Origin of the sequence: Streptomyces sp. NPDC127068 (genome assembly GCF_042724695.1) — a bacterium.
GTDB lineage: Bacteria > Actinomycetota > Actinomycetes > Streptomycetales > Streptomycetaceae > Streptomyces.
In genome coordinates, this window is the sequence record NZ_JBHXEN010000059.1 from 1 (window position 1) to 42,116 (window position 42,116).

Consider the following 42,116-nt stretch of genomic DNA (forward strand, 5'->3'; position numbering starts at 1 on the left):
AACTGGTCGGCAGCGTCATTTGTGTATACGCTCCTGTGCGGCGCCCCACCGCGGGCGACGCAGGCTCCGGCTCGTGCTCCCTCCCTACCCCTCCTCCGCTCGGGATGCACGGCCACCGGTGTGACCCGGATGCGCTTCCTCACATGCCGTGGCGTGGGACGGCAGGCATGATCCTCAAAAGGGTGGAAAGGTGAACGATGACTTGCCGGGGACACCCCCGGTACTGACGTACGCCACCGAGGAGGAGGTTCCCGTGACCCGCATCGAGAGCGTGCGCGCCGCGACCGGTTCGGCGAAGGACAGCGTGCTGCACGCCGCGGAAGTGGTGGCGCCCTACGCCGACACAGCCAAGGACCGGGCTGTGCACTACGCCCAGGAGGCTCGGGTTCGACTGGCACCCAAGGTGTCCCACGCTGCGCAGCAGGCCACCGAACAGGCTCGTGTCCAGTACGAAGCGCATGTGGCGCCCCGGATCGAGCAGGCCCGCACCCATGTACCGCCGAAGGTCGACCACGCCGCCCACGAGGCGGCCGTCCGCACCCGCCTCGCCGCCCGCCAGGCGGCCGACTACTCCCGGCCCCGCATCGAACAGGCCGTGGCAGCCGCAGGTCCGGTACGGGACGAGGCCGCTTCCCGGGGGCTGGCCGCCCTCGCAGCCCTGCGGGGACAGGTGTCGGCGGAAGAAGTACGGGCGCTGCTGCGCAAGCAGGAACGCCGCGCCCGCGCGGGACGCGTCGGCAAGGGTCTCCTCGTCCTGGGAGTGACCGCCGGTGCCGCGTTCGCCCTCTGGCGCTGGTGGGACAAGCAGGCCAACCCGGACTGGCTGGTGGAGCCGCCCGCGGCCACGGAGGTGGCCGAGTCGGTCGGCTCCCTGAACGCGGTGGACGGTTCCCCGTCCGCGCTCGATCCGGAGGTGGAGGCCAAGCAGGCCCAGGCGGACGCCTCGTCCGACGCCCCGGAACGCGATTGACCGGTCCGTGCGAGGGCGCCAGGCCCGCACAGCACGCGGCACGCCTCCGCAGAACGTCCAGCGAAACGCCCCACGGGTGCCCGGCTCCTCTCGACCCGGGCCGCCCGTGGGGCGTTTCACGTGAAACAGCGCGCGGCCCCGCGAAACGTCACCGGACGGGTGTTTCACGCAACGAAAGCGGATCACACCGCAACGAGCCGCACCTGATCGCCACACAGCTTGACCATGGCGTCGATGTCAGACGTCAGCATGACCACTGGGCGTTGCTGCCGCAGGGCAGCCTCGGCCACGGCTGCGTCGATGGCGTACTGGTGACCATGCAGACCAGCACCCATCAACAAGGCCGAGGCCGCCTTCGCCTCCTCATCCCTCACCGCGATCACCCGAAGACCGACCCGCAGGCACCCGCAGCGCGCCGGCCACACACCCGTAGCACTACCATGCTTCACCATGTCCAGCGGTAGCACTTCACATGGGTTGGCGGCCGAGCTCCGCGAGCTGGTCACCGGGCTGTCCACCGGCGACCGGCTGCCCAGCAGCCGCCAGTTGATCGAGCGGTACCACGTGGGACCCGCCACCGTCGCCCGCGCCATCGCCCTGCTCGCCGCGGAGGGCGCCGTGGTCACGCGGCCGGGCAGCGGCACCTACGTCGCACCGCGGACCCCGGCCCGCGCGGAAGCCGCCGACACCGGGTGGCAGACGGTCGCGCTCACCGACCGCACCGTCGACACCCGCACGATCCACGACTCCCCGCCCCCGCCGGCGGGCAGCATCACGATGGACGGCGGCTACATCCACCGTTCCCTCCAGCCGACCCGCACCCTGAGCGCCGCGCTGGCGCGGGCCGCCCGCCGGCCGGACGCCTGGGACCGTGCTCCGGCCACCGGCCTGCCCGCACTGCGCGCCGCGTTCGCCGACCTGACCGGAGCGGGAGTGCGGCCGGACGACGTCCTGATCACCGCGGGCGGCCAGAGCGCCCTGTCGGTCGTGTTCCGGGCCGTCGCCGGACCGGGCAGCCCCGTGCTCGTGGAGTCGCCCACCTATCCGGGCGCGCTCGCCGCGGCGAGCGCGGCGGGGCTGCGGCCCGTGCCCGTACCCGTCGACCAGGACGGCATCCGCCCCGATCTGCTGGCCGACGCCTTCGCGATGACCGGCGCCCGCCTGCTGTACTGCCAGCCCACCTTCCACAATCCGACCGGCAGCGTCCTGCCGCCCGAGCGGCGCCGGCAGGTGCTGGACGTGGCACGGGCGGCGGGCGCCTTCGTCGTGGAGGACGATTTCGCGCGGCACCTGGGACACGGCGGCCGGCCGCCCGCCCCGCTGATCAGTGAGGACCGCGACGGCACCGTCATCCAGGTCACCTCACTGACCAAACCGGTGGCTCCGAGCCTGCGGATCGGTGCGTTGATCGCACGGGGTCCGGTGAGGGAGCGGCTGCGGGCCGTCCGGCTCGTCGACGACTTCTTCGTGACGAGGCCCCTTCAGGAGGCCGCGCTGGAACTGGTCAGTTCGCCGTCCTGGGACCGGCATCTGCGCAGCCTGTCGGAAGAGCTGCGCGAGCGCTGCGCCCTGCTGGCCGCGGCGGTCGCCCGTGAAGCGCCGGACTGCGTGCTGACCGGCGTGCCCGCGGGCGGCCTGCACCTGTGGATCAGGCTGCCCGACCACACGGACGACACCGCGGTCGCCGCCGCAGCCCGCCGGCACCGGGTCACCGTGAGCGCGGGCGGGCGCTACTTCGCCGCCGAGCCACCCGCGCCCCACCTGCGGGTCGGTTTCGCCGCCACCGCCGACCACGCAGAACTCAAGGAGGGCGCGAAGCGGCTGGGCGAGGCCCTGCGCGACGGCCTGCCCACTCGTTGAGCCCGCATGGAAAAACCCCCTCCCCCTGCGTTTCCGCAGGTGGAGGGGGTTTCTCAGCTGTGGAGCCTAGGGGAGTCGAACCCCTGACATCTGCCATGCAAAGACAGCGCTCTACCAACTGAGCTAAGGCCCCGAAAGGGATGCGGATCGCCTGGTGGGGCGAGTCCGCGTCGTTGAACAGGGTACCGGGTTACCCCCCGGATCCCGCAAAAGGATTGGGGTCCCCGTGTACGACCACTCTCCGTAGGATGCTCGCACGCGCTTCGCGACAGCGAACCGCGGTTCTTGGGGAAGCGATGGGGAGACGCAATGGACGCCGCACAGCAGGAAGCCACTGCCAGAGCGAGGGAGCTTCAGCGGAACTGGTACGGGGAGCCGTTGGGGGCGCTCTTCCGTAGGCTCATCGAGGATCTCGGGCTCAACCAGGCCCGGCTGGCCGGGGTCCTCGGACTCTCGGCGCCGATGCTGTCCCAGCTGATGAGCGGGCAGCGCGCCAAGATCGGCAACCCCGCGGTCGTCCAGCGCGTGCAACTGCTCCAGGACCTCGCCGCCCAGGTGGCCGACGGCAGCGTCAGCGCCGCCGAAGCCACCGAGCGGATGGACGAGATCAAGAAGTCCCAGGGCGGTTCCGTACTGAGCAACACCTCCCAGACGACCAGCAGTTCGGGAGCGCCCACCGTCAAGCGGGTCGTCCGCGAGATCCAGTCCCTGCTGCGTTCGGTGGCGGCGGCGGGCGACATCATCAACGCGGCGGACTCCCTCGCCTCCACCCACCCCGAACTGGCGGAGTTCCTGCGCGTGTACGGAGCCGGACGCACCGCGGACGCGGTCGCCCACTATCAGGCACACCAGAGCTGAGCCGAGGCTCAGCCGGAGGCACATCACGGGGAGCGGCACACGACGATGGGCGAGGTCTTCGCCGGCCGGTACGAACTGGTCGATCCGATCGGACGCGGGGGAGTGGGCGCGGTCTGGCGCGCCTGGGACCACCGGCGGCGCCGGTACGTCGCCGCCAAGGTCCTGCAACAGAGCGATGCGCACACGTTGTTGCGCTTCGTGCGTGAGCAGGCGCTCCGCATCGACCATCCGCATGTGCTCGCTCCCGCCAGTTGGGCCGCCGACGACGACAAGGTCCTGTTCACCATGGACCTCGTCGCCGGCGGCTCGCTGGCCCATCTGATCGGGGACTACGGCCCGTTGCCGCCCCGTTTCGTGTGCACCCTCCTCGACCAGCTGCTCTCCGGGCTCGCCGCCGTCCACGCCGAGGGCGTCGTGCACCGGGACATCAAGCCGGCCAACGTGCTGCTGGAGGCGACCGGGTCCGGACGGCCGCACCTGCGGCTGTCCGACTTCGGCATCTCCATGCGCAAGGGAGAGCCCCGGCTCACCGAGACCGACTACGTGGTGGGCACCCCAGGCTACTTCGCACCCGAGCAAATGCTGGGTGCCGAGCCGGACTTCCCCGCGGACCTCTTCGCCGTGGGGCTGGTCGCCCTCTACCTGCTCCAAGGGGCCAAGCCCGACGCCAAGGCACTGATCGAACACTTCGCCGCGCACGGCACCCCCACCGCGCCGCGCGACGTCGACGAACCCCTGTGGCAGGTGGTCGCCGGGCTCCTCCAGCCCGATCCGCAGGCCCGGTTCCGTACGGCGACCGGCGCCCGCAAGGCCCTGGTGTCGGCCGCCGAGATGCTGCCGGAGCCCGGCCCCGACGACGAACTGGTGGAGGTGTTCGACCAGATCGGGCCGTTGCCGACCGGTTTCGGCCCCGAGGGTCCCGAGGTCCGTGCGAAGGGCGCCCCCCACGCCCTGCACCAGCCCGGTGACCTGCACACCGCCAGCCGTTCGCACACCGGCCACACCCCCGACCCCCGTCCGACCCCCGCTTCCCCTCCCCCCACCGACTCGGCAGCGGTACCGGGCGCCGGCCCCACCCCCACCGGCCCCGGAACACCGCCGCCCGCTCCTCCGGCGTCCGCCCCCTACCCACCCCCACCGGCCCCGGCGCCCGCTCCCCCGACACCCCCCGCGGTACCGGGGGCGCGGCCCGCCGGGTCCGCAACGGGCAGCTTCCACCTCCCGCCCCCGCCTCCCACCGCACCGCCCCCGTCGGAACCGTCCACCGGACAGCCGTCCACGGGATCGGCGTCCGCCCCGCCCGTACCGGCCCACACGCCCTACTACCCGCAGCTCCCGTCCACCCAGGACCCCCCTCCGCCGCGCCCGCAGGAACCCCCGCAGTCCGCGCCCCACCACGAGTTCCCGGCCGCGCCCGGTCCCGACACCCCGTACCGGACGACCCCCGCCGGCTACCCCCCTTACTCCCCGCTCGCCGCGTACCCCGTACCCCCCGGGTACGCCACGCACCTCACCGATCCGGTCGCGTTCGCCGGAGCGGACACCGCGCGGGGGCACGGGGAGCCGGCGGCCACCGCCCCGTACACCGCCGGCGCCGTCCGGGCCGCGCGCCCGGTGACCGCTCCGCCCCCGGGACACCGCCGTCGTCGTCGACCGGGGCCGCCCCCGAAGGTGACGTTCCCGGTGCTCGCCCTGGCCCTGCTCTGTTTCGCGGTCGGCATCTGGGCCCTGGGCCGCATCTGACGCCCCACCGGGTCGCCGGCCCACGACCCGGCGACCCGGCCGACCCACCCGAGCGGCCCGGCGGTCAGCGGCCCGAACCGACCCGGGACCCCGTACCGGCTTCCGCCCCGGCCTCCGGGTCACCGTCGGTGCCGGCGCGGCCGGGGCCCTTGCCGCCGGCGGCCCGGCGCCGCGCCACCACCGTCCACACCACGAGCAGCAGCACCAGTGCCGTTCCCGCGGTGAAGGCCCCGGCGGCCACCGTCTTCATCACCGGTCCCCGGGCGAACCCGGTCCCGGTGCCCCCGTCGCCCTCCCGACGGACCGGCTCCGCCGCGGCGACGACCCCGAACTCGTCGGCGGGCAGCGGCTGCCCGTCGTACGTGGACTCCGAGCCGCCCGCGCCGGGGTTGCCCCGGACGCCCACCCGGAGCGTCAGCCCGAGCGGGCCGTCCCCGAAGCGCTCGGCGACGGCCCGGCTCAGATGCACCGCCAGGTAGTACCGCCCGCTGAACCGCATCCCGCTGACCTCGTCGGACACCGCGTACCGGTTCTCGTACCGCACCGGTGGGAGCGGCCCGATGACCACCTCCTTCTGTCGGCCGTCGTAGGTGCTCTGGGCCTGGTCGACGGGGCCGCGGGCCGGATTGAAGAGGGAGACGCCCAGCGCGGAGGGCACGTACCTGCCCAGTCCGCGACCGCCGCCGCCCCCGGAGCCGCTGTCGGTGGCCGAGCCCAGTTCGACCTCCGCGGTCAGTTGCTGTCCCCAGTCGACGGGCACCCAGTAGTAGAGCGTCTGTCCGGGCCGGATGCGGTCGCGCCAGACCCCCTGGTCGAGGCGCGGCGCGGCGCTGAACCCGGTGCCGCCCTCGCGTTCCTCCGGGGTTCCGGTCAGGGGCGCGGGCGGGTCGGACGGCCAGGCCGTCGGGGTGGCGCTGGGGGCGGGGCCGCGCAGCGCGGGTTCCATGGAGAAGCGGAGTTCGAGGTCCCACGGGTCCCGGGGCGACGCCTCCTCGCTCTGCCGTTCGACCACCACGTAGTACGTGCCCGCCCGCTTGCAGCTGAGGGTGCTCGCCCCGGCCCGCCGGGCCGCCCAGGCGGTCAGCGGACGGGGACTCGTCGAGGAGCCGAAACGCGCCCGGTCGGCGGAGCAGTTGATGCCGTTGTCGTCCTGCACGGCGATGGAGTAGCCGTCCTTGAAGGAGACCTTCGCCCCGGTGGTGGGCACGACCGTCGCCGACACGTACGCGCTCTCCCGCGCCCCCAGCTCCAACCGGTAGTACAGCTTGCCCGCCCGTGGCACCGTGCTCCGGTACGTCTTCCCGGGGGTCAGGCGCAGGGCCCTGGTGGTGTCAAGCGCTCCCTCGACCCGCTGGGCGTCCTCGTCGAAGGCGTACGAGGGTGGTCGCCCGTCCGCCGCGGCGGTGCCGGGCGTCGAGACCGCCGCCACCGCGCACAGCGCCGCCCCCGCGGCCAGCGCCCCCCGGACCCCTCGACCTAGCTGACCCACCGGCCGCGCCATCACGCGCCCACCCCTCGTCCGTCCTGGTCGTCCCGACTGCCGTGCCGTCCCGTACGCGCACCGGGGGGCTGACCCGCCGGAACGCACGAAGGCCCCGGCCGCTCGGGCGGCCGGGGCCTTCGGAGTGAAGGGTGTTGTTGATCACGAACCCGTGGGCACGGAGTCGGTCGCCTCCGTCCACAGATCCTGCTCGGCGCGATCCGCCTGGATCTGGCGGTACACGAGGAGCCCGCCGATAGCGGCCAGTGCGACCAGGAGAAGCTTCTTCACCGCGCGACCTCGTCTTTCCTTGACGTAAGGGGACCTCTGGCGCCCGACTATACACACCGGCCGATATCGATCAGTGACCTGCCGGGAGGGGGCCAACTCCCGCCCCGGACACCGTTCGAGCAACGACGGCGAGTGGACGGAGGCACTCCGGCCGGTCGGAGCACATGGTGACTTTCGCCTCCTCGGTCCACTTTTCCGGACGAATACCCCCATCCGTGTGGTGTTCATCTGAAGATCAACGCGCCACCCCCGTCGGTCCTTCACTCCCGGACCCACATACACATGATGAGGAAAGTACGCAAATCGCCCAACCCGAAAGTGAGGGAATCATGGCCAAGAACAAGGTCATGGCGCTGTGGACGGCACTCATCACCGCCGTCGTCGCCGTGCTCGCCGCCCTGGGGTTCGCATCCCCCGCCGCTGCCGCCCCGGTACACCAGACCAGCGGGTCCAGCAACAGCACCCCGGCCGTCCGGGAAGCCCGGGTCCCCGTCGCCGCGCCCCCGCGGTACGCGAGGTCCCTCCCACCGACGATGAAGCAGCGCATCCGCGCCGAGGCACACGGGTCCTCGCCCAGTTGCCGGCACTGCGCACCGTCGCCGGACTCCGACGCGGCACTGACGGAGATGGTGAACGCCACTCTGGAGTCGCACGGCGGCCATGCGTCCCCGCCGGTACCGGCCGGCGCACCCACCACGGCGCAGGAACACGCCCACGGCGCAGCCGGACCCACCACGCACACCGGCCCCCACACCCGCCCGCACGGCCACGCCGCCGGCCACACCTCGGGCCACACCTCCGGCCACGCCGCCAGCAGCCACCACGGCCGCCCGGACACCGGCCCCGCCTCGTTCACCCCGGGCAGCGCACCCGTCGCCCCGGCACCGAGCCTGCCGTCCCTCCGCTGAACGGCACCCGCGCGCTCGTCCGCACCCGGCGTCCCGTCCGACGATGGACCCGACCGCCCGCGACGAGGAACGGAACCGACCGCGACGGTACGAGGACCCCACCGGGTCCCGTGAACGCGTTGCACCGCGCCCGGTCCCCCGGCGTACGGAGACCACGGCCCCGCCCCGCGGAGCCGCAGACCGTCGCCACGACCGCGCTGACCGAACCGCACCACCCGTCCGAACCGCACCACCCGGGCGTGCGTCCTGAGGCCGCGTCACCTCCGATACGGGAGAGCACCGACCAGCCCGTACGGTCACGACGCCCGGCCCCCGTACCCGCACCCACCCGTACGGCACGCGCTGCACACCCACGGCCGGACGGTTCCCCCACCGCACCACCCGATCCACCCGGTCCGTCCAGAGCAACCAGAGCAACCGGTACGCCCCCAAGCGCACCCGCCCCCGTAGACGATTCCACGGGGTCACCCACCGACCCGCCGAAGCACCGAACACGAACACGGCCCCCGCGGCAGCGCCCTCGCCGATCCGGCGACGAGCCACCGCACCCCGCCGTGCGCCTCCGGGCCCCCGCCACGCGTCCTTGACCGGGACGCGCTTTCCGCATGTCCGCGGACACCCGCCACCGGCCGGAACGCCCCGGTGCACGGAACACCTCGACGCACGGGACACCCGGGCAAGCAGAAACGCCCGGCGGATCTTCACGATCCACCAGGCGTTCGGTCGGCCTTCCGGCCACTGTGGGGCTAACAGGATTTGAACCTGTGGCCTCATCCTTATCAGGGATGCGCTCTAACCAACTGAGCTATAGCCCCTCCGCGCTGCGCGCTGACCTCTGAAGATTAGCGCACGTCGCGCCCAGTCCCAAAATCGATGGTCGGGCCCCCTGCGGGGCCCGTGCACACCGGCTCGCGGGACCGTACGGTCCGACCTACTCGTCCTCGGCGAGCGTCAGCTCGATACCGCCGACGAAGCCCGCGGACAGGTTGTAGATGAACGCCCCGAGCGTGGCCAACGCGGTCGCGAGGACCACGTCGATGATGGCGATGATGCTGGTGAACATCAGGACGCGCGGCAGCGACAGGAACGACTGGAGGTCGAAGCCGTTCGACTCGTTGGAGCCCGTGGCCTCCGAGATCGTCCCGCCGACGGTCGAGAAGACGCCCATCGCGTCCATGACCATCCACAGCACCGCCGCGGCGATGATCGTGCAGATGCCGAGGGCGATGGACAGCAGGAAGCTGACCTTCATCACCGACCACGGGTCGGCCTTGGAGACCCGCAGCCGCGCCTTGCGCGTACGGGGTTCCGTACGCGCCCCCGTGCGCGGCTTGCGCACGCCGCCCGCAGGGGGCGTCTGGTACGCCTGGGGCGGGTGGTAGGGCTGGCCGGCGGGCTGCTGGAGCCGTTCGCCCGGGAGGGCGCCCTCAGCGCCCTCCTGGGCCCCGCCGGGCCCGTCGTACGACTGGGTCCGCGGACCTCGGGTGTCCGTCACTGTTCCCCCCTGGGAGACATGGGATTCGTCAGAGGCGGGAGAACCCGCGGCGGAGCCCCGGGCGCCGCCCTTCGAGGCGGCGCGTGCGCCGGTGGATCCGGCGCCCGCGGCCCCGGTCGGTCCCACCTGGCCCGCGGCCCCGGCGCCCGTGGCTCCGCTCACGTGTCACACTCCTCGCGCTACTCGGCCGCGGGCACCGTGCCCTCGTCCGTGCCCTGGTCCGCGCCGGTGGTCCCCGGAGCCTCGGCGGTCGTCTCGACGCCCACGCCGTCCTCGGCGTCCGCGCCGTCGACCTCCTCGGCCTCACGACCGGCCTCGGCGTTGCGCGCGATGCCCACGACGGCGTCGCGCTTGCCCAGGTTGATCAGTTGAACGCCCATGGTGTCACGGCCCGTCTCCCTGACCTCGTTGACTCGCGTGCGAATCACACCGCCGCCGAGCGTGATGGCGAGGATCTCGTCCGTCTCCTCGACCACCAGCGCACCGACCAGCGAACCGCGGTCCTCCACGATCTTGGCGGCCTTGATGCCCAGGCCGCCGCGGCCCTGGACGCGGTACTCGTCGACGGGGGTGCGCTTCGCGTACCCGCCGTCGGTTGCGGTGAAGACGAACGTACCGGGCCGGACGACATTCATCGAGAGCAGCTGGTCGCCTTCGCGGAAACTCATGCCCTTCACACCCGAGGTGGCACGGCCCATCGGGCGCAGCGCCTCGTCCGTCGCGGTGAACCTGATCGACTGCGCCTTCCGGCTGATGAGCAGCAGGTCGTCCTCGGCCGAGACCAGTTCGGCGCCGATCAGCTCGTCGTCGCCGCTGCCCTCCGTCTCGCGCAGGTTGATCGCGATCACACCGCCGGAGCGGGGCGAGTCGTAGTCCTTGAGCGGCGTCTTCTTGACCAGGCCGGCCTTGGTCGCGAGGACCAGGTAGGGCGCGGCCTCGTAGTCGCGGATCGCGAGGATCTCCGCGATCGCCTCGTCCGGCTGGAAGGCCAGCAGGTTGGCCACGTGCTGACCGCGCGCGTCCCGGCCCACGTCGGGCAGCTCGTACGCCTTGGCGCGGTAGACGCGGCCCTTGTTGGTGAAGAACAGCAGCCAGTGGTGGGTGGTCGACACGAAGAAGTGGTCGACGATGTCGTCTTCCTTGAGCTTCGTGCCGCGCACGCCCTTGCCGCCGCGCTTCTGGGAGCGGTAGTCGTCGGTCTTGGTGCGCTTGACGTAACCGCCGCGCGTGATGGTGACGACGATGTCCTCTTCGGCGATCAGGTCCTCGATGGACATGTCACCGTCGAAGGGCACCAGCTGGGTGCGGCGGTCGTCGCCGAACTTCTCGACGATCGCGGCCAGTTCCTCGCTGATGATGCCGCGCTGACGAACCGGCGAGGCGAGGATCGCGTTGTACTCGGCGATCTTCGCCTGGAGCTCGTCGTGCTCCTGGACGATCTTCTGGCGCTCCAGGGCGGCGAGGCGCCGCAGCTGCATCTCCAGGATGGCGTTCGCCTGGATCTCGTCGATCTCCAGGAGGCCCATCAGGCCCGAACGCGCCACGTCGACGGTGTCGCTGCGCCGGATGAGGGCGATGACCTCGTCGATGGCGTCCAGGGCCTTCAGCAGACCGCGCAGGATGTGCGCGCGCTCCTCGGCCTTGCGCAGCCGGAACTTGGTCCGGCGGACGATGACCTCGATCTGGTGGTTCACCCAGTGGCGGATGAACGCGTCCAGCGAGAGCGTGCGCGGCACCCCGTCGACCAGGGCCAGCATGTTGGCGCCGAAGTTGGTCTGGAGGTCGGTGTGCTTGTAGAGGTTGTTGAGGACGACCTTGGCGACGGCGTCCCGCTTGAGCACGATCACCAGGCGCTGCCCGGTGCGGGAGCTGGTCTCGTCGCGGACGTCCGCGATGCCGCCGATCTTGCCGTCCTTCACCAGGTCGGCGATCTTCTGGGCGAGGTTGTCCGGGTTGACCTGGTAGGGCAGCTCGGTGACCACCAGGCACTGGCGGTTCTGGATCTCCTCGACCTCGACCACGGCGCGCATCGTGATGGAGCCGCGACCGGTGCGGTACGCCTCCTCGATGCCCTTGCGGCCGACCACCAGGGCGCCGGTCGGGAAGTCGGGGCCCTTGATGCGCTCGATCAGCGCGTCCAGCAGCTCCTCGTGGCTGGCCTCGGGGTGCTCCAGGTACCACTGGGCGCCCGACGCGACCTCGCGCAGGTTGTGCGGCGGGATGTTGGTGGCCATGCCGACCGCGATGCCCGCGGAGCCGTTGATCAGCAGGTTGGGGAACCGGGCCGGCAGGACGGTCGGTTCCTGGGAGCGGCCGTCGTAGTTGTCCGTGAAGTCGACGGTGTCCTCGTCGATGTCCCGGACCATCTCCATGGACAGCGGCGCCATCTTGCACTCGGTGTAGCGCATGGCGGCGGCCGGGTCGTTGCCCGGGGAGCCGAAGTTCCCGTTGGAGTCCACCAGCGGCATCCGCATCGACCACGTCTGCGCGAGGCGGACCAGCGCGTCGTAGATCGAGGAGTCGCCGTGCGGGTGGTAGTTGCCCATGACGTCGCCGACGACGCGGGCGCACTTGTAGAAGCCCTTCTCGGGGCGGTACCCGCCGTCGTACATCGCGTACAGCACCCGGCGGTGCACGGGCTTGAGGCCGTCGCGGACGTCGGGCAGCGCACGCGACACGATGACGGACATCGCGTAGTCGAGGTACGAGCGCTGCATCTCCGTTTCGAGCCCGACGGGCTCGATGCGCATGACGATGCCCTCGGCTTCGGGCGTGCCTTCGGGGTTCTGGTCGGTCATTGCTGGTGCGGGTCCTTTCTGTGCGGTCAGACGGAGACCGACTCAGATGTCGAGGAAGCGGACGTCCTTGGCGTTGCGCTGGATGAACTGGCGGCGGGCCTCGACGTCCTCGCCCATGAGGACGGAGAAGAGGTCGTCGGCCTGGGCGGCGTCGTCCAGGGTGACCTGGCCGAGGACGCGGTGCTCGACGTCCATGGTGGTGACGCGCAGTTCCTCGGCGTTCATCTCGCCGAGGCCCTTGAAGCGCTGGATCGAGTCCTCCCGGATGCGCTTGCCGTTCTGGCGGCCCAGCGCGATCAGGGCGTCCCGCTCCCGGTCCGAGTAGGCGTACTCGAAGTCGTCCCGACCCCACTTGATCTTGTAGAGGGGCGGGCGGGACAGGAAGACGTGCCCGGCCTCGACCAGCGGACGCATGAAACGGAACAGGAACGTCAGCAGCAGGGTGTTGATGTGCTGGCCGTCGACGTCGGCGTCCGCCATCAGGATGATCTTGTGATAGCGCAGCTTCTCGATGGCGAAGTCCTCGTGGACCCCGGTGCCGAAGGCCGAGATGAGCGCCTGGATCTCCTGGTTGTGCAGGATCTTGTCGATGCGGGCCTTCTCGACGTTCAGGATCTTGCCGCGGATCGGCAGGATGGCCTGGTACATCGGGTCGCGGCCGGACTTGGCCGAGCCGCCGGCGGAGTCGCCCTCGACGATGAAGATCTCGCACCTGGTGGGGTCGTTCGACTGGCAGTCGGACAGCTTGCCGGGCAGCGACGCCGTCTCCAGCAGCCCCTTGCGACGGGTGAGGTCGCGCGCCTTGCGGGCCGCCACCCGGGCGGTCGCCGCCTGGATCGACTTGCGGATGATGTCCGCGGCCTCGTTGGGGTTGCGGTCCAGCCAGTCGGCGAGGTGCTGGTTGACGACCTTCTGCACGAAGGTCTTGGCCTCGGTGTTGCCCAGCTTGGTCTTGGTCTGGCCCTCGAACTGCGGCTCGCCGAGCTTCACCGAGATGATCGCCGTCAGACCCTCGCGGATGTCGTCGCCCGTGAGGTTGTCGTCCTTCTCGCGCAGCAGCTTCTTGTCGCGCGCGTACCGGTTGATGAGCGCGGTCAGCGCGGAGCGGAAGCCCTCCTCGTGGGTGCCGCCCTCATGGGTGTGGATGGTGTTGGCGAAGGAGTACACGCCCTCGGTGTAACCGTTGTTCCACTGCATCGCGACCTCAAGGGACAGCAGCCTGTCCTTGTCCTCGGCCTCGATGTCGATGACGGTCTCGTGCACCACCTCGCCCTTGCGGGAGTTGAGGTACTTCACGAAGTCGACGATGCCGCCCTCGTAGTGGTACGTCACCGTGCGCGCCTGCGCCTCGGTGTCGTCACTGGGCTGGTCCGTGTCGGCGCCGCTGGTCGCCTTCGCCGAGTCGCGCTCGTCGGTGAGCTTGATCGTCAAGCCCTTGTTGAGGAACGCCATCTCCTGGAAACGCCGCGCCAGCGTCTCGAAGGAGTACTCCGTGGTCTCGAAGATGTCCCCGTCGGCCCAGAAGGTGACGGAGGTCCCCGTCTCCTCGGTGGCCGCGCCCCGCGCGAGCGGTGCCGTCGGGACGCCCAGCTTGTACTCCTGCGTCCAGTGGTGTCCGTCGCGCTTGACCTCGACGGCGACCCTGGTCGACAGGGCGTTCACCACGGAGACACCCACACCGTGCAGACCGCCGGAGACCGCGTAACCGCCGCCGCCGAACTTGCCGCCCGCGTGCAGCACGGTCAGCACGACCTCGACGGCCGGCTTGTTCTCGGACGGAACGATGTCGACGGGGATGCCTCGACCGTTGTCGATGACCCGGACCCCGCCGTCGGGCAGGATCGTGACGTCGATGGTGTCCGCGTGACCGGCCAGGGCCTCGTCCACGGAGTTGTCCACGACCTCCTGCACGAGGTGGTGAAGACCACGCTCGCCGGTGGAGCCGATGTACATGCCGGGGCGCTTGCGCACGGCGTCCAGGCCTTCGAGCACGGTGATCGCGCTCGCGTCGTACTCGGGAGTCGCCGGCTCGGGGACCGCGGGTGCTTCCGGTACGGACTGATCGGCCTGAACGGCATCGGCGGGGTCGCCGATGCCGGTGGACGGGATGTTCTCGTTGGGGTTGCCGGAATCGGCCACGAAGCGCCCTTTCTGGCACAGCACGAGCCGGGCACCCGGCAGTGGCCGGAGCGGCTGCGGCGTGTTGCGTTGGTAAGCCTGTATCAGCGTTGCTCGGTGTGTGTCCCACGAGTGGGGCGGGATTGTCCTCCAGTCTACCGGTAGCGCTGACAGTGATGGGGCTTTGCCGGTACCTGAGTCCGCATGTGCCGCCCTGAACCGGTCTCTTCTGACTCCCCATATGCGCCCCAGGGGCTCAAGTGGTCCTGAGCGGCACTCAGCGCTTCGGGGCGTCAACCACGAGCGACCGTCCGTCGAGCCGGCGGAGCAACGGGTTCCGCACGGGCCCGCACGGGCGGGGGCGGGCACCGCCGAGGAGCCGTCGAGCCGCCCTCCGCACGGCCCTCACCAGCGGCAACGATCACCGGCCCGGGAGACGGGAGCAGCAGCGCCGCCCGTCGGTGCACCGACGGCGGAACGATCACCGCACCGTGACCGCGCCCGCCCGGGCCGGGAACCGCCCGGGACCCGGGCGCGCCGGGCAGGACGCGCGCCCTGCCGCGACCACCGGGCCCGCCGTCGGGCGGGTCGACGGGGCCGGATCCGGGCGGGGCCGACCCTGACGGTGCGGGTGCGGAGCGTCAGCCGTAGGTGTCGCCGGGGCCCGTACTGCCCGGCGCGCGCAGCGGACCGAACCGGCGGGCCGGTCCACCGGGACCCAGGACCTTGATCAGTCTCACGGTGCCGTGTCCCAGGTCCTCGTTGAGCCGGGCCACCAGTTGCGGGGCCAGCAGCCGCAGCTGGGTCGCCCAGGCGGTCGAGTCGCACTGCACGGTCAGCACCCGCTCGTCCTCGTCGTACCGCTGGGGCACGCAGTGCTTGGCCAGGTCGTCACCGACGATCTGCGGCCAGCGCCCCATGACCCCGCCGACCGCCGCCGGCGTCTCCCAGCCGCGTTCGGTGATCAGCCGGTTGATGGCCGCGCCCAGCGCCATGGGGTCGCGCCCGTCCGCCCGCGCGCCGGAGCGCAGACCGCCGCGCCGGGCCTGCTTGCGCTGGGCCGCCGCGTCGCCCCGCTCCCGGGCCTGTTCCTTCGCCGCCCGCAGCGCCACCCGGGCGAGGTCGACCCCGCTCGGCGCGGCCGGAGCCGGCGGTACCGGCGCTCCCGCGGCCCCCAGGGGCCCCACGGAACCCGCGCCGGGCACCCCGGGCAGTCCGGGGATCGCGGCGTCCCCCGGACCCGTACCACTGTTCCTGGCGCTCGGGCCACGACCGACCATTCCGTTCACAGCCGCTCCACCACGCCCTCGGCCACCGAGTACCGCACGCCCGTGAGGACGTCCGGCACGTCGTCGTCGACCGCCGCCGTCACGAGGACCTGCTCCCCCGGCGCGACCAGCTCCGCGAGTCGTTCCCGGCGCCGGGTGTCGAGTTCCGCGAAGACGTCGTCCAGCACGAGCACCGGCTCGTTGCCCTCCGCGCGCAGCAGGTCGTACGAGGCGAGGCGCAGGGCCAGGGCGTACGACCAGGACTCCCCGTGGCTGGCGTACCCCTTCGCGGGGAGCTGGCCCAGCTTCAGCACCAGGTCGTCCCGGTGCGGTCCGGCGAGGGTGATCCCCCGCTCGATCTCCTGCTTGCGGGCCTCGGCGAGCGCGTCGAGCAACTGTTCGTACAGTTCCTCGCGGGTGTGGCCGTCGCCCGGTGCGGACGGCTTGTACTCCAGGGCGAGCGGGCCGCCGCCGGGGGCGAGCTGTTCGTACGCCTTGTCGGCGAGGGGCTGGAGGGAGGCGATCAGGTCGAGCCGGTGGGCGAGCAGTTCGGCGCCGGTGCGCGCGAGGTGCTGGTCCCAGACGTCCAAGGTCGACAGGTCGGTGCCGCGCCCGCCGTGCCGTCGGGCCAGCGCCGCGGACTTCAGCAGGGTGTTGCGCTGCTTGAGGACGCGGTCGTAGTCGGAGCGGACGCCGGCCAGACGCGGCGAACGGGCGGTGATCAGCTCGTCCAGGAAGCGCCGCCGCTCCCCGGGGTCGCCCTTGACCAGCGCGAGGTCCTCCGGCGCGAACAGCACCGTCCGGACTATCCCCAGCACGTCCCGCGGCCTGACCTGCGAGGACCTGTTGATCCGGGCGCGGTTGGCGCGGCCCGGGTTGATCTCCAGTTCGACGAGCTGCTGGCGCTCGCCCTGCCGGACGGCGGCCCGCACCACTGCGCGTTCGGCCCCCATGCGCACCAGCGGCGCGTCGGAGGAGACGCGGTGGCTGCCGAGCGTCGCCAGATAGCCGACGGCCTCGACCAGATTGGTCTTGCCCTGCCCGTTGGGGCCCACGAACGCGGTGACGCCGGGGTCGAGCGGCACGTCGACCCCGGCGTACGAGCGGAAGTCGGCCAGCGACAGATGCGTGACGTGCATGGTCGTGGCCGACCTCCCTCGGTGTGGTGCCCCCGCGGGTGCGCGGGGCGGTTCTCAGGGCCGTCAACCGTCCCGGCTCGGGCGGCCGGGACGGTTCCGGGCCCTCGTCAGGCCTTCTCGACGGCGTGGCCACCGAACTGGTTGCGCAGCGCCGCGATCATCTTCATCTGCGGCGAGTCCTCCTGCCGGGAGGCGAAGCGGGCGAACAGCGAGGCGGTGATCGCGGGCAGCGGCACCGAGTTGTCGATGGCGGCCTCCACCGTCCAGCGGCCCTCGCCGGAGTCCTGGGCGTAGCCCCGGAGGCCTTCCAGGTGCTCGTCGTCGTCGAGGGCGTTGACGGCGAGGTCGAGCAGCCACGAGCGGATCACGGTGCCCTCCTGCCAGGAGCGGAAGACCTCGCGCACGTCGGTCACCGACTGCACGGCCTCCAGCAGCTCCCAGCCCTCGGCGTACGCCTGCATCATGGCGTACTCGATGCCGTTGTGGACCATCTTGGCGAAGTGGCCGGCGCCGACCTTGCCCGCGTGGACCGAGCCGAACTCGCCCTCGGGCTTGAGCGCGTCGAAGACCGGCTGCACCTTGGCGACGTTCTCCTTGTCGCCGCCGTACATCAGCGCGTAGCCGTTCTCCAGGCCCCAGACGCCGCCGGAGACGCCGCAGTCCACGAAGCCGATGCCCTTGAGGCCCAGCTCCACCGCGTGCTTCTCGTCGTCCGTCCACCGGGAGTTGCCGCCGTCGACCACGACGTCGCCGGGCTCCAGCAGCGCGGCCAGCTCGTCGATGGTGGACTGGGTGGCGGCGCCCGCCGGGACCATCACCCACACCACGCGCGGGCCCTTGAGCTTGCCCACCAGCTCTTCGAGGCTGTCGACATCGGCGAGGTCCGGGTTGCGGTCGTATCCGATGACGGTGTGGCCGGCGCGGCGGATGCGCTCGCGCATGTTCCCGCCCATTTTGCCGAGGCCGACGAGACCGAGCTCCATCAGTGGTTCCTTAAAGTCGCGAAGTGGCGTGCGGACACTTGGTGTATCTGTGTCCGAGCCTACGCCCGCGGCCCCGCGCACAGCTGTGGGTCGGGCCGCTCATACGTACTCCCACCTGCGGGTCTCCCCGCGAGGGGCGAGCAACGGACACCCGGTGGGTGACCGCCGACCGGGCGGCTGCGGACGCCGGTGCCCGGTCGGGGCCGTCCGGACCGGACCGACACACACGGCGTCGGCCCGGGGCCGTGACGAGATCCGTGACGAGGTCCGGTGCGAGCCCGGTCAGCCCGAGAGGCGGACCGGCATGATCAGGTACTTGTACGCCTCGTCGGCCTCGGCGTCCACGGCGGGCCGGCCGCTGAGCAGCGCGGGCTTGGTCGACGTGGTGAAGGAGAGCTGGGCGACCGGCGAGTCGATCGCGCTGAGGCCGTCGAGCAGGAACGTCGGGTTGAAGGCGATCGAGATGTCGTCGCCCTCCAGCACCGCGTCGACCCTTTCCACAGCCTGTGCGTCGTCGCTGGAGCCGGCCTCCAGGATCAGCACGCCCTGCTCGAAGCTGAGCCGCACCGGGGTGTTCCGCTCGGCGACCAGGGCCACGCGCTTGACGGCCTCCACGAAGGGGGCGGTCTCGATGACGGCGACCGAGTTGAACTCGGTGGGGAACAGCGTGCGGTACTTCGGCAGGTCGCCTTCGAGCAGCCGGGTGGTGGTGCGGCGGCCCGCGCCCTCGAAGCCGATCAGGCCCTCGCCGGAGCCGGAGCCCGACAGGGCGATGGTGACGCTGTCGCCGCTGGTGAGCGCCTTCGCGGTGTCCAACAGGGTCTTCGCGGGCACCAGGGCCACCGCGGAGGAGTCCGGGACCTCGGGCTTCCACAGGAACTCGCGGACCGCGAAGCGGTAGCGGTCGGTGGAGGCCAGGGTGACCGTGTCGCCCTCGATCTCGATGCGCACGCCGGTGAGCACCGGGAGCGTGTCGTCGCGGCCCGCGGCAATGGCGACCTGGGCAGCGGCGGCGGCGAAGACCTCGCCGGGGACCGTGCCCGTCGCGGACGGCATCTGCGGCAGGGTCGGGTACTCCTCCACCGGCAGGGTGTGGAGGGTGAAGCGGGAGGAGCCGCACAGGACCGTCGCCCGCACGCCGTCCGTGGAGATCTCCACCGGGCGGTTCGGCAGGGCGCGGCAGATGTCGGCGAGCAGCCGGCCGGAGACGAGGACCGTGCCGTCCTCCTCGACCTCGGCCTCGACCGAGACCCGCGCCGAGACCTCGTAGTCGAAGCTGGACAGGCTCAGGGCACCGTCCTCGGCCCGCAACAGGAGGCCGGCGAGGACCGGCGCGGGGGGACGGGCCGGGAGGCTGCGTGCCGCCCACGCCACTGCCTCCGCGAGTACGTCGCGTTCCACCCGGATCTTCACCTAAGCCCGCCTCCTGCTGTTGCTGGCCGCTCTCGCCCCGTCTGGGGTCGCCCTGCTGCGTCTGCTGTCCGTGCGGCGGTTTCCGTCGGTCCGCCGTGGTGTCGCCGTGCCCCGGGACGGGGAGGCCACCGGGACCAGTCTGACGCACCGCACTGACAGTAGGTGCCTCTCGGGGTCAAGTCGCGCGAACCGGCTCGGACGGCGTCGGGGCCGAGTTGTCCACACCCCCAGCTTCGAAGCGGATTCCCCGGTAACTCTAGTCGGTAGTAGTAGTAGGGCCTGTGGATACCGTGGATAACCTTGTTTTCGCAGCTCAGCAGCGGTTTTTTGTCCACCGGGCCTGTGGGCGGAGACGGTGGAAAACCCGGGCTTGCTGTGGACAGGCGAAAGTTGTGCACACCTGATGCACAGGAGGGGGCAGGTTCTCCCCAAGGCTGTCCCCAGCTTTACCCGAGTTCCCCACAGCCCAATCCGGCACCTTGATGTGACGCCTTTCACTCCACCCGGTGATGAGGCGCGTTGTGTTGCCGAACAGTGGACAGAACTGTGGAGAAGCCCCGTCATGCTGGGGACAGCGGGCGCAGACCTGTGGGCGGCCGGTGGACAACTGCGGAGGGCGCCTGTGGACGGATCGCTTGTCCACAGGCTGTGGAGAGTCGTTGTCCACGAATCCACACCCCTCTGAGCTGGCCGGATGATCATCCGGGAGCACGGCCTGTGGACACGGTCTGGATAACTTCGCAGTCCCCAGGGTGTGGAAACGAAAAAGTCCCCGGATCTGTGGAGAACACCCGTAACCCCCTGCGGATTCGAACAACGGCGGCGGCACGGGACCGGGAACGAGCGCACGAAGGCGGCGCGGTGGAGCCGGAACGGGGCCCGCGGGGCCGCCTTCGGGGGGCCGAAGGCGGCGGTGGGAGCTCGGGGCGACCGGCGGGGCGGCCCCTGCGGGTGGCCCCCGCGGGTGGGGCAGCGGGGGCCGCGCCGGTCGCCCAGGCGGCTGCCTCGGGTTCCGAGGGACGGGCCAGAGGACGTAGCGCGGGGCGGGAGGCGCCACATCCGGGGCGTCCGGGGTATTCGGGGTATTCGGGGTGTCCGGGGTGTCCGGGGCTTTTGGGAGCGGCGAACCGCGGCTCGCCGGGTGGTCGGCCGTCTCGGGCCCGAGGGACGGGCCGGAGGGCGTCGCGCGGGCGGGCGCGGGCGGGAGGCGCCGCGGCCGGGGCGATTGGGGCGGCGAACCGCGTATTACTCATGCCGGCTGGCCGGATCGAAGACGGCGAAGTGCTCGTCGGGTTCGGGGCGCGGGCGGGAGGTGCCGCGGTCGGGATGTCGGGGGCGCCCGCTCGGGGTGCCAGGGGTGGCGTCGGCCAGGTGTCGGGGGCGGCGCGGGGAGCGGCCCGGGCCGGAAGACGGGCCGGGCCGCGGGCTGACCGCGGAAGGGCTCCGGGCCGGAGGCGGCGGAGCCGGTGCGCGGGAGGGCGACCGGGCCGCGGAACGGAAGGAGCCGGCCGCGAAAGGGCGGCCCGCGCGGCGCGTCAGCCGTTCTTGATGCGGTTGGTCAGCTCCGTGACCTGGTTGTAGATGGACCGCCGCTCGGCCATCAGCGCCCTGATCTTCCGGTCCGCGTGCATCACCGTCGTGTGGTCACGGCCACCGAACTGCGCACCGATCTTCGGCAGCGACAGGTCCGTCAGCTCCCGGCACAGGTACATGGCGATCTGCCGGGCCGTCACCAGGACCCGACTGCGGGACGAGCCGCACAGGTCGTCCACGGTCAACCCGAAGTAGTCGGCGGTCGCCGCCATGATCGCCGTGGCGGTGATCTCGGGCGCCGAGTCCTCGCCCCCCGGGATCAGGTCCTTCAGCACGATCTCCGTCAGCCCCAGGTCCACGGGCTGCCGGTTCAGCGAGGCGAAGGCGGTCACCCGGATGAGGGCGCCCTCCAGCTCCCGGATGTTGCGGGAGATGCGCGAAGCGATGAACTCCAGCACCTCCGGCGGTGCGTTGAGCTGCTCCTGCACGGCCTTCTTGCGGAGAATCGCGATGCGCGTCTCCAACTCGGGCGGCTGCACATCCGTGATGAGCCCCCACTCGAACCGGTTGCGCAGCCGGTCCTCCAGGGTCACCAACTGCTTCGGCGGCCGGTCGGAGGACAGGACGATCTGCTTGTTCGCGTTGTGGAGCGTGTTGAAGGTGTGGAAGAACTCCTCCTGCGTCGACTCCTTGTCCGCGAGGAATTGGATGTCGTCGACGAGCAGGATGTCCATCTCGCGGTAGCGCTTGCGGAAACTGTCGCCCTTGCCGTCGCGGATGGAGTTGATGAACTCGTTGGTGAACTCCTCGGAGCTGACGTACCGCACCCGCGTGCCCGGGTACAGGCTGCGCGCGTAGTGGCCGATCGCGTGCAACAGGTGGGTCTTGCCGAGGCCCGACTCCCCGTAGATGAAGAGCGGGTTGTACGCCTTCGCCGGGGCTTCCGCGACCGCGACCGCCGCGGCGTGCGCGAACCGGTTGGACGCCCCGATGACGAACGTGTCGAACAGGTACTTGGGGTTCAGCCGCGCGGTGGGTTCGCCGGGCCCGGAGGGCTGGGCGGACTGCCCGCCGCCGGGCGCGCCCCGGCCGGGCACGGAGGACGCCGAGGGGCCGCCGGGTCGCGTGCCGTGCGGGCCCCGCGGCCCGTGCCCCGGACCGCCGTGGCCGCCGTCGAGGTGACCCGCGCCGCCGTGCGGGCCGCGCGGACCCGTGTCCTGCTGCCCGTCGGACGGCTCGCCGCGGTCGGGACGCCCCGGAGGACGTCCGTCGCTGCCGTCGTACGCCACGCGCCGCTGCTCGTAGGGCGGGCGCTCCCCGTCGTAACCGGAGCGCTCGGTGTCGTACGGCGCGCGCTCCGGGTCGTAGGGGCCGCGCTCGGAGTCGTAGGGAGAACGGTCCGTCTCGTACCCGCGCCGCTCCGGCGGCTGGGTGCGGTAGTCGTGCCGCTGCTGACCGGGGTTCGCGTACGGGTCGCGCTCCGGGAAGCCCAGCCGCTGCTGCTGCCAGCCGTAGTCGTCGTGCGGGCGCGGCCAGGAGCCCGGCTCGGGGCGCTGGTAGTCCGGGTAGGCGGGGCGAACGGTCGGCAGCTGGTCCGCGCGGCCCGCCGGCGGCTGTTCCCCGTGCGGTCCCGGCTGCTGGTCCGGGCGGCCGCCCGCAAGCTCGTCGGAGGGCCGTCGGTAGCCGTCGTACGCGTCCCTGGGCTGCCCGGCGGACGGCGGGAGGTCCGGCTCCTCGTACCGCTGCGGGGGCACCGGCGCCACCGGGGGGGCTGAGGTGCCCGGCTCCGCCCCGGCGGTCTCGTCGACCGTGATGGCGATCCGGATGGGGCGACCGCACTCGCGGCTCAGGGTCTCGCTGACGACCGGGGCGAGCCTGCCCTCCAGGACGCCCTTGGCGAACTCGTTGGGCACGGCCAGCAGCGCGGTGTCCAGCACCAGCGCCAGCGGCTGGCACCGCTTGATCCAGTGTTCGTCCTTCGCCTCGACCCCTTGCCCGCGCCCCTCCCCGAGAAGCTGCTCCAGTACTCGTGGCCACACTGCGGCAAGATCGGCAGGTACGTCAGCCACAGAGCACGCTCTCTCACGGGTCCCGCGAAGGTGCACTTCTCGGAACGGGGTACGGAAGGAAGATCAAGGACCCGGGGCGCCGGGTGGGGTGACGATCGGGCGGGGCGACGGGGCCGGAGGACGAATCGGAGTCAAGCCACGGTAGTCAGGGCGACCGGTGCTGTTCAAGTTGTTGTCCACAGCCTGTGCATAGTGTCTCGCACTGCCCCCCGGTGTCGCGCCGGACCCGCTTCGGAAGCGCTGGTTTGACCGGACGGCGGGGCCGCGCGTACCGTAACCAGGTCGAGTTGTCGATGGCTGCTGCCGCCTGCCTCCGATGGGCACAGATCACCTCCTAGTGATCGTGAAAGCGGTGCACTCGGGCGTAATACGAGCTTCTCGTGGGCGCACGGTGACAGCCAGGCGGCAACAGCCACCGACAACCACCGAGTCATTTCTGGAGCCCCCGAGTGAGCAAGCGCACTTTCCAGCCGAACAACCGTCGTCGCGCCAAGACCCACGGCTTCCGGCTGCGGATGCGCACCCGTGCCGGCCGCGCGATTCTCGCGTCCCGCCGTGGCAAGGGTCGCGCCCGCCTGTCCGCCTGATCGCAGTCAGGTCATGACGTCGTGCTGCCTTCCGAGCATCGGCTGAGGCGGCGCGAGGACTTCGCGACCGCGGTACGACGAGGCCGCCGGGCCGGCCGCCCGCTCCTCGTCGTCCACCTACGCAGCGGTGTCACCGACCCGCACGCGCCTGGGGAGAGCGTTCCCCCGCCGCGTGCGGGTTTCGTCGTGAGCAAAGCCGTCGGCGGGGCAGTCGTCCGCAACTCCGTGAAGCGAAGGCTTCGCCATCTGATGCGCGAACGGATCGATGGCCTGCCCCCCGGTAGCCTGGTGGTCGTGCGCGCGCTGCCCGGTGCGGGCGACGCCGATCACGCGCACCTGGCCCGAGACCTCGACGCCGCCCTCCAGCGGCTCCTGGGAGGGGGCACGCGATGAAGTATCCGCTGCTGGTTCTGATCAAGCTGTACCAGTGGACCATCAGCCCGTTGCTCGGGCCGGTCTGCAAGTACTACCCGTCGTGTTCCCACTACGGCTACCAGGCCATCGACCGGCACGGAGCGATCAAGGGCACGGCACTGACCGCCTGGCGGATTCTGCGGTGCAATCCGTGGTCGCTCGGCGGAGTCGACCATGTTCCGCCGCGCAAGCGTCCGCGGTGGCACGAAATGCTGCGGGACGCCTGGCGCGGACGCAAGGGCGGGAAAGCCGCCCTCGGCGCGTCCTCCGGGGACGGTACTGCCCCGGTGAGCCCGGCCGCCGAGACCCCGTCCCATGCTCAAGGAGCCTGATTAGTGGATGACATCGTAAGTTCGATCGCCGGTTTGTTCAGCTTTATCACCACGCCTGTCTCCTGGGTGATCGTCCAGTTCCACAAGCTGTTCGGTGCCGTCTTCGGTCCGGACACGGGCTGGGCGTGGGGCCTGTCGATCATGTCCCTGGTGATCCTGATCCGGATCTGTCTGATCCCGCTCTTCGTGAAGCAGATCAAGGCGACTCGGGCCATGCAGACGCTCCAGCCCGAGATGAAGAAGATCCAGGAGCGCTACAAGAACGACAAGCAGCGTCAGTCCGAAGAGATGATGAAGCTGTACAAGGAGACGGGCACCAACCCGCTCTCCTCGTGCCTTCCCATCCTGGCGCAGTCGCCGTTCTTCTTCGCCCTGTACCACGTGCTCAGCAGCATCGCCTCGAACAAGACGGTCGGCGTCATCGACCAGCCGCTGCTGGAGAGCGCCCAGAAGGCGCACATCTTCGGTGCCCCCCTCGCCGCGAAGTTCATGGACAGCGAGGAGAAGATCCAGGCACTCGGCTCCACGCTGGTCGACGTCCGGGTCGTCACGGCGATCATGATCGTTCTGATGTCGCTGTCGCAGTTCTACACGCAGCGCCAGCTGATGACCAAGAACATCGACACCACGGTGAAGACGCCGTTCATGCAGCAGCAGAAGATGCTGATGTACGTCTTCCCCGTGATCTTCGCCGTCTTCGGCATCAACTTCCCGGTCGGTGTCCTCGTCTACTGGCTGACCACCAACGTGTGGACCATGGGCCAGCAGATGTACGTCATCCGCCAGAACCCCACTCCGGGCAGCAAGGCACAGGGCGACTACCTGGAGCGGCTCCTCAAGCAGGCCACGAACAAGAAGAAGATCGGTAGCCGTCGCGACCGTGCTGCGGTGAAGATGATCGTCGCCAAGGGACGGGACCGCAACGAGAACGAGCGGCGCTTCATCAACGGGCTCTCCAAGGCCGGACTGGCCGCTCAGACCGACGGTGCGGTGGCAGTCAGCGATGTGGTGACCACCGAATCCGAGGACGGCGAGACCTCTGCTGCTGCCGCCCGGCGCCAGCAGCCCAAGCGTCAGTCGAAGTCCCAGCGCCAGACCCGGCAGCCCGCGACGCCCGACACCCCGAAGACCTCGCTGACGAAGTCCGAGGACGAACCCCGGGCCGCCAAGCGAGAGCCCAAGCCCGCCGGTGGCCAACCCGGCTCCGGTACCCGCAGCAAGGCCAAGTCCGGGCCGCGCAAGGGCCCGCAGCGTCCTCAACACCCCTCCAAGAAGTAAGAAGGAGTCCATCCCGTGACGGAAGGCACCACCTCCGCCGCCGCTGAGGGCGACACCATGACCCGCCTTGAGCAGGAGGGCGAGATCGCGGCGGACTACCTTGAGGGTCTGCTCGACATCGCCGATCTCGACGGCGACATCGACATGGACGTCGAGGCCGACCGCGCCGCGGTGTCGATCATCAGCGACAGTGCGCGTGACCTCCAGAAGCTCGTCGGCCGTGAGGGCGAGGTCCTGGAAGCCCTTCAGGAGCTGACCCGGCTCGCGGTGCACCGCGAGACCGGTGACCGCAGCCGCCTGATGCTCGACATCGCCGGCTACCGTGCGAAGAAGCGCGAGGAGCTGTCGGAGATCGGCGCCAAGGCCGCTGCCGATGTGAAGAACACCGGCGAGGCGATCAAGCTCGATCCGATGACGCCCTTCGAGCGCAAGGTCGTCCACGACGCGGTCAAGGCCGCCGGACTGCGGAGCGAGTCCGAGGGCGAGGAGCCGCAGCGCTTCGTCGTCGTCCTCCCCGTCTGATCTGCACGTGAGTTCCCGGCCCCGTCTGTTCGCAGACGGGGCCGGTCTTTGTCAGCCTGATAGTCATCACCCAGTGCGGTTACGCGGTACGGAAGGACGGTCCCCGTGACGGAGGCAGCGGAACTCCCCCCGGCGCCCGAGCAGGCCCGGGAGGCATTCGGTGATCGTTTCGACGACGCCGTTCGGTACGCCGAGCTGCTGGCCGAAGCAGGGGTTCGGCGTGGGCTCATCGGTCCCCGTGAGGTGCCACGCCTCTGGGAACGGCATCTCTTGAACTGCGCGGTCCTCTCGGAGGTCGTGCCGACCGGCGTGACGGTCTGCGACGTGGGTTCCGGTGCCGGGCTGCCCGGGATCCCGCTGGCCCTGGTCCGCCCGGATCTGAAGATCACCCTGTTGGAGCCGCTCCTCCGCCGCACCAACTTCCTCAACGAGGTCGTGGAGCTGCTGGGCCTCGACCATGTGACCGTGGTGCGGGGCCGAGCCGAGGAGGTACTCGGCAAGCTGACCCCGGTGCATGTGGTGACCGCGCGTGCGGTGGCTCCACTGGACCGACTCGCCGCCTGGGGCGTTCCCCTGCTCCGTCCCTACGGAGAGATGTTGCTCCTCAAGGGCGACACCGCGGAGGAGGAGGTCAAGAGCGCGGGGGCCGCCTTGAGCAAGCTCGGCGCCGTGGACACCTCGGTCCTGCACGTGGGTGAGGGCATCGTCGATCCGTTGTCCACCGTGGTGCGGGTGGAGGTCGGTGAGAGCCCCGGGGGCGTGCGCTTCGCGGCCAAGAGGGCCAAGGCGGCCCGGGTGAGTCGGGCGCGTCGTCGCCGTTGATCGACTTCTCGAAGATCGGCCCCGGCAGTGGTGAGGTGGTTCTCACCCGCCGGGGCCTTTCTGTGCCGTTGGCCACTGCACGACCCCGGGCAGACCAGGGCGCCGGTTCACCGTGACGGCGAACCCGAACGGGCCCGAACCCTGCCACCCACCGTCGGTGCCGTACTCCACCTAAGCTGCCCCGCCGCGTGCTGCGGAGTGTCGCACCGGTGCGGTCGGGATGGCTCGGCATCGTGTTTCACGTGAAACGTCGCTCACTGCTGCACGGCATCATCGGTCGCGGCCGGGCCGGGGCCGAACCTCGTGACCGCAAGCCTCTTGGCTCACTCAAGTCACCCTCAGGAGGAACGGAGTTTTCCACAGAAGCGGAATTCTCCACAGAAGCACGGGCCTCGCTGGTTCGCGACCCCACCGCCATGGGAGGCTCTGTTCATTGCGAGCCTGAAGTCGAGGAGAGTGAATCCGTGCGGTCCGACGCCCACATCGCGGGACCGATGACCGATCCGGTCCCCGGTCCCCGTACCGAGTCGGCAGGGGAGGATGTTTCACGTGAAACACCGCCGCCGATGGATGACACCCCTATCGGTCGTGCTGCCCAACTGGCGATGGAAGCGCTGGGCCGGACCGAGGGCGGTCTGCCCCGACCGGAGCAGACCCGCATCATGGTGGTCGCCAACCAGAAGGGCGGGGTGGGCAAGACCACCAGCACGGTGAACCTTGCCGCTTCACTCGCGATGCACGGCAACCGGGTCCTGGTGATCGACCTTGACCCCCAGGGCAACGCCTCCACCGCGCTGGGGATCGACCATCACGCCGAAGTGCCGTCCATCTATGACGTGTTGATCGAGAGCAAGCCGCTCTCCGAGGTGGTTCAACCGGTACCGGACGTCGAAGGTCTCTTCTGTGCTCCCGCCACCATTGACCTCGCCGGTGCAGAGATTGAGTTGGTCTCCCTGGTGGCCCGGGAGAGTCGCCTCCAGCGTGCCATCCAGGCGTATGAACAGCCCCTCGACTATGTGCTGATCGACTGCCCTCCGTCGCTGGGACTTCTCACCGTCAACGCGCTCGTAGCCGGTGCCGAGGTACTGATCCCGATCCAGTGCGAGTACTACGCGCTGGAGGGACTGGGGCAACTGCTGCGCAACGTCGATCTGGTCCGCGGTCACCTCAACCCGACGCTCCATGTGTCGACGATCCTGCTGACCATGTACGACGGTCGGACACGGTTGGCCTCACAGGTCGCCGAGGAGGTCCGCACGCACTTCGGTGAAGAGGTGTTGCGGACCAGCATTCCCCGCTCGGTGCGCATCTCTGAAGCACCGAGTTACGGGCAGACAGTTCTGACCTACGACCCGGGGTCAAGCGGTGCCCTCTCCTACCTCGAAGCGGCGCGAGAGATCGCCCTACGAGGGACCGAGATGGTGTACGAAGGGCAGCACGCCCGTGCGGGTCATCACCACAAGCACCAGAGCATGGCGGAGGGGACTCAGTGAGTGAACGACGTAGGGGGCTGGGCCGTGGACTTGGCGCCCTCATCCCGGCCGCCCCGACACCCGAGAAGACGAGCCAGGCCACCGGCCCGGGCTCCACGGTGCCGGCCGCTGCGGGGCCGGTGCTGACGACGGAACGCGGAGTGGCCGCGGCGAAGGTGACCTCACTCCCCGCGAGTACGGTGTCCCCCGAGTCCCTCATCGGAGGAGCCCCGGAAAACACCACGGGGGCCTACTTCGCCGAACTCCCCCTGGACTCCATCGCGCCCAACCCCCGTCAGCCGCGTGAGAACTTCGACGAGGACGCCCTGGCGGAGTTGGTGACCTCCGTCAAGGAGGTCGGCCTGCTCCAGCCCGTGGTCGTACGGCAGGTGAGTCCGGGACGCTTTGAGCTGATCATGGGCGAGCGTCGCTGGAGGGCCTGTGGCAAGGCCGGCCTGGAGCGCATCCCGGCGATCGTCAGGGCCACCGAAGACGAGAAGCTGCTGCTCGATGCTCTGCTGGAGAACCTCCATCGGGCGCAGCTCAACCCGCTCGAAGAGGCCGCGGCCTACGACCAGCTACTGCGGGACTTCAACTGCACTCATGACCAGTTGGCCGACCGGATCGGCCGGTCCCGCCCTCAGGTCTCCAACACCCTGAGGCTGTTGAAGCTCTCCCCGCCGGTGCAGCGTCGGGTGGCCGCGGGGGTGCTGTCGGCAGGACATGCACGTGCTCTGCTGTCGGTGGACGACTCCGAGGAGCAGGACCGGCTCGCCCACCGGATCGTGGCCGAGGGGCTTTCCGTCCGGGCGGTCGAGGACATCGTCACCCTGATGGCGTCCGGCCCGCAGACCGCGCCGCGGTCCAGGGGGCCGCGGGCCGGGGGGCGGGTTTCGCCCGCGCTGACGGATCTCGCCACCCGGTTGTCGGACCGGTTCGAGACCCGGGTGAAGGTGGACCTGGGACAGAAGAAGGGCAAGATCGTCGTGGAGTTCGCCTCCATGGAAGACCTGGAGCGCATCCTTGGTTCGCTGGCTCCGGGGGAGGGACAGGTGCTGCAGAAGGGCCTGACCGCGCAGGCTCCCGACAGCACCGAGGAATGAGTCCACAGCCACGCCTCTTCCTCCGCGGCGGGGCAGAGTGACCAGGGCGGGTCGTCTCCGGTGAACACCGGAAATCGACCCGCCCTTTGCTGTGTGGCGAGGTCCGCGTCATCGCTTCGTGGATACGATCGGGGAGCATTGCCTCCGTGCCCGGTATGACTCTGGGGAACGAAGGTGGTGCGGGCAAGGAAGTGAGGTGCTGCCGGTATGGGGCGTCGGCTCGTACCGCTCACGCTGGACCATCTGAAGGACCTTCCGCACCGCTGCCGGACGTGCGTGTTCTGGGAGCTGGACCCGGTCAGTGGGCATGCAGCAAGCAGGGCGGGGAAGCCGGAAGTGGAGAAGGAAGCCTGGATCTCCGCTGTTCTGCTGGAGTGGGGTTCCTGCGGTCGGGTCGTCTATGTGGACGACGTCCCGGTGGGGTTCGTTCTCTACGCTCCCCCGGCCTATGTCCCTCGTTCCACCGCCTTCCCGACGAGCCCCGTCGCGGCGGACGCCGTGCAACTGATGACGGGGTGGATCACGCCGGCCTACCGGGGGCAGGGGCTGGGGCGAGTGATGGTGCAGACCGTTGCCAAGGATCTCCTGCGGCGGAACGTCCGAGCCATCGAGGCATTCGGTCAGGCCCGGTGGGCAGAGCCTGCTTGTGTGCTCCCCGCAGATCATCTACTGGCGGTGGGCTTCAAGACCGTGCGACCGCATCCCTCATTCCCGCGGCTCCGGCTGGAGTTGCGCACCACGCTCTCCTGGAAGGAAGACGTGGAGATGGCCCTGGATCGTTTGTGGGGGGCCGTCCAGAAGGAACCAGCGCTACGCCCGCTCTAACGATGTTTCACGTGAAACATTCATCGGCCGTCAGTCGGCGATGAAGTCCTCCAGGTCGCGCACGATGGCGGCCTTCGGCTTGGCGCCAACGATCGTCTTGGCGACCTCGCCACGCTGGTAGACGTTCAGCGTCGGGATGGACATGACCCCGTACTTGGCGGCCGTGGCCGGGTTCTCATCGATGTTGAGCTTGACCACCTCGATCTTGTCGCCGTACTCCTGGGCGATGGCCTCAAGGGACGGCGCGATCTGGCGGCACGGCCCGCACCATGCGGCCCAGAAGTCGACCAGAACGGGCTTGTCGCTCTTGAGGACGTCCTCGTCGAAGGAAGAGTCCGTCACATTCTTGAGGGTGCCGGCCACGGCGGGCTCCTTAGTTCGGTGAAGCGATGAAGGGAAGGGGGAGAAGGTCAGACAGCGGCGGCCGTAGCCGCCTCCGCGTCGGCCAGAGCGGCAAGGTAGCGCTCGGCGTCCAGGGCGGCGGAGCAGCCGGTACCGGCGGCGGTGATCGCCTGGCGGTAGGTGTGGTCGACGACATCGCCGGCGCCGAACACCCCCGTCTGGTTGGTGCGGGTCGAAGGGGCCTGGACCTTGAGGTAGCCCTCGTCGTCCAGGTCGAGCTGGCCCTTGAACAGTTCGGTGCGGGGGTCATGACCGATGGCGATGAACAGTCCCGTCACCGGGAGCTCGGACTCTTCGCCGGTCTTGATGTTGCGCAGGGTGAGACCGCTGAGCTTCGGGTCGCCATGGATCGCGGCGACCTCGTTGTCCCAGATGAACTTGATCTTCGGGTCGGCGAAGGCGCGCTCCTGCATCGCCTTCGAGGCGCGCAACGAGTCCCGGCGGTGCACGATCGTCACCGACTTGGCGAAGCGGGAGAGGAAGGTGGCCTCCTCCATGGCCGTGTCACCGCCGCCGATCACGGCGATGTCCTGGTCCTTGAAGAAGAACCCGTCGCAGGTGGCGCACCAGGAGACTCCACGTCCGGAGAGGGCGTCCTCGTTCGGCAGCCCGAGCTTGCGGTGCTGCGAGCCCGTCGTGACGATGATCGCCTTGGCCTGGTGCACGGTACCGGCGGTGTCCGTCACGGTCTTGATCTCACCGCTGAGGTCAACGCTGACCACGTCGTCGGGTACCAGCTCGGCGCCGAAGCGCTCGGCCTGGGCGCGCATGTTGTCCATGAGCGCCGGGCCCATGATCCCGTCCTGGAACCCGGGGAAGTTCTCGACCTCGGTGGTGTTCATCAGCGCACCACCAGCGGTGACGGCGCCCTCGAAGACCAGCGGCTTCAGGGACGCACGCGCGGTGTAGAGCGCTGCCGTATATCCGGCGGGCCCGGAGCCGATGATGATCACGTTTCGGACGTCGGTCACGGCTTCATTCCTCGTCTCTGGAGACAACTTCGTACTTCCGGGTGGAAGCCGGGACGCGAAGGGCTCCCACACCACCCAACGGATACTACGGGGCGGGCATTCCCCGTGCTGCCGGGCTCACAGGAGGGTCTTCCGTGGGCTTGGTCCTGATCGACAGGCGAGCCACGACGGGGCCAGGGGCCGAGGAGGGAGACGGCGCTGAGGAACCGTGGCCCGCGGTCAGCGACGGGGGTACGAGTGGGCGAGAAGCACCTTGCCCGGGGCCGCTGACCGCTGGGTCACACAGGTCGTGTCGACCACATAGGCGGACACCTGGTTGGTGTCGGAGACGTGCGGCATCACCACCAGGAGCGCAGCCTTGTTCCCGTACGTCCCCTCTTCGCTGGCGAGGGCCTGCTCGGTACGGCCAATGCCTTGCTGTACGCACTCCGGTACGTCGACGGTCGTCAAGGTGCCGGTGTCTCCGTCGCGGAAGGGCGTGTGGGGTGAGGGGGGCTCCTCGCCCGAGGCGGCGCCCAGCGAGGGTGCATCCGTCCCCGCAGAGTTCGCTGCGGGCGATTCCTTCTTCAGCAGCTCATGGACACGGCCTTGGAGATTGCTCTTGGAGAAGGAGCCGTGCACTTCGGGGGTGGGTGCCGTTCGGTTCGTCGGGGACCCTTGGTCGTTGTTGCCGCCGTCCATCGACTGGACCAGCAGGGAACCCAGCCCCAGTGCTGCGACGGCGAGAACGGTACCGAAAGCGGCCGTCCTGATCCGCCTGGACCGTCCGCGGTCGGTGCGTCCCGGGCCGGTGCCGCCGCGACCGTGTCCAGCAGGTCGCTGGAGCTGCGTCCTGTCGGGCACTTTGGCGGGCGGCGCTGTTTCACGTGAAACATGCTGGGGTGGTTCGGAGACCGCGGCTATGGGGTCGGGTGATTCTGCCCGTGTCGCCGGGGCCGCCTCGGCGACGAGGGCTGCGTCCACCCGGGCGGCCACGTCGTCGGGCATGGGCCCGGGGGTGTCGGCGGCTTCCAGTAGCGAGCGGATCTCTTCCAGCGAGGCGTGGAGCTCAGTGCACTCGGGGCAGGCGTCCAGGTGCAGCCGTAGGCTCGCCGCCTGGTCGGGTGGGAGCAGGCCCTCTGTGAGGTCCGAGATCTCCTCGACGGCCGGATGCCCAGCCGTATCGATGCTCGTTGTCACGCTCGTCCACCTCCGCCCTTCACCGCAGTGGAATCGGTCGCGCCCGTGTCGGGTGCTGCTCCTGCGGGTGGGACGGATGCCCCTGGTGACTGGTTCCTTTTCCCGCCAGGCTTCTCGTTCTCCCTCCGGGACGTGGTGCGCAGATGGGAGAGGAGGGGGAGGAGCTTGGCCCGACCGCGGGCACACCGGCTCTTCACCGTGCCAGGGGGCACGTCGAGGATGCTCGCGGCTTCGGCCACGGAGTAGCCCTGCATGTCGATCAGCACCAGAGCAGCCCGTTGATCCGGCGGGAGCGTGCTCAGGGCCTTGACGAGCTGACGGTGGAGATCGCTGCGTTCCGCGGGTGCGTACGCCGACTCATGGGGTTCCAGCAACTGTTCGAGTCGCTCGGCGTCGTCCACCGGAGCCGTTCTGCGGGACGCCGTCTTGCGGGCTCGATCCAGACAGGCGTTCACGGTGATGCGGTGCAACCAGGTGGTGACGGCGGACTGGCCGCGGAAGGTGTGTGCGGCCCGATAGGCGGAGACCAGAGCGTCCTGGACGGCGTCGGCCGCCTCTTCGCGGTCCCCCAGGGTGCGCAGGGCCACGGCCCACAGCCGGTCGCGGTGGCGCCGCACCAGCTCACCGAAGGCTTCGGTGTCCCCGTCGACGTGGCGTGACAGGAGGTCCTGATCACCCACCCCGTCGTACGCGGCATCGGCCACGGTCGCACCACCCTCCCCGGAACCGTCGGTGCTGTCAGCCGGTGAACTTCACATCCGTGATGGCTTGCTTGTAGCCCGCGCGGCTGTACTCGTCACCCTGGGCGTAGGGCAACTCGGTGAGCCAGAGCACGACGTAGCGGGTCTTCGACGGCTTGGCGACGTTGATCTTGAGTTCTTGGTCCTGGGTGGACGCCGTGGCGAGCTTCTTCATGGAGTCGAGCGAGGCCGACGAGGACAGTGAGTCGGCGGCGTACAGGGCGCCGGTGGTCCGGTCCCCGCCGTAGTTCAGCTTGATCGTCGCGGCGGCGAGGGACTTCTCGCTACCGAGGTCGTAGACGAGCCCGACACCCGACTTGTACGGAGCCAGCTGCGGTCCGTCCAGGAAGGAGTACGTCCGCCAGTACGTCGAAGCGGCACGGTCGTGGGTGAGGCGGGCGTCGTTCGGGTGCTGTGCCTTGCCGTCCGGGTAGTACTCCGCGGATCCCTCGATGGCGAGTGGCCGGAGCGGCTTCTTCTCGGTGTTCTTCTTGTTGGTCTCCACCGTCTCGGACTGGTCCGGATCGGCGCCCTTGTCCTTCTCTATGAGGGCGTCGGCCAGCTGCCAGCTGCCGAGCCCGAGGGCGGCGATCAACAGGGCGGAAACCGTCCACTTCAGCGCCCTGCCGGCGCGGCTCTGCAACGGTGGTGGAGGAGCCGGGTGAGGTGCGGTCGCCCGCAGGGGGGCACCTCCGCCGGGGCGCCCGTACGAGCCCTGCTGGTAGGTCGTGCGCTGGTAGTCCGGCGGGGTCCGGAAGACTGGCTCCGGCGGACGGATGCGGGGCATCTCGTTGATGGCCCGGACGAGGTCGTCCGGCGTGGTGCACGGCAGTTCCTGGCGCGAGGCGGTGGCGCCCTCGTTGACGAGTGCCCGCATCGCCAGCTCCGAGAGGCCCCGGTGGACTCCCGCACGCACCTGGTCGGGCGCGATGAGCCCGACCCCCTTGGGCAGCCCGTGGAGGCCGTGGGCATCGTTCTCGTAGGGCCAGCGCTGGGTCAGCGCGGCGTACAGCAGGGCACCGATCGCTTCGGTGTCGGTGCGCTCCGGGCTGTCCGAGGTGATGCCGCGCAGGGCGGCGTTGACCGCGAGGCCACGGATGCGCCATTGACCGGTGGAGGTGCGCAGCACCGCGCTCGGCGCGAGTCGCAGATGCGCCAGACCCTCTCGGTGGGCGGCGGCCATGGCCTGGGAGACCTGGGCCACCATCTGGTAGGCGTCGTGGACCTCAAGCGTTCCGCCGGCGAGGAGCGCCGTCAGCTCGGTGGCGTCGGGCAGCCACTCGTGGACGACGTAGACGAGGTCGTTCTCCTCCACGGCGTCCAGCACGTGAACGAACCGGGGGTCGCCCAGGAGGGCGGACGAGCGGGCCGCGGCGAGGACCGAGCGGGCACGCGGATGGTCGGCGGGAAGGACGTGCACGCCGACGGCCCTGCGGAGCATCTCGTCCACCGCGCGCCAACTGCTGAAGCCGTCCAGACGGGTCACACACTCTTCGAGCCGGTAGCGTCTGGCGAGTTTGTGCCCACTATGCAGTTCGGGCGGTGCGGTCCGTTCGGACCCGCCCGTCGTGCCGCTGTTGTCCGCGTCCGTGTCCGTGGTGTTCTGCTCCCCGGTCTCGCCGGTACTGGCCACCCCGTCGGCCGTGGCCTGCCCCGCCTCGGCGGTCAGCGGCTCGTCACCGCTGTTGTCTGCCACGTCGACGGCAGCCGTGCTCCGTTCCGCCACCGTCGTTCCTGCCTCCCCAGTCGTTGCGCTCTCGACGCCCGTGCCAATTGTGCCCACAGTCCGGTGCTATGCACGACACGCGATGGCCGCCGATGGTTGTGCGACTGCCCGGTTCTCAGCGTCCCAGACGTCCCCGCACCATGCCGACCATCGAGTTCAACTCCTCGATGCGCATTCTGCGGGCCGCGACGTAGAAGACGCCCAGCAGGGCGATTCCGCCGATGACGAGGGCCGCGGCCGAGCCGAGCGCGCCCTGGCCGAACACCCGGGTGACTCCGTAGCCCACCGCCCCACCCACGAGGGCGGCGGGAACCGAGGCCATGGACAGCCGCGCGTAGGTCCGCACCACCTGGGAACCGTCCAGATCGCCCCCGAGCCGTGTCCGCAGCCGCCGCCAGGCCACCCCGACCCCGACCGCGTAGGCGAGTCCGTACGAGGCGGCCATGCCGACGACGGCCCACCGCGCGGGCAGGAGGAAGTAGCAGGCCGCGGACGCGGTGGCGTTCACCGCGGCGACGATGACGGTGTTGTAGAAGGGCGTCCGGGTGTCCTCGTAGGCGTAGAAGCCGCGCAGCACGACGTACTGGACGGAGAAGGGCATCAGCCCGAGGCCGAACGCCATCAGGATGTAGCCCATCGACTGCGCCGGTCCGGTCCCCGTGGACGCGAAGAGCAGGGTGCACATGGGGATGCCGAGGGCGACGAACATGAAGGACACGGGCACGATCGCGACCGCCGAGGTGCGCAGCCCGCTGGAGATGTCGTCACGGACCGCGCCCGGGTCGTTGTCGTGGGCCGCACGCGAGATGCGGGGGAGCAGTGCCGCCATCACCGACACGGTGATGATCGCCTGGGGCATGCCCCAGATGAGCTGGGCGTTCGAGTAGGCGAGGAGGCCCGCGCCCCCCCGGTCCGCTTCCTTGCCCGCCGCGGTCGCCAACTGGGTGACCACCAGGACGCCGGCCTGGTTGGCGAGCACGAAGAGCACGGTCCACTTGGCGAGCTTCACCGCCTTGCCCAGCCCCTGGCCCTTCCAGTCGAAGCGGAGCCGGAAGCGGAAGCCGGTTTCCCGCAGGTAGGGGATCATCGCCAGGGACTGGACCACCAGACCCAGCAGGGTGCCGATGCCGAGCAGTCGGATTCCGTCGTCCGGGATCGTGTCGACCTGCATACCGGATTCGGCGGAGCTGCCGTACACCCAGATGAACAGTCCGAACGTGGCGATCATGACGAGGTTGTTCAGGACCGGGGTCCACATCATCGCGCCGAACCTGCCCCGGGCGTTGAGGATCTGCCCCATCACCACGTGCACGCCCATGAAGAAGATCGTCGGCAGGCAGTAGCGGGCGAAGGCGACGGCGACGCTGTTCGCGGCCTCGTCGTCGGCGATCGGGTCCGACATCAACTGGATGAGCAGCGGAGCGGCGAAGACGGACAGCGCGACGATGACACCGAGAACGACCATCACGAGGGTCAGCAGTCGGTTGGCGTACGCCTCGCCGCCGTCCTCGTCGTCCTTCATGGCGCGGACGAGCTGCGGCACGAACACCGAGTTGAGACCGCCCCCGATGCTGAGGATGTAGATCATCGTGGGCAGCGTGTAGGCGACGGTGAACGCGTCCCCGAGGAAGGCCGCACCGAGCGCCGCAGTGATCACCACGGTGCGGACGAACCCGGTGAGCCGCGACACGATCGTGCCGGACGCCATCAGCGCGCTGGACTTCAGCACGCTGGAGCCGCGTCCCTTGCGCGCGGGTGCCGGAGCAGGGGCGGGGGCGGCGGGCTCGGGGGCCGGAGCCGGTACCGGGGCGATGGGCGGGGCCGGCGGCACGGGAGCCGCATAGGCAGCACCCGGGGCGCCCGCGACGGGCGGGGCGGGAGGGGCGGTTTCGTAGGCGGGTCGCGCACCGCCGCCGGCCTGCTGCTGGTCACGGAAGAGGTGGGCGAAGGCGTCCGGCTCCGGCCGCTGCTCGCTCGCCCGGGTGACCAGGTCGTCGACCCCCACGAACTGCGTCGTCCGGGCGTCGTCGCCGTACGGGAGGTGCTGGGTGGGCCCCTCGGGCTCGGGCGCCGGAGGCTGCGCCCACAGATGGGGGTCTGGGGCGTACTGAGCGGCGGGCGGGGCGTAGAGCTGGTGGGGGTCCGGGTAGGTGCCCGGGGGCGGTGGGGGGTGTGCGGACCGGTCGTACAGGGCCTCCGTCACCGGGTCCTGCGCGGAGAGGTCCTGCGTCCGGTACGGGTCCTGGGCGTAGGCGTCCTGAACGTACATGTCGGCGGCCGGCTGCTGCGGCGTCTGGTGCGGGTCGTAGGGGGGCGGAGGGAACCCCTGAGCGGAGGGATCGCCGTCCGCGCCCTGCCCGCGGTCACCGTCGTACGGCGCGTTCATGGTCTACCCCACCTCATCGTCCCCGGGCCCACCGGCCACGACATCGCTCAACGGTCCACTCTCTCACCCGTGCCGGACGGGTCGGTGCTTTCCGCAGCGGTGTCCGGTGTCAGGTCACTCGGCTGCTCGGGTTCGGGAGCCCGTGTGACGTCGGCGGACTCGCCCTCGGAGGGCCCCGCGTCCTCGCCGGCGTCCGTCGCTGCGGCATCCGCGCCGGCGGCGTCAGCGGCTGCTTCCTCCGCGGCCTGCCGGGCGGTCACCCGCTTGCGCTGCTGGTACATCCGGAATCCGGCGAGCACCAGCAGGAGCAGCCCTCCCGCGATGACCAGCATGACCGTCGGCGTCACCTCGTTGACCTGTACCCGGAAGCGCACCTTGTCGCCGTACGGGGACCCGTCCTCGGTGATGAGCTGCGCCTCCACGTCGACGATGCCGTTGGCGTTGGCGTTGGTGTCGAACTTCAGCGTCTGGCTGCGTTCGCCGGCGAGCTTGACGGTCTGCTCGCCGTACGCCTCGTCGCCGATCTTGAGGCGCTTCGGCTTGGTCGAGGTCAGTCGTAGTCTCAGGTTGTCGACGCCCTGGACCAGGTTGTTCTTCACCGTGACCGGGATGGTGGCGCTGCGGCCGGAGAGCTGGGCATCGGACTTGTCGATCAGCTGCACGCTGCGCATCAGATCGGCCAGGTGCCGTTCCACCCCCCTGCGGAAGGCGTCCCCTTCGGTGGCCCGGCCCCGCCAGGACGTCGACATGCCGCGGTCGATGGCGCGGCCGAACGGGGTGACGACGCGGTCGGGATCGGTGAGGATCGTGCTGAAGTCGTCGAGCTTGCGCTGCGTGCTCTGGACCAGTTCGAACGCGGCGACGTCGAGTTCCTGCTTGCGCAGGTGCCCCGGGTAGGACCGCCCGGACGGTACGCGCGTGGTCGCTCCCGGGTCCGGCTTCGCCTTCGCGGCGGCCGTCAGGTCCTGGGTGTCGGTCCAGCGGCCTTCCTGGACCGTCTGGATCGCCTTCGCCATGGACTGGGCCTGGCTGTTGCTCGGCATCCGCTGCGGCGCCACCACGATGCTCCGGGGCTCGCCCGGGTCCTGGAGCGTGATCATCAGGCTCTGGGCCAGGAACTCCTGCACCGCGAGGGTGGAGCTCTCCGCGCGGGTCAGATCCCCCTGGAAGACCTTGGACAGCCGCGCATCGGCGACCACGGCCGTGGTGCCGCCGCCGATGGGCCGGGGGGCGCTCGGGGTGTACGGGAGGCCACCGGTCTCCCGGAGGCTGTCGTTGCGGGTGATCACCGTGTCGGCACCGGCGGAGGTCGCCACATCGACGATCGACGGATCGATGGCGCCCTCGGCCGGCCAGGCGAAATCGGTGACGGGCTTCACGTGCAGGGTCGACTCGACGGTCAGCGCGGCCACGTCGGTGGCGTCCTTGAGGTGGCTCAGCGAGCCGGAGACGTTCTTGCCCCGGTGCGCGAGGGAGGCGAGGTCGGGGTCGGCGAAGGGCAGCGCCACCACGGTCTTGCCCTGGACGGCCTTCTGGAGGTCGGTGAGCCACTGACCGGCGACGGCGCGGTTCTTCCCCGCGACGGTCTTGCTGCCGTCCTTGATCCGGTAGCCGTCGGCCATCGCGTGGACGGAAGCCAGGAGATCCGGATCGATGACCCAGGTCACGTCCAGGGAGGTGCCGAGGGCCAGCATCTGCTGGAGCCTGCCGCCCGGGCCGATCTCCTTGGCGAGGCTGTCGTCCTCGAACACGCGGGTCTGCTGTTCGTTGGACCCGGTCTCGGCGGTGAGGTGCGTCGACGAGATCAGCGGCCACAGGAACGTCGTCTTCGTCTTGGCGTCGGAACCCTTGGGCTGCCACGGCAGGAAGGCGCGCTCGATGCCGAGCACCTGGTCGTAGCGCTGGGTCGGGGTCTGCCCGGTCAGCGTGACGCCCAGCTGGTAGACCCCGTCGGAGCCGAGGTCCAGTTCCTTCACCGGCACCGAGATGCTGAAGTCCTGGGTGCGTCCGGGGGCGAGCTGCTCGACCTCCTGGACGTACTTGCCGCCCACCGGGACGCCGTCCACCCCGGGGACGTGCTTGGTGCGTCGATCGGCGGCGTCGAGGGAGCTACGGGTGTGCAGCGCCCGGCCGACCAAGAGGTCGACCTGCCCGTCGGTGATCGTTCGCTTGCCGGTGTTGGTGACGGTGCCGCGGACGGTCAGCGTGTCGTTCTCGTCCGGTGCCGTCGGGGTGAGGGTGTCCAAGGAGACGTCGACCACGCCCTTGGCCGCGGAGGCTTGCGGAACCCCCTGGGGAGCGGAGCTCCGCGGTCCTGATCCGGCGGCCTCGGCCTGCGCCGTGGGGGCGGAGGCCAGGACCGCGGAGGCGAGCAGCGGTAGGGAAACGGCCAGGGCTCCGGTGCGCCGGAGCCACCGGCGGGCAGGTGAGGGAGTGGTCCCCGTGAAGTCTGCCGCCTCGGCCACGCGCTCGCCCGTCCCTCGTCGTCGTCAGTGGTCGTCCAGAAGTGCGTCCACGCATGGTAACGATGCGCGCTGCGTACAAGTGCCGCGGTCCACGACAGATCGTTTGCCCAACGATCATGAGGGCCCCGCTCCGGGACGGGTGCGGTGGGGCCCAGCGGCCGTGACGTACCCCTTGTCCGTGCATCACCTGATGAGTGCTGCTTTACCTGGTCATCAGGTGATGAGTCAGCCTGTGGGCAATGTTCGGAGGGATACCTGGCGGGGCCGCCTCCGCGTTTATGGGGGCGCTCGTCGACCCTCGGGGCACGTACCCTTTCCTGTTGTGCCGAACGCCAACGAAGACAACCTCAGCGCCCTGAGCCAGGCGCAGCACCGCGCGGTCAGTGAGCTGCTGCGGGTCTCCCCCGTCGCGGACGAGCTGGCCCGCAGATTCCAGACGGCAGGGTTCTCCCTCGCCCTGGTCGGCGGCTCGGTCCGCGACGCGCTGCTCGGTCGCCTCGGCAATGACCTGGACTTCACCACCGACGCCCGTCCCGCGGACGTGCTGAAGATCGTGCGGCCCTGGGCGGACTCGGTCTGGGAGGTGGGCATCGCCTTCGGAACGGTCGGCTGCCAGAAGGACGCCGAGGTGGAGAATGCGGCGGCACCGGGTGAGACGGCTGTCCAGGGGTTCCAGATCGAGATCACGACCTATCGCTCGGAGGCGTACGACCGCACCTCCCGCAAGCCCGAGGTGTCGTACGGCGACTCCATCGAGGACGATCTCGTCCGCCGTGACTTCACGGTCAACGCGATGGCGGTCGCCCTGCCCGAGAAGGAGTTCGTCGACCCGTACGGCGGATTGGGAGACCTCGCGGGCCGTGTGTTGCGCACGCCCAGCACTCCCGAGGAGTCCTTCTCCGACGATCCGCTGCGGATGATGCGCGCGGCTCGGTTCGCGGCACAGCTGGACTTCGAGGTCGCCCCGGACGTGGTCGTGGCGATGACGGAGATGGCCGACCGGATCGGGATCGTCTCGGCGGAGCGGGTCCGGGACGAGCTGAACAAGCTGATCCTTTCCGCGCACCCGCGCAAGGGCCTCACCCTGCTGGTCGAGACCGGGATCGCCGAGCGGGTCCTTCCCGAACTGCCGGCGCTCCGGTTGGAGCGGGACGAACATCACCGGCACAAGGACGTCTACGAGCACACGCTGATCGTGCTGGAGCAGGCGATGGCGCTGGAGCAGGAGGGGCCCGACCTCGTTCTGCGGTTGGCGGCGCTGCTGCATGACATCGGCAAGCCCAGGACCCGTCGGTTCGAGGACGACGGCCGGGTCTCCTTCCACCACCACGAGGTGGTCGGAGCGAAGATGACCAAGAAGCGGATGACGGCTCTCAAGTACTCCAATGACCTGGTCAAGGACGTCTCGCAGCTGGTCGAGTTGCATCTCCGCTTCCATGGTTACGGCACCGGCGAGTGGACCGACTCCGCCGTCCGCCGGTATGTGCGAGATGCCGGCCCCTTGCTGGAGCGACTGCACAAGCTGACCCGTTCGGACTGCACGACCCGGAACAAGCGCAAGGCATCTGCTCTCTCCCGGGCGTACGACGGGCTGGAAGAGCGCATCGAGCGGCTCCAGGAGCAGGAGGAGCTGGACGCCATCCGCCCGGATCTCGACGGGAACGAGATCATGCAGATCCTCGGCGTGGGGCCCGGCCCGGCGATCGGCCGTGCGTACGCCCATCTGCTGGAGCTGAGGCTGGAGAACGGCCCCCTGGAGCGGGACGCCGCGGTGGCCGCACTGAAGGAGTGGTGGGCCGCCCAGCCTCAGGGCTGACCTTTGGACGGTCATGTTTCACGTGAAACATGACCGGGGCGTGTACGAGTGCGGGGTCGGGGTTTGACGGGAAAACACGGCCCCCCACTCGTGGGCCCGCGGGGGGGACGGGGGGGGGGTGTCGGCGGGAGCGCGCCAGCAGGGGCGCGA

The 42,116-nt window shown here is 70.3% G+C and carries 33 protein-coding genes and 2 tRNA genes; 15 read left to right on the plus strand and 20 right to left on the minus strand.

The window, feature by feature from the left end; all coding sequences use genetic code 11:
* The first annotated feature begins 253 nt into the window (after positions 1 to 253).
* Positions 254 to 970 carry a DUF5324 family protein gene (locus tag ACFWIA_RS29395; protein ID WP_387010322.1) on the plus strand — a complete coding sequence of 239 codons (717 nt, stop codon included), beginning with the start codon at positions 254 to 256 and terminating at the stop codon, positions 968 to 970.
* A gap of 182 nt (positions 971 to 1,152) precedes the next feature.
* Here the strand turns inward: ACFWIA_RS29395 and ACFWIA_RS29400 are convergent, their stop codons facing one another.
* On the minus strand, positions 1,153 to 1,488 hold the full coding sequence (locus ACFWIA_RS29400) for a DNA-binding protein (protein ID WP_387010271.1): 336 nt from the start codon (positions 1,486 to 1,488) through the stop codon (positions 1,153 to 1,155).
* Between ACFWIA_RS29400 and ACFWIA_RS29405 the strand changes: the two genes are divergently transcribed.
* The gene (locus tag ACFWIA_RS29405; RefSeq protein WP_387010273.1) at positions 1,421 to 2,830 is read left to right on the plus strand and encodes a PLP-dependent aminotransferase family protein; all 1,410 of its coding nucleotides are present in this window, start codon (positions 1,421 to 1,423) and stop codon (positions 2,828 to 2,830) included. The genes ACFWIA_RS29400 and ACFWIA_RS29405 overlap by 68 nt on opposite strands.
* A 60-nt stretch (positions 2,831 to 2,890) precedes the next feature.
* Here ACFWIA_RS29405 and ACFWIA_RS29410 read toward each other — a convergent pair.
* A tRNA-Ala gene (locus ACFWIA_RS29410) sits at positions 2,891 to 2,963 on the minus strand.
* A 176-nt stretch (positions 2,964 to 3,139) separates the two neighbouring features.
* Here ACFWIA_RS29410 and ACFWIA_RS29415 point away from each other — a divergent pair.
* Both ACFWIA_RS29415 and ACFWIA_RS29420 read left to right on the plus strand, forming a co-directional pair.
* Positions 3,140 to 3,688 carry a helix-turn-helix domain-containing protein gene (locus ACFWIA_RS29415; RefSeq protein WP_385489296.1) on the plus strand — a complete coding sequence of 183 codons (549 nt, stop codon included), beginning with the start codon at positions 3,140 to 3,142 and terminating at the stop codon, positions 3,686 to 3,688.
* Positions 3,689 to 3,733: 45 nt separating this feature from the next.
* Positions 3,734 to 5,431 carry a protein kinase gene (locus ACFWIA_RS29420; RefSeq protein ID WP_387010275.1) on the plus strand — a complete coding sequence of 566 codons (1,698 nt, stop codon included), beginning with the start codon at positions 3,734 to 3,736 and terminating at the stop codon, positions 5,429 to 5,431.
* Between the two features lie 64 nt (positions 5,432 to 5,495).
* On the opposite strand, the gene ACFWIA_RS29425 is transcribed toward ACFWIA_RS29420, so the two are convergent.
* Both ACFWIA_RS29425 and ACFWIA_RS29430 read right to left on the minus strand, forming a co-directional pair.
* Positions 5,496 to 6,932 carry a hypothetical protein gene (locus tag ACFWIA_RS29425; RefSeq protein WP_387010277.1) on the minus strand — a complete coding sequence of 479 codons (1,437 nt, stop codon included), beginning with the start codon at positions 6,930 to 6,932 and terminating at the stop codon, positions 5,496 to 5,498.
* A 141-nt stretch (positions 6,933 to 7,073) separates the two neighbouring features.
* Entirely contained in the window at positions 7,074 to 7,202 is a 129-nt protein-coding gene (locus ACFWIA_RS29430) for a DLW-39 family protein (RefSeq protein ID WP_003999697.1), read from the minus strand.
* Between the two features lie 329 nt (positions 7,203 to 7,531).
* Between ACFWIA_RS29430 and ACFWIA_RS29435 the strand changes: the two genes are divergently transcribed.
* A complete protein-coding gene (locus ACFWIA_RS29435) occupies positions 7,532 to 8,110 on the plus strand; it encodes a DUF6344 domain-containing protein (RefSeq protein ID WP_387010279.1) in 579 nt (192 codons plus the stop codon).
* Between the two features lie 741 nt (positions 8,111 to 8,851).
* On the opposite strand, the gene ACFWIA_RS29440 is transcribed toward ACFWIA_RS29435, so the two are convergent.
* The 9 genes from ACFWIA_RS29440 to dnaA all read right to left on the minus strand — a co-directional run bounded on the left by ACFWIA_RS29440 (position 8,852) and on the right by dnaA (position 22,926).
* A tRNA-Ile gene (locus ACFWIA_RS29440) sits at positions 8,852 to 8,925 on the minus strand.
* Positions 8,926 to 9,041: 116 nt separating this feature from the next.
* A complete protein-coding gene (locus ACFWIA_RS29445; protein ID WP_387010280.1) occupies positions 9,042 to 9,767 on the minus strand; it encodes a DUF3566 domain-containing protein in 726 nt (241 codons plus the stop codon).
* 17 nt (positions 9,768 to 9,784) lie between these two features.
* On the minus strand, positions 9,785 to 12,403 hold the full coding sequence (gene gyrA / locus ACFWIA_RS29450) for a DNA gyrase subunit A (protein ID WP_387010282.1): 2,619 nt from the start codon (positions 12,401 to 12,403) through the stop codon (positions 9,785 to 9,787).
* A 42-nt stretch (positions 12,404 to 12,445) separates the two neighbouring features.
* A complete protein-coding gene (gene gyrB / locus ACFWIA_RS29455) occupies positions 12,446 to 14,566 on the minus strand; it encodes a DNA topoisomerase (ATP-hydrolyzing) subunit B (protein ID WP_387010284.1) in 2,121 nt (706 codons plus the stop codon).
* A 596-nt stretch (positions 14,567 to 15,162) separates the two neighbouring features.
* Positions 15,163 to 15,801, minus strand: coding sequence for a DUF721 domain-containing protein (locus tag ACFWIA_RS29460; RefSeq protein WP_387010323.1), 639 nt, complete (start codon positions 15,799 to 15,801; stop codon positions 15,163 to 15,165).
* Between the two features lie 5 nt (positions 15,802 to 15,806).
* The gene (gene recF, locus ACFWIA_RS29465; RefSeq protein WP_387010286.1) at positions 15,807 to 16,928 is read right to left on the minus strand and encodes a DNA replication/repair protein RecF; all 1,122 of its coding nucleotides are present in this window, start codon (positions 16,926 to 16,928) and stop codon (positions 15,807 to 15,809) included.
* Between the two features lie 107 nt (positions 16,929 to 17,035).
* Complete coding sequence (gene gnd / locus ACFWIA_RS29470; RefSeq protein WP_387010288.1) at positions 17,036 to 17,911, minus strand: phosphogluconate dehydrogenase (NAD(+)-dependent, decarboxylating); 876 nt, start codon at positions 17,909 to 17,911, stop codon at positions 17,036 to 17,038.
* Positions 17,912 to 18,193: 282 nt separating this feature from the next.
* Positions 18,194 to 19,324 carry a DNA polymerase III subunit beta gene (gene dnaN / locus ACFWIA_RS29475; RefSeq protein WP_385755632.1) on the minus strand — a complete coding sequence of 377 codons (1,131 nt, stop codon included), beginning with the start codon at positions 19,322 to 19,324 and terminating at the stop codon, positions 18,194 to 18,196.
* A 1,535-nt stretch (positions 19,325 to 20,859) separates the two neighbouring features.
* The gene (dnaA, locus tag ACFWIA_RS29480) at positions 20,860 to 22,926 is read right to left on the minus strand and encodes a chromosomal replication initiator protein DnaA (protein ID WP_387010291.1); all 2,067 of its coding nucleotides are present in this window, start codon (positions 22,924 to 22,926) and stop codon (positions 20,860 to 20,862) included.
* Positions 22,927 to 23,375: 449 nt separating this feature from the next.
* On the opposite strand from dnaA, the gene rpmH reads away from it, so the two are divergent.
* From rpmH to ACFWIA_RS29525, 9 genes are all read left to right on the plus strand, one after another.
* On the plus strand, positions 23,376 to 23,513 hold the full coding sequence (gene rpmH / locus ACFWIA_RS29485; RefSeq protein ID WP_003949374.1) for a 50S ribosomal protein L34: 138 nt from the start codon (positions 23,376 to 23,378) through the stop codon (positions 23,511 to 23,513).
* A gap of 21 nt (positions 23,514 to 23,534) precedes the next feature.
* Positions 23,535 to 23,906 (plus strand): ribonuclease P protein component, encoded by a 372-nt coding sequence (gene rnpA, locus ACFWIA_RS29490; protein ID WP_385489327.1) that lies wholly within the window; start codon positions 23,535 to 23,537, stop codon positions 23,904 to 23,906.
* A complete protein-coding gene (gene yidD, locus ACFWIA_RS29495) occupies positions 23,903 to 24,259 on the plus strand; it encodes a membrane protein insertion efficiency factor YidD (protein ID WP_385489330.1) in 357 nt (118 codons plus the stop codon). Before rnpA ends, yidD begins: the two co-directional genes overlap by 4 nt.
* A 3-nt stretch (positions 24,260 to 24,262) precedes the next feature.
* A complete protein-coding gene (gene yidC / locus ACFWIA_RS29500; RefSeq protein WP_387010294.1) occupies positions 24,263 to 25,537 on the plus strand; it encodes a membrane protein insertase YidC in 1,275 nt (424 codons plus the stop codon).
* 15 nt (positions 25,538 to 25,552) lie between these two features.
* Entirely contained in the window at positions 25,553 to 26,059 is a 507-nt protein-coding gene (locus ACFWIA_RS29505) for a protein jag (RefSeq protein WP_387010296.1), read from the plus strand.
* Between the two features lie 105 nt (positions 26,060 to 26,164).
* Positions 26,165 to 26,881: a 16S rRNA (guanine(527)-N(7))-methyltransferase RsmG gene (gene rsmG / locus ACFWIA_RS29510; protein ID WP_387010298.1), complete on the plus strand. Its 717-nt coding sequence runs from the start codon at positions 26,165 to 26,167 to the stop codon at positions 26,879 to 26,881.
* A 416-nt stretch (positions 26,882 to 27,297) separates the two neighbouring features.
* A complete protein-coding gene (locus ACFWIA_RS29515; RefSeq protein WP_387010324.1) occupies positions 27,298 to 28,374 on the plus strand; it encodes a ParA family protein in 1,077 nt (358 codons plus the stop codon).
* On the plus strand, positions 28,371 to 29,456 hold the full coding sequence (locus tag ACFWIA_RS29520; protein WP_387010299.1) for a ParB/RepB/Spo0J family partition protein: 1,086 nt from the start codon (positions 28,371 to 28,373) through the stop codon (positions 29,454 to 29,456). The genes ACFWIA_RS29515 and ACFWIA_RS29520 overlap by 4 nt, the downstream gene beginning before the upstream one ends.
* A gap of 207 nt (positions 29,457 to 29,663) precedes the next feature.
* On the plus strand, positions 29,664 to 30,281 hold the full coding sequence (locus ACFWIA_RS29525; protein ID WP_387010300.1) for a GNAT family N-acetyltransferase: 618 nt from the start codon (positions 29,664 to 29,666) through the stop codon (positions 30,279 to 30,281).
* Positions 30,282 to 30,311: 30 nt separating this feature from the next.
* On the opposite strand, the gene trxA is transcribed toward ACFWIA_RS29525, so the two are convergent.
* From trxA to ACFWIA_RS29560, 7 genes are all read right to left on the minus strand, one after another.
* Positions 30,312 to 30,644: a thioredoxin gene (trxA, locus tag ACFWIA_RS29530; RefSeq protein ID WP_385489348.1), complete on the minus strand. Its 333-nt coding sequence runs from the start codon at positions 30,642 to 30,644 to the stop codon at positions 30,312 to 30,314.
* 47 nt (positions 30,645 to 30,691) lie between these two features.
* Positions 30,692 to 31,654, minus strand: a complete 963-nt coding sequence (trxB, locus tag ACFWIA_RS29535) for a thioredoxin-disulfide reductase (RefSeq protein WP_387010302.1) — start codon at positions 31,652 to 31,654, stop codon at positions 30,692 to 30,694.
* Positions 31,655 to 31,873: 219 nt separating this feature from the next.
* Positions 31,874 to 32,833 carry an anti-sigma factor family protein gene (locus ACFWIA_RS29540; protein WP_387010304.1) on the minus strand — a complete coding sequence of 320 codons (960 nt, stop codon included), beginning with the start codon at positions 32,831 to 32,833 and terminating at the stop codon, positions 31,874 to 31,876.
* Entirely contained in the window at positions 32,830 to 33,537 is a 708-nt protein-coding gene (gene sigM / locus ACFWIA_RS29545; RefSeq protein WP_387010306.1) for an RNA polymerase sigma factor SigM, read from the minus strand. Before sigM ends, ACFWIA_RS29540 begins: the two co-directional genes overlap by 4 nt.
* Before the next feature lie 34 nt (positions 33,538 to 33,571).
* Entirely contained in the window at positions 33,572 to 35,299 is a 1,728-nt protein-coding gene (locus ACFWIA_RS29550) for a protein kinase family protein (protein ID WP_387010308.1), read from the minus strand.
* Positions 35,300 to 35,414: 115 nt separating this feature from the next.
* The gene (murJ, locus tag ACFWIA_RS29555; RefSeq protein WP_387010310.1) at positions 35,415 to 37,685 is read right to left on the minus strand and encodes a murein biosynthesis integral membrane protein MurJ; all 2,271 of its coding nucleotides are present in this window, start codon (positions 37,683 to 37,685) and stop codon (positions 35,415 to 35,417) included.
* Positions 37,686 to 37,732: 47 nt separating this feature from the next.
* On the minus strand, positions 37,733 to 40,150 hold the full coding sequence (locus ACFWIA_RS29560) for a DUF6049 family protein (protein WP_387010312.1): 2,418 nt from the start codon (positions 40,148 to 40,150) through the stop codon (positions 37,733 to 37,735).
* Between the two features lie 322 nt (positions 40,151 to 40,472).
* Here ACFWIA_RS29560 and ACFWIA_RS29565 point away from each other — a divergent pair, with 322 nt between their 5' ends.
* The gene (locus tag ACFWIA_RS29565; protein WP_387010314.1) at positions 40,473 to 41,966 is read left to right on the plus strand and encodes a CCA tRNA nucleotidyltransferase; all 1,494 of its coding nucleotides are present in this window, start codon (positions 40,473 to 40,475) and stop codon (positions 41,964 to 41,966) included.
* Positions 41,967 to 42,116 lie beyond the last annotated feature (150 nt).

Excerpts from the sequence above, each read along its gene's own strand:
- ACFWIA_RS29405 (WP_387010273.1), top strand. The coding sequence starts at position 1,421 with ATGTCCAGCGGTAGCACTTCACATGGGTTGGCGGCCGAGCTCCGCGAG.
- ACFWIA_RS29415 (WP_385489296.1), top strand. The coding sequence starts at position 3,140 with ATGGACGCCGCACAGCAGGAAGCCACTGCCAGAGCGAGGGAGCTTCAG.
- ACFWIA_RS29420 (WP_387010275.1), top strand. The coding sequence starts at position 3,734 with ATGGGCGAGGTCTTCGCCGGCCGGTACGAACTGGTCGATCCGATCGGA.
- ACFWIA_RS29425 (WP_387010277.1), bottom strand. The coding sequence starts at position 6,932 with ATGGCGCGGCCGGTGGGTCAGCTAGGTCGAGGGGTCCGGGGGGCGCTG.
- ACFWIA_RS29435 (WP_387010279.1), top strand. The coding sequence starts at position 7,532 with ATGGCCAAGAACAAGGTCATGGCGCTGTGGACGGCACTCATCACCGCC.
- gyrA (WP_387010282.1), bottom strand. The coding sequence starts at position 12,403 with ATGACCGACCAGAACCCCGAAGGCACGCCCGAAGCCGAGGGCATCGTC.
- ACFWIA_RS29460 (WP_387010323.1), bottom strand. The coding sequence starts at position 15,801 with ATGGTCGGTCGTGGCCCGAGCGCCAGGAACAGTGGTACGGGTCCGGGG.
- recF (WP_387010286.1), bottom strand. The coding sequence starts at position 16,928 with ATGCACGTCACGCATCTGTCGCTGGCCGACTTCCGCTCGTACGCCGGG.
- gnd (WP_387010288.1), bottom strand. The coding sequence starts at position 17,911 with ATGGAGCTCGGTCTCGTCGGCCTCGGCAAAATGGGCGGGAACATGCGC.
- yidD (WP_385489330.1), top strand. The coding sequence starts at position 23,903 with ATGAAGTATCCGCTGCTGGTTCTGATCAAGCTGTACCAGTGGACCATC.
- ACFWIA_RS29515 (WP_387010324.1), top strand. The coding sequence starts at position 27,298 with ATGGGAGGCTCTGTTCATTGCGAGCCTGAAGTCGAGGAGAGTGAATCC.
- ACFWIA_RS29525 (WP_387010300.1), top strand. The coding sequence starts at position 29,664 with ATGGGGCGTCGGCTCGTACCGCTCACGCTGGACCATCTGAAGGACCTT.
- murJ (WP_387010310.1), bottom strand. The coding sequence starts at position 37,685 with ATGAACGCGCCGTACGACGGTGACCGCGGGCAGGGCGCGGACGGCGAT.